The organism is Photorhabdus laumondii subsp. laumondii, assembly GCF_003343245.1.
In the GTDB taxonomy this organism is placed as follows: Bacteria; Pseudomonadota; Gammaproteobacteria; order Enterobacterales; family Enterobacteriaceae; genus Photorhabdus; species Photorhabdus laumondii.
Genome location: NZ_CP024901.1, coordinates 4,670,697 through 4,728,367 on the forward strand (window position 1 = coordinate 4,670,697; position 57,671 = coordinate 4,728,367).

52 protein-coding genes, 1 other RNA gene and 1 pseudogene (1 of these 54 only partly in view) are annotated in these 57,671 nt (G+C 41.9%); 30 read left to right on the top strand and 24 right to left on the bottom strand.

Annotation, left to right across the window (positions count from 1 at the left end; all coding sequences use genetic code 11):
• Positions 1-88: 88 nt before the first annotated feature.
• Entirely contained in the window at positions 89-1,033 is a 945-nt protein-coding gene (locus PluTT01m_RS20505; protein ID WP_011148118.1) for an SAM-dependent methyltransferase, read from the bottom strand.
• 137 nt (positions 1,034-1,170) lie between these two features.
• The gene (idi, locus tag PluTT01m_RS20510; protein ID WP_011148119.1) at positions 1,171-1,704 is read right to left on the bottom strand and encodes an isopentenyl-diphosphate Delta-isomerase; all 534 of its coding nucleotides are present in this window, start codon (positions 1,702-1,704) and stop codon (positions 1,171-1,173) included.
• Between the two features lie 577 nt (positions 1,705-2,281).
• Between idi and PluTT01m_RS20515 the strand changes: the two genes are divergently transcribed.
• On the top strand, positions 2,282-3,217 hold the full coding sequence (locus PluTT01m_RS20515; protein WP_011148120.1) for a VirK/YbjX family protein: 936 nt from the start codon (positions 2,282-2,284) through the stop codon (positions 3,215-3,217).
• 53 nt (positions 3,218-3,270) lie between these two features.
• Here PluTT01m_RS20515 and PluTT01m_RS20520 read toward each other — a convergent pair whose 3' ends face one another.
• Positions 3,271-3,870 (bottom strand): GNAT family N-acetyltransferase, encoded by a 600-nt coding sequence (locus PluTT01m_RS20520; protein WP_011148121.1) that lies wholly within the window; start codon positions 3,868-3,870, stop codon positions 3,271-3,273.
• A gap of 393 nt (positions 3,871-4,263) precedes the next feature.
• Between PluTT01m_RS20520 and PluTT01m_RS20525 the strand changes: the two genes are divergently transcribed.
• Complete coding sequence (locus PluTT01m_RS20525; RefSeq protein ID WP_011148122.1) at positions 4,264-6,285, top strand: oxidoreductase; 2,022 nt, start codon at positions 4,264-4,266, stop codon at positions 6,283-6,285.
• 119 nt (positions 6,286-6,404) lie between these two features.
• On the opposite strand, the gene sstT is transcribed toward PluTT01m_RS20525, so the two are convergent.
• Together sstT and PluTT01m_RS20540 are read right to left on the bottom strand one after the other, a co-directional pair.
• Positions 6,405-7,652 (bottom strand): serine/threonine transporter SstT, encoded by a 1,248-nt coding sequence (sstT, locus tag PluTT01m_RS20530; RefSeq protein WP_011148123.1) that lies wholly within the window; start codon positions 7,650-7,652, stop codon positions 6,405-6,407.
• A 416-nt stretch (positions 7,653-8,068) separates the two neighbouring features.
• Positions 8,069-9,031 carry a TerC family protein gene (locus PluTT01m_RS20540; RefSeq protein ID WP_011148124.1) on the bottom strand — a complete coding sequence of 321 codons (963 nt, stop codon included), beginning with the start codon at positions 9,029-9,031 and terminating at the stop codon, positions 8,069-8,071.
• Between the two features lie 89 nt (positions 9,032-9,120).
• Here PluTT01m_RS20540 and PluTT01m_RS27020 point away from each other — a divergent pair, with 89 nt between their 5' ends.
• The 6 genes from PluTT01m_RS27020 to PluTT01m_RS20565 all read left to right on the top strand — a co-directional run bounded on the left by PluTT01m_RS27020 (position 9,121) and on the right by PluTT01m_RS20565 (position 12,125).
• A complete protein-coding gene (locus PluTT01m_RS27020) occupies positions 9,121-9,279 on the top strand; it encodes a hypothetical protein (RefSeq protein WP_157852119.1) in 159 nt (52 codons plus the stop codon).
• 403 nt (positions 9,280-9,682) lie between these two features.
• Complete coding sequence (locus PluTT01m_RS20545; protein ID WP_011148125.1) at positions 9,683-10,354, top strand: DedA family protein; 672 nt, start codon at positions 9,683-9,685, stop codon at positions 10,352-10,354.
• 194 nt (positions 10,355-10,548) lie between these two features.
• Positions 10,549-10,854: an ElaB/YgaM/YqjD family protein gene (locus PluTT01m_RS20550; RefSeq protein ID WP_011148126.1), complete on the top strand. Its 306-nt coding sequence runs from the start codon at positions 10,549-10,551 to the stop codon at positions 10,852-10,854.
• Position 10,855: 1 nt separating this feature from the next.
• The gene (locus tag PluTT01m_RS20555; RefSeq protein ID WP_011148127.1) at positions 10,856-11,257 is read left to right on the top strand and encodes a phage holin family protein; all 402 of its coding nucleotides are present in this window, start codon (positions 10,856-10,858) and stop codon (positions 11,255-11,257) included.
• On the top strand, positions 11,250-11,510 hold the full coding sequence (locus tag PluTT01m_RS20560; RefSeq protein WP_011148128.1) for a YqjK-like family protein: 261 nt from the start codon (positions 11,250-11,252) through the stop codon (positions 11,508-11,510). Before PluTT01m_RS20555 ends, PluTT01m_RS20560 begins: the two co-directional genes overlap by 8 nt.
• Positions 11,511-11,729: 219 nt before the next feature.
• The gene (locus PluTT01m_RS20565) at positions 11,730-12,125 is read left to right on the top strand and encodes a DoxX family protein (RefSeq protein WP_011148129.1); all 396 of its coding nucleotides are present in this window, start codon (positions 11,730-11,732) and stop codon (positions 12,123-12,125) included.
• Between the two features lie 670 nt (positions 12,126-12,795).
• Here PluTT01m_RS20565 and PluTT01m_RS20570 read toward each other — a convergent pair.
• Entirely contained in the window at positions 12,796-13,692 is an 897-nt protein-coding gene (locus PluTT01m_RS20570) for a LysR family transcriptional regulator (protein ID WP_011148130.1), read from the bottom strand.
• Positions 13,693-13,802: 110 nt separating this feature from the next.
• Here PluTT01m_RS20570 and PluTT01m_RS20575 point away from each other — a divergent pair, with 110 nt between their 5' ends.
• Positions 13,803-14,504 carry a pirin family protein gene (locus PluTT01m_RS20575; protein ID WP_011148131.1) on the top strand — a complete coding sequence of 234 codons (702 nt, stop codon included), beginning with the start codon at positions 13,803-13,805 and terminating at the stop codon, positions 14,502-14,504.
• Positions 14,505-14,547: 43 nt separating this feature from the next.
• Here PluTT01m_RS20575 and rnpB read toward each other — a convergent pair.
• Positions 14,548-14,924: RNase P RNA component class A (rnpB, locus tag PluTT01m_RS20580), an RNA gene on the bottom strand.
• Between the two features lie 75 nt (positions 14,925-14,999).
• Positions 15,000-15,866: a 16S rRNA (cytidine(1402)-2'-O)-methyltransferase gene (gene rsmI / locus PluTT01m_RS20585; protein WP_011148133.1), complete on the bottom strand. Its 867-nt coding sequence runs from the start codon at positions 15,864-15,866 to the stop codon at positions 15,000-15,002.
• A gap of 63 nt (positions 15,867-15,929) precedes the next feature.
• Between rsmI and PluTT01m_RS20590 the strand changes: the two genes are divergently transcribed.
• From PluTT01m_RS20590 to dolP, 4 genes are all read left to right on the top strand, one after another.
• Positions 15,930-17,672 (top strand): penicillin-binding protein activator, encoded by a 1,743-nt coding sequence (locus tag PluTT01m_RS20590; RefSeq protein ID WP_041381128.1) that lies wholly within the window; start codon positions 15,930-15,932, stop codon positions 17,670-17,672.
• Positions 17,673-17,748: 76 nt separating this feature from the next.
• Complete coding sequence (locus tag PluTT01m_RS20595; protein ID WP_011148135.1) at positions 17,749-18,129, top strand: YraN family protein; 381 nt, start codon at positions 17,749-17,751, stop codon at positions 18,127-18,129.
• 24 nt (positions 18,130-18,153) lie between these two features.
• Positions 18,154-18,744 carry a DnaA initiator-associating protein DiaA gene (gene diaA / locus PluTT01m_RS20600; RefSeq protein ID WP_011148136.1) on the top strand — a complete coding sequence of 197 codons (591 nt, stop codon included), beginning with the start codon at positions 18,154-18,156 and terminating at the stop codon, positions 18,742-18,744.
• A gap of 10 nt (positions 18,745-18,754) precedes the next feature.
• On the top strand, positions 18,755-19,330 hold the full coding sequence (gene dolP, locus PluTT01m_RS20605) for a division/outer membrane stress-associated lipid-binding lipoprotein (protein WP_011148137.1): 576 nt from the start codon (positions 18,755-18,757) through the stop codon (positions 19,328-19,330).
• Between the two features lie 131 nt (positions 19,331-19,461).
• On the opposite strand, the gene mtgA is transcribed toward dolP, so the two are convergent.
• From mtgA to arcB, 3 genes are all read right to left on the bottom strand, one after another.
• Positions 19,462-20,187, bottom strand: coding sequence for a monofunctional biosynthetic peptidoglycan transglycosylase (gene mtgA / locus PluTT01m_RS20610; RefSeq protein ID WP_011148138.1), 726 nt, complete (start codon positions 20,185-20,187; stop codon positions 19,462-19,464).
• A 4-nt stretch (positions 20,188-20,191) separates the two neighbouring features.
• Positions 20,192-20,845, bottom strand: a complete 654-nt coding sequence (elbB, locus tag PluTT01m_RS20615; RefSeq protein WP_011148139.1) for an isoprenoid biosynthesis glyoxalase ElbB — start codon at positions 20,843-20,845, stop codon at positions 20,192-20,194.
• A 237-nt stretch (positions 20,846-21,082) separates the two neighbouring features.
• Positions 21,083-23,428 carry an aerobic respiration two-component sensor histidine kinase ArcB gene (arcB, locus tag PluTT01m_RS20620; protein ID WP_011148140.1) on the bottom strand — a complete coding sequence of 782 codons (2,346 nt, stop codon included), beginning with the start codon at positions 23,426-23,428 and terminating at the stop codon, positions 21,083-21,085.
• Between the two features lie 747 nt (positions 23,429-24,175).
• Between arcB and gltB the strand changes: the two genes are divergently transcribed.
• From gltB to PluTT01m_RS20635, 3 genes are all read left to right on the top strand, one after another.
• Positions 24,176-28,633, top strand: a complete 4,458-nt coding sequence (gene gltB / locus PluTT01m_RS20625; RefSeq protein WP_011148141.1) for a glutamate synthase large subunit — start codon at positions 24,176-24,178, stop codon at positions 28,631-28,633.
• 9 nt (positions 28,634-28,642) lie between these two features.
• Complete coding sequence (locus PluTT01m_RS20630; protein WP_011148142.1) at positions 28,643-30,061, top strand: glutamate synthase small subunit; 1,419 nt, start codon at positions 28,643-28,645, stop codon at positions 30,059-30,061.
• A 238-nt stretch (positions 30,062-30,299) separates the two neighbouring features.
• On the top strand, positions 30,300-30,806 hold the full coding sequence (locus PluTT01m_RS20635) for a hypothetical protein (RefSeq protein ID WP_011148143.1): 507 nt from the start codon (positions 30,300-30,302) through the stop codon (positions 30,804-30,806).
• A 51-nt stretch (positions 30,807-30,857) separates the two neighbouring features.
• Here the strand turns inward: PluTT01m_RS20635 and sspB are convergent, their stop codons facing one another.
• From sspB to zapE, 5 genes are all read right to left on the bottom strand, one after another.
• The gene (gene sspB, locus PluTT01m_RS20640; protein ID WP_011148144.1) at positions 30,858-31,373 is read right to left on the bottom strand and encodes a ClpXP protease specificity-enhancing factor; all 516 of its coding nucleotides are present in this window, start codon (positions 31,371-31,373) and stop codon (positions 30,858-30,860) included.
• A gap of 3 nt (positions 31,374-31,376) precedes the next feature.
• Positions 31,377-32,018, bottom strand: a complete 642-nt coding sequence (gene sspA, locus PluTT01m_RS20645) for a stringent starvation protein SspA (protein WP_011148145.1) — start codon at positions 32,016-32,018, stop codon at positions 31,377-31,379.
• Positions 32,019-32,364: 346 nt separating this feature from the next.
• Positions 32,365-32,757, bottom strand: a complete 393-nt coding sequence (gene rpsI / locus PluTT01m_RS20650; RefSeq protein ID WP_011148146.1) for a 30S ribosomal protein S9 — start codon at positions 32,755-32,757, stop codon at positions 32,365-32,367.
• 15 nt (positions 32,758-32,772) lie between these two features.
• The gene (gene rplM / locus PluTT01m_RS20655; RefSeq protein ID WP_011148147.1) at positions 32,773-33,201 is read right to left on the bottom strand and encodes a 50S ribosomal protein L13; all 429 of its coding nucleotides are present in this window, start codon (positions 33,199-33,201) and stop codon (positions 32,773-32,775) included.
• A 254-nt stretch (positions 33,202-33,455) separates the two neighbouring features.
• Positions 33,456-34,586, bottom strand: coding sequence for a cell division protein ZapE (gene zapE, locus PluTT01m_RS20665; protein ID WP_011148148.1), 1,131 nt, complete (start codon positions 34,584-34,586; stop codon positions 33,456-33,458).
• Between the two features lie 343 nt (positions 34,587-34,929).
• Between zapE and zapG the strand changes: the two genes are divergently transcribed.
• Both zapG and degQ read left to right on the top strand, forming a co-directional pair.
• On the top strand, positions 34,930-35,334 hold the full coding sequence (zapG, locus tag PluTT01m_RS20670) for a Z-ring associated protein ZapG (RefSeq protein ID WP_011148149.1): 405 nt from the start codon (positions 34,930-34,932) through the stop codon (positions 35,332-35,334).
• A 237-nt stretch (positions 35,335-35,571) separates the two neighbouring features.
• Positions 35,572-36,948: a serine endoprotease DegQ gene (degQ, locus tag PluTT01m_RS20675; RefSeq protein ID WP_011148150.1), complete on the top strand. Its 1,377-nt coding sequence runs from the start codon at positions 35,572-35,574 to the stop codon at positions 36,946-36,948.
• Positions 36,949-37,099: 151 nt separating this feature from the next.
• Here degQ and PluTT01m_RS20680 read toward each other — a convergent pair.
• Positions 37,100-38,493, bottom strand: a protein-coding gene (locus PluTT01m_RS20680; RefSeq protein ID WP_109791427.1) for an IS5-like element ISPlu14 family transposase whose coding sequence is annotated in 2 segments (ribosomal slippage) — positions 37,100-37,926 and positions 37,926-38,493 — 1,395 coding nt in all. Because the reading frame shifts where the segments join, the coding sequence is not laid out codon by codon here.
• Positions 38,494-38,658: 165 nt separating this feature from the next.
• Here PluTT01m_RS20680 and vapB point away from each other — a divergent pair.
• The 6 genes and pseudogenes from vapB to hpaB all read left to right on the top strand — a co-directional run bounded on the left by vapB (position 38,659) and on the right by hpaB (position 47,857).
• Positions 38,659-38,886, top strand: a pseudogene (gene vapB, locus PluTT01m_RS20685) (type II toxin-antitoxin system VapB family antitoxin).
• A gap of 861 nt (positions 38,887-39,747) precedes the next feature.
• Positions 39,748-40,806, top strand: a complete 1,059-nt coding sequence (gene degS / locus PluTT01m_RS20690) for an outer membrane-stress sensor serine endopeptidase DegS (RefSeq protein WP_011148151.1) — start codon at positions 39,748-39,750, stop codon at positions 40,804-40,806.
• Between the two features lie 786 nt (positions 40,807-41,592).
• Complete coding sequence (locus tag PluTT01m_RS20695) at positions 41,593-43,035, top strand: MBL fold metallo-hydrolase (protein WP_011148153.1); 1,443 nt, start codon at positions 41,593-41,595, stop codon at positions 43,033-43,035.
• 8 nt (positions 43,036-43,043) lie between these two features.
• Positions 43,044-45,539 carry an ABC transporter ATP-binding protein gene (locus tag PluTT01m_RS20700; RefSeq protein WP_011148154.1) on the top strand — a complete coding sequence of 832 codons (2,496 nt, stop codon included), beginning with the start codon at positions 43,044-43,046 and terminating at the stop codon, positions 45,537-45,539.
• Between the two features lie 205 nt (positions 45,540-45,744).
• Positions 45,745-46,194 (top strand): hypothetical protein, encoded by a 450-nt coding sequence (locus PluTT01m_RS20705; RefSeq protein WP_049789797.1) that lies wholly within the window; start codon positions 45,745-45,747, stop codon positions 46,192-46,194.
• 103 nt (positions 46,195-46,297) lie between these two features.
• Positions 46,298-47,857 carry a 4-hydroxyphenylacetate 3-monooxygenase, oxygenase component gene (hpaB, locus tag PluTT01m_RS20710; protein ID WP_011148156.1) on the top strand — a complete coding sequence of 520 codons (1,560 nt, stop codon included), beginning with the start codon at positions 46,298-46,300 and terminating at the stop codon, positions 47,855-47,857.
• Positions 47,858-48,281: 424 nt separating this feature from the next.
• Here hpaB and murA read toward each other — a convergent pair whose 3' ends face one another.
• From murA to mlaF, 7 genes are all read right to left on the bottom strand, one after another.
• Positions 48,282-49,547, bottom strand: a complete 1,266-nt coding sequence (gene murA, locus PluTT01m_RS20715) for a UDP-N-acetylglucosamine 1-carboxyvinyltransferase (RefSeq protein WP_011148157.1) — start codon at positions 49,545-49,547, stop codon at positions 48,282-48,284.
• Between the two features lie 51 nt (positions 49,548-49,598).
• Positions 49,599-49,853: a BolA family iron metabolism protein IbaG gene (gene ibaG / locus PluTT01m_RS20720; RefSeq protein WP_011148158.1), complete on the bottom strand. Its 255-nt coding sequence runs from the start codon at positions 49,851-49,853 to the stop codon at positions 49,599-49,601.
• Positions 49,854-50,251: 398 nt separating this feature from the next.
• Positions 50,252-50,545: a lipid asymmetry maintenance protein MlaB gene (mlaB, locus tag PluTT01m_RS20725; RefSeq protein ID WP_011148159.1), complete on the bottom strand. Its 294-nt coding sequence runs from the start codon at positions 50,543-50,545 to the stop codon at positions 50,252-50,254.
• A 1-nt stretch (position 50,546) separates the two neighbouring features.
• A complete protein-coding gene (gene mlaC / locus PluTT01m_RS20730; protein ID WP_011148160.1) occupies positions 50,547-51,176 on the bottom strand; it encodes a phospholipid-binding protein MlaC in 630 nt (209 codons plus the stop codon).
• Between the two features lie 33 nt (positions 51,177-51,209).
• Positions 51,210-51,716 carry an outer membrane lipid asymmetry maintenance protein MlaD gene (gene mlaD / locus PluTT01m_RS20735; RefSeq protein ID WP_011148161.1) on the bottom strand — a complete coding sequence of 169 codons (507 nt, stop codon included), beginning with the start codon at positions 51,714-51,716 and terminating at the stop codon, positions 51,210-51,212.
• A 4-nt stretch (positions 51,717-51,720) separates the two neighbouring features.
• On the bottom strand, positions 51,721-52,503 hold the full coding sequence (gene mlaE, locus PluTT01m_RS20740) for a lipid asymmetry maintenance ABC transporter permease subunit MlaE (RefSeq protein WP_011148162.1): 783 nt from the start codon (positions 52,501-52,503) through the stop codon (positions 51,721-51,723).
• A gap of 10 nt (positions 52,504-52,513) precedes the next feature.
• On the bottom strand, positions 52,514-53,317 hold the full coding sequence (gene mlaF / locus PluTT01m_RS20745) for a phospholipid ABC transporter ATP-binding protein MlaF (protein ID WP_011148163.1): 804 nt from the start codon (positions 53,315-53,317) through the stop codon (positions 52,514-52,516).
• 228 nt (positions 53,318-53,545) lie between these two features.
• Between mlaF and PluTT01m_RS20750 the strand changes: the two genes are divergently transcribed.
• The 6 genes in view from PluTT01m_RS20750 to lptB are tightly spaced (at most 24 nt apart) and all read left to right on the top strand, a layout consistent with a single transcriptional unit that may run on beyond the window.
• Entirely contained in the window at positions 53,546-54,520 is a 975-nt protein-coding gene (locus PluTT01m_RS20750; RefSeq protein ID WP_011148164.1) for a calcium/sodium antiporter, read from the top strand.
• 24 nt (positions 54,521-54,544) lie between these two features.
• On the top strand, positions 54,545-55,513 hold the full coding sequence (gene kdsD, locus PluTT01m_RS20755) for an arabinose-5-phosphate isomerase KdsD (RefSeq protein ID WP_011148165.1): 969 nt from the start codon (positions 54,545-54,547) through the stop codon (positions 55,511-55,513).
• 17 nt (positions 55,514-55,530) lie between these two features.
• On the top strand, positions 55,531-56,094 hold the full coding sequence (gene kdsC / locus PluTT01m_RS20760; RefSeq protein WP_011148166.1) for a 3-deoxy-manno-octulosonate-8-phosphatase KdsC: 564 nt from the start codon (positions 55,531-55,533) through the stop codon (positions 56,092-56,094).
• Between the two features lie 20 nt (positions 56,095-56,114).
• Complete coding sequence (gene lptC / locus PluTT01m_RS20765; protein ID WP_011148167.1) at positions 56,115-56,693, top strand: LPS export ABC transporter periplasmic protein LptC; 579 nt, start codon at positions 56,115-56,117, stop codon at positions 56,691-56,693.
• The gene (lptA, locus tag PluTT01m_RS20770; protein WP_011148168.1) at positions 56,674-57,207 is read left to right on the top strand and encodes a lipopolysaccharide ABC transporter substrate-binding protein LptA; all 534 of its coding nucleotides are present in this window, start codon (positions 56,674-56,676) and stop codon (positions 57,205-57,207) included. Before lptC ends, lptA begins: the two co-directional genes overlap by 20 nt.
• Positions 57,208-57,213: 6 nt before the next feature.
• Positions 57,214-57,671, top strand: partial view of an LPS export ABC transporter ATP-binding protein gene (gene lptB / locus PluTT01m_RS20775; protein WP_011148169.1) — the 5' portion only. Its footprint extends 268 nt past the window's final position; 458 of the gene's 726 nt are visible here — the first part of the coding sequence; its start codon is at positions 57,214-57,216; its stop codon lies off the right edge, out of view.

Sequence of the window (57,671 nt, forward strand, 5' to 3'; positions counted from 1 at the left end):
TTTTATTTCCAACGGTCAGTAACAACAAAACGGCGACAAAGATTTTCTTAACGGCCCTACTCTTCAACCAAGAAAACAAAGCTGCTTTCTAAAGTCTCTGTGCAATAACACTATAAGTCGACACATAGTTTTTCACCTGAGCAACCGAAAAGTTTTCAGCCAGTACACGCAATTCTTCCAAAGGACCACTAACACCTTCAGGAAAGTTTCGTTCGATGTTGGCCTTAACATCCAACAACCAATGCACCACATCAATATTAGACGGCAATACCCTCATATCCTTAATAACGAAGCCACTTTTCTCCAACACTTGTCTGAAATAGCTGGGTGTTTTGCGGTTAGCACAAGCGAGACGATCAACGGTGTCAGGAATATCCGATTTATAATTATCCAACTCCATATTATAGAGATTTTCAGAAATAATCACCTGACCACCAGCGCTCACCCGTTTGAACAATGCACTCATAGCCTTTTCATACAACGAGTCCGGAAAATGTGAAATGACACCACGGATAATCACCAGATCATAAGGTTCCTGCGGATCAGGTAAGCGATCAATATCCTGTGCATTGCACAGATACAGATTGATACGCTCAGAAAGTCCATATTGTGCGTGAAATTCAGCACAATACCGCAACTGCTGCTCGCTGATATTTACTCCATCCAAACGCTTACATTCAGGAAAACGCTCAGCCAGATATTTCAGGATATAACCCCAACCACAACCGATATCCAAAATACGCTGAATTGGTGGCCTTTCGATCTTTGTTTCCAAACCAGCCAATAGCAGCTGACGATCAAAATAACGAATACCTGAGTCATCCAATGAAATTGGTAGCTTTGAAGCAGGATCATCGTAAACACCAAACTGGAATAACAGTGTATCGCCAATCACCTTACGCCAGCATTCTGGATCTCCGCAATAAGTTTGTACCACTTTACTTTCGTAATCGTTGGTGGTTTCCCCCTGAATGATGTGATAGGGCGAGACAGACTCAACATCAGTGCAAAACACATTATCAAAGCTACTCATGAACTTTTCCTTATTAAACGGTTTTTAAAAGCGTCACACCCTTAATTTGTCAAGATTTTCGGCGTATTGGTAAATTTCAATGAAATATTCATATCTAATTAATCCAATGCTATGGCTACCGATAAATTACATTGTTATCAAATCAGCCTTTGCCACTCCTCAATATCTTGATACGAAAGACCATTAATGATTTTTTTGAACCAAACCGTATACACATCAGGAGCATTATTAATTAGCGCCCTCAATTTCAGAAGATTAACCCATTTATAATCGGATACTTCGTCAAGGTTAATTATCGGTTCTTTATCAAAGCGTCCAATAAAAACATGATCATACTCGTATTCAATCAAATTATTAGGAAGTATCGCGTGATAAATAAATGACGAAACCTTTTTCAATGGACAGTCAAAACCCATCTCTTCGCCAAGACGCCGATGTGCAGCGGCCTCCAGAGCTTCACCAACCCTAGGGTGACCACAACAGCTATTGGTCCAAAGCCCGGCTGAATGATATTTGGTTGCCGCTCGCTTCTGTAAGAGTAAATTTCCTTTATTATCAAAAACAAAGATAGAAAAGGCCCGATGTAACATACCTTTCTGATGAATATCAGCTTTTCCCGCTGAACCAATGGGATTATCATGTTTATCAACAAGAACAAGTATCTCATCCATTATTAATGCCCTTTCTGTGAATTGAATCATATAAAATCATAAATTTTAATTAACAATAAAAATACAATACATATTCTGCAAGTACTAACTTAACTTTCAAGAATAAGGGGGTTTTCATAACAACATGATATAAATCACAAAATAAAAATATTTCATCCATTCTCTTCTGACATTAATGTAAAAACAGAACAAATTAATAGAATAATTATTAATGTTTTAATTAAACGGATTCAAAAAAGAATATATCCGACATTAATCATTTATCACCAATACTCACCTGCTAAATTTGTTACAGATCATGAGCTCGGGTATCACAACAAGTTATAGCCGTTTTTCTCATCTTTCTGGATGTGCTTTTACAGCAAAAAGCATCACAGAAAACTAAACGAATAATAAACAAACATGAGAAAATCCCCTTAATAACTAAACATTCATTAAACAGCTGTTGATTTTTTATCTTAAAAAAATATAAATAAACATCCGTTGAAGTTTTGTTTAATACCAAAGGAGTATACTCACGGTTTGCAAGTCTTCTTCCCTCCAGTATTTTTTAGAACTAGATAAAGAAATGAAATAAATGAAATATATGTATCAACCTGCCAGTTCAGGAATTCGGCTGTTCACAGATTTAGTCGGAAAAAAAATTAGCCCTAGCCCTCATTGGTATTCTGCCCAGAATCGCACTAAATTTGCCTTACGTAGCGCTCTGATGCCAATATCGACACTAAAACTATTAAACCAGATAGTTAATACGCCGTTCTATTTGGATATTTTGAAGAAACAGCCTTGTTTACCTTCTAAATTACATCGCCCTTATCTAAGTATTAACTTCAATAGAGGGCAGACGTTACGTGCAATAAATGAACATTACCAGCTATTATTTACTGGGTTAAATCAGTCTATTGTTAATAAAATATTTCGCTCCAATGCATATCCATTAGCGGTTATCAATGGTAAGAGTGGAACTTACACTATTTTTCTAGATTCTATGGATTGTTTTAATAAAGAAGGTGAGCTCACTCTATTTATTACAACAGGAGATAGTAAAACTTTGGCAAGATGCGCTTTCACACTACTCACTATTGCCGGTAAAAAAACACTGTTCATCGGTGGACTACAAGGTTCCAAAGGCGATGCAACCCTTGAAATTATCCGCGATGCAACGAAAGATTGTTATGGATTATTTCCAAAACGCTTACTGATTGAATCCATTTGCCGTCTCGCTGCCCACTTTGAATGCCAGCAAATTCTGGCAGCCAGCAATGATACTCACATCTATAAGAGTCTACGCTATTGGCATAAAAAGAAAGACAAATTAGTCGCTGATTACGACTCTTTCTGGGAATCATTAGGTGGAGCAAAGGGCAAAAATAAGGATTTCCATCTCCCCTTATCCATTGAAAGAAAACCGCTTGAAGATATAGCCAGTAAGAAGCGGGCAGAATATCGCCGCCGCTATCAATTACTAGATGAACTGGATAATGGAATGCAGCATTCTCTGCCTTCAAATTAAATCAGAATCAGGCCGCTACTTTTCACAGAGCGGCCTAATTTTTAAGATGACTCTTATCTCGGTTTAACCATCTGCCATTCAAGATGTATTTTAACCGCCGGCCATTCACCACTGATAATGCTGTAAACACAAGTATCCCTGATACTGCCATCTTTAGATACACCATGACTACGCAGAATTCCATCAAGTTTTGCACCCAGTCGCTCTATCGCTTTCCGGCTCTGATGATTAAAAAAATGAGTGCGAAACTCCACTGCGATGCATCCTAATTCTTCAAAAGCGTATTTCAATAAGAGATATTTTACTTCCGTATTAATATGTGTCCGCTGAACAGAACGAGCATACCAGGTATAACCGATTTCCAACCGGCGGACATCAGAATCAATATTCATATACGTGGTCATGCCAACCGCTTTACTTGTTCGATGATCAACAATAGCAAAAGGCAGCATAGTACCTTTTTCATGTAGCAATAAACGGCGTTCAATCTCGTTACCTAGCTCAGCCGGCGAAGGGACACTGGTGTACCACAATTTATGCAGCTCACTTTCTTCAATTGCCTGTAAAAACTCATCATGCCGTTGGTGTGTCAGAGGTTCTAAAGTCACCCCTTTTCCTGCCAAAGTTACCCATTCAGTCATCTGTTTTTTCATAATAACCACTGAGTTATAAATTAAGTCAGAATAGAAGAGTTCACCCTATTCCAGAATCAAAACTGGAATCAAGTTAATATATGAAAAATCAATCCCCGATTAAAGCAAAACCCACACTTTTAACATCTCAGGCGGCTGTCGAATCATTCAGAAAAAAATACTAAAACTGGGTAAACAAATCGCCTGACTGAATCAGTCAGATTCTTTTCACTAACTCGATGAAATAACCTGATTTCATGACCTTCATCACATTCATTTAACATTTTTTTCCCAATCAACCTTATTCCATCTAAATTTGAACCATCACTCATCCGACCACTTTGAGTTTTGACTGGTGGTTTAGAACACAATAATAATCTGGTTATAATTGACAAACACCCGATGGAGATTGCAATGAGCCATTATCCTCACCTGTTCGCCCCTCTAGACCTGGGGTTCACCACACTAAAAAACCGCATTTTGATGGGATCAATGCACACTGGACTAGAGGAACATCCCGATCGCGCCCAGAGGCTTGCCCGCTTTTATGCTGAACGGGCAGCCGGAGGCGTGGCATTGATTGTCACAGGCGGCATTTCGCCAAATAAACAAGGTGTTATAGGGAAAGGCACTGCATTCCTAGTAGATGAAAAAGATCTTATTCACCATAAAGTTATTACAGACGCAGTTCATCAGGCTGGTGGAAAAATTGCAATGCAAATCCTACATACCGGCCGTTATAGCTATCAACCACACCTTGTCGCCCCTACCGCTATTCAGGCACCAATTAATCCATTCATGCCTCGTGAAATGACAGAAGAAGATATTCAGCAAACCATTGCTGATTTCGCTCATTGTGCTCAACTGGCACAACTAGCAGGTTATGATGGCGTAGAAATCATGGGTTCTGAGGGTTATCTGATTAACCAGTTTCTGACTACCCGTACCAATCACCGCCAAGATAAATGGGGTGGAAGTTTCGAAAATCGAATGCGTTTTGCTGTGGAAGTTGTTAAAGCAGTCCATCAAGCAACAGGGCGAGAATTTATTCTAATCTACCGGCTTTCGATGCTGGATTTAGTCGAAGAGGGTTCTAATTGGCAGGAAATCGAGCAACTCGCAGTTGCTATTGAGCAAGCGGGGGCATCTATCATCAATACCGGTATCGGCTGGCATGAAGCTCGAATCCCAACGATTGCTACTATGGTTCCCCGCGCCGGATTCAGTTGGGTAACGCAAAAGCTGATGGGGAAAGTTTCTATTCCATTGATCACAACAAACAGAATTAATGACCCCAACATTGCAGAACAAGTGCTGGCTCAAGGTTGTGCCGATATGGTTTCTATGGCACGACCTTTTCTGGCTGATGCTGAATTCGTTATGAAAGCCCAGCAAGGACGGGCCGATGAGATTAACACTTGTATTGGCTGTAATCAGGCATGTTTGGATCAGATTTTTGTCGGTGAAATAGCCTCCTGTTTAGTTAATCCCCGCGCCTGCCACGAAACAGAGATGACTGCCGAGCCAACCACCACACCGAAAAAACTGGCGGTTGTCGGTGCCGGGCCTGCCGGATTGTCATTTGCAGTGACCGCCGCCAGTCGTGGTCATCATGTCACTCTGTTTGAACGTGACGGACAGATTGGCGGACAATTTAATATTGCCAAACAGATCCCAGGTAAAGAAGAATTCCATGAAACACTGCGTTATTTTCAGCGCCAGTTAACAATCCATCATGTTGATGTACGGTTGAACCAAACCGCAACACCAGAAGCACTTTCTGATTTTGATGAGGTGATTATCGCCAGCGGCATTGTGCCTCGCCAACTCACCATTGATGGTATTCATCATGAAAAGGTACTGAGCTACTTAGATGTATTAAGAGATAAGAAAAATGTCGGTCAACGTGTCGCTATCATTGGCGCAGGTGGTATCGGTTTCGATACCGCAGAATATCTGAGTCAACCAGGAAAAAGTACTAGCCTTGATAGCACCACTTTCAGCGAAAAATGGGGCATTGACCATAATCTGACACATCGTGGTGGTTTATCTCCTGAAGGCCCTAAACCAAAACCTTCTCCCCGAAAAATTTATCTATTACAACGTAAACCGACAAAAGTTGGTGAAGGATTAGGTAAAACAACAGGTTGGGTACACCGAACCAATCTACACCTGCGTGGTGTGAAAATGCTCAACAATATGCAATATTTGAAAATAGATGATCAGGGATTACATATTAGCAGCAATGGGGAACAACGCTGTCTTGCCGTAGATAATATTGTTATTTGTGCCGGACAAGAGCCACTGAGAGAACTATATCAACCGCTACAGCAAGCGGGAAAAACCGTGCATCTTATTGGTGGAGCAGATGTTGCAACGGAATTGGATGCCCGACGGGCTATCGATCAAGGTACTCGGTTAGGTCTTAAAATTTGATGATAAATAATGACGGTCATAGACAGACCGTAAGACAGGGTAAATCCTCAAACCGCGCCATTCCTGGCGCGGATATTTTACTCTTTCTTACCTAATCTTTTTAAACCAAAATACTTCAATTAATTACGTTGAGTTAACTGATCCGATGACAGACGGTCATCCTCAGCCTGACAAACAGCAGCAGTAAACAATACATCGGTAGAAGAGTTCAGACTCGTTTCCGCAGAATCCTGTAATACACCAATAATCAAACCGACTGCTACAACTTGCATCGCAATCTCATTGGAAATCCCAAACATGCTACAGGCCAGAGGGATCAACAATAGCGATCCCCCAGCCACACCAGAAGCACCACAGGCACAAATGGCAGAAACCACGCTTAACAATAATGCTGTAGGCACATCAACAGGTATCCCAAGCGTATTGACCGCAGCCAGAGTCAACACCGGGATAGTCACCGCAGCGCCTTCCATATTGATCGTTGCGCCTAATGGAATAGAAACTGAATAAGTATCTTCATGCAGATTCATACGACGGCACATCGCCATATTCACTGGAATATTTGCAGCCGAACTGCGGGTGAAAAATGCCGTTACGCCACTTTCACGCAGGCAAGCAAATACCAGTGGATAAGGATTACGACGAATTTTCCAGTAAACAATCAACGGATTTACAACAAGTGCCATAACCAACATACAACTCAGTAATACAACCAGCAGTTGGACATATCCCAGTAAGGCATTAAACCCCGTTTCTGCAATTGTTGCAGACACCAGACCGAAAATACCAACCGGTGCAAAACGAATGACCACCCGAACAACCTGAGTAACCGCTTCAGACATGTCATGAATTAGAGACTTAGTTGAATCCGCCGCATGACGCAGGGCGATACCCAAACCAATAGCCCAGGCAAGGATACCGATATAGTTACCGTTCAGTAATGCATTCACTGGATTAGCGACAACATTAACCAGTAACCCTTTAATCACCTCTATAATATTTTCAGGAGGCGACATCTGAGCATCATTGACAGCTAGCACCAGCGGTAATGGGAATATAAAGCTACCGGCCACAGCAACCAACGCAGCAAAAAAAGTACCCAAGATATAGAGGATAAGGATTGGACGAATATTGGTTTTTTGGCCTTTTTTATGGTTAGCAATAGAAGACATGACCAAAATCCATACCAATACCGGGGCTACTGCTTTCAGGGCGCCAACGAACAACGTCCCAAGTAAACTGACTGATTTGGCAACCGAAGGTGCCAACCACGCTAACAGTATCCCTGCAATTAAACCTACCAAAATTTGTTTAACCAGGCTTCCTTGTACAATGTAATGCACGAAGCCACGTTTTTGTTTTTCCATAGCTGATCCATTTTATTAACAGTTCTGTTAAACCTATACCCTATGGATTTCAAGATGCATCGCGACGGCAAAGGAGCGAATCCCCGGGAGCATAGCGAACTATGTAACCGGGGTGAGAGAGTGCAGCCAACAAAGAGGCAACTTGAAAGATAACGAGTATATATTTTTTTGTGTTTGCTTCCTCAGTATAGGGAAACCAAGAGTAGAGAAAAGCAGCGATAGTTAAAATATACAACCTCGCCAGCACTTATTAACAACACATTCACATTTGTGTGATCAAAACGGCAATTTACACATTTACAAAATACAATTATTTGTTTTTATGTTTAACCATTTCGCAGCAATTTAAGACAAGAAGAAACCATATCTCCCCATTCAAAAAAGATATGGTTATCTGTTAAAAAATAGTTACCTAATTACTGGTTCTCTGTCGCTTTGTATTTATTTACCCAAACATTAATAATCATTGTTACTGCCAAAATACTGGCTACAGCTCCCAGAGAACCCCCTATAGGAATATGATAAAAATCTATTATCAGCATTTTAATACCGATAAATGCCAGAATGACTGATAAACCATATTTAAGCATTGTAAATTTCTCTGCCACCCCAGCCAGCAGAAAATACATCGCACGTAATCCTAAGATAGCGAAAAGATTAGAAGTCAAAACAATAAAAGGATCTGTAGTGACTGCAAAAATAGCAGGAATACTGTCTACCGCAAAAATAACGTCACTAATTTCAACCAGAATCAGGACCAAGATGAGTGGCGTCGCATATAACAAACCCTTTTCTTTCACAAAGAAACGTTCTCCGTGAAGATTATCAGTGATGCGAATATGCGCTTTTAGCCAACGAACAAAAGGTTTATCGCCTATCGGAGAATCATCCTCTTTAACCAACGCCATCTTAACGCCGGTAACCAGCAAAAAGAGGCCAAACAGATAAAGTATCCAACTAAATTGAGAAACCAGCCAGCTCCCTGCAAAGATCATCACGGTACGCAGCACAATTGCGCCTAAGACACCGTAAATAAGCACCCGACGTTGTAAATTTGCCGGAATGGCAAAATAGCTGAATAACATCAGCCATACAAACACATTATCAACAGCAAGCGCTTTCTCAAGTAAATACCCGGTAAGAAAAGCCATTACCTGACTATTAGCAACCGCTACCCCTACAGTTTCTCTGCAATACCACCATAATCCTAATGCAAATAAGAGCGACAAACTTACCCAAATTACACTCCAGACAGCAGCTTGACGAAATGACATTGCTTGCTCTTTCTTACGCCCCTGTAAGGATAGATCCAGCAGCAACATAATCGTAATTAAAACAGCAAAACTTCCCCATAAGAGAGGACTACCCACAGAGTTCATTTTCTTTCTCTCATAAACAAAAACGGCTGAAGTCTCAGAAGACGCCAGCCGCTGCTATATTTCTTCCCCACATCGTGGATAAGGATGTATTGCAAGCAACCCTCGCCTTCTGGCAAGGTCTCACTTACAACACAGAAAATGTACCATCAGGTATAAGTTCAAGGTTGCCCGGCTACCGGATGCTGTTGCATCGTAATGACGATAAACCGGCTAAGGAAGTTACTCCCCTTTGCTGCGGTGAAAAATAAATCAAATTCAGACAAGAATCAATCTACCACTGAAAAAATATTGACTCATAGTCAGCGGTCAGCAGTCAGCGGTCAGCGGTCAGTAAATCATAAGTGAATAAAATGGTAACAAAAACAGATTAAAATAGTAGGACAAACAGTCATTCATTTAAATGCAAGAAACCTAACAAGCCCGCCTTATAGACCCATTTCTTATCCTATTTTAATGAACGTTCAATTGATCACCAAAATTTTCTGTTTAGTCACCCCTGATTTTGTTACAGTGGCACAGGCTGCGTCATTTGCCTTTTTCAACAGTGAAAAGGCATGAAAACCAACCAAATAACGTAAAATAGGATGTAATTTAATCGGTTTAGCCTCATGCTTTCAGGATGAACGAACAAAGGCATTTTAGGAACACCTGATGGAAATAGTAAAAGAACTTATATATGCACTTTGGTACCAGGATTATGAAACTCTGGCCAACCCATCCCTATTATGGGCCATTTACATCATGCTATTCTTGATTCTCTTCCTTGAAAATGGCCTCCTTCCTGCTGCATTTTTACCAGGAGACAGCCTGCTTATACTAGTTGGCGTATTGATTGCCAAAGGTGCAATGAGTTTCCCTCTAACGATTGTAGTATTAACTGCCGGAGCAAGCTTAGGTTGTTGGATTGGTTATCTTCAAGGAAAATGGTTAGGAAATACCAAGACAGTACAAGGCTGGCTCTCTCACCTTCCAGCTTATTATCACCAAAGAGCTTACAATCTTTTTCACCGCCACGGCCTATCAGCTTTACTTCTTGGCCGCTTCCTCGCATTTGTCAGAACCCTCTTACCAACACTTGCAGGACTGACAGGTCTACAAAACAGTCGTTTCCAGTTTTTTAACTGGCTCAGTGGCTTCCTGTGGGTCATTATCCTTACCTCTTTGGGTTATGCATTTGGTAAGACCCCCATTTTCCGTCAATATGAAGACTTGGTAATGAATTTCCTGATATTACTGCCACTTGCTTTACTTATTATTGGTTTTAGCGGCAGTTTGCTCGTTGTATGGCGTAAAAAAACTTGCCAATCCCCTCAAAAAAAGTAATTAATTCCAATAAAATCTAATATCCCTCCCTGCTGCAGATAAAAGTATCGTTTGCAGCAGAATAGTGAAATAACGCTAATGTTTTTTATTCACCTTCCAAAATATAAGCTATATTTAGTGATAGTCTTTTCCTGCATCAGGAAAAGCAACTAACTAAGTCAAATACACACACCTTACATTGAGGAGTAATCTACATGTCAAAGATCAAAACTAATGAAGATCTACACGTTGAACTAAAATCACTCGCAGATACACTGGAAGAAGTGATCAAAAGCTCTGGTGATAAATCCAAAGTCGAGCTGGAAGAACTTCGCGGCAAAGTAGAGGAAGTCATCAAAGATACTCGTTCTAAACTCAGCAATGCCAGTGATATGGTTGTTAAGAAAACAAAAGATATGGCGGGCCGTGCTGATGTCTACGTTCACGATAAACCTTGGGTAAGCATCGGTATTGGTACTGTTGTCGGTGCCGTATTAGGTGTAGTGTTAGCTAAACGCTAATATGATCAACTCATCCAAATCTCAAGGCCCCGGTAAAGGGGTCCTTGACATTCTCCAACGTATTGCCTCTGTTGTTATCGAGATAATAGAAACTCGTTTACAACTCATCGTTGTAGAGTTGGAAAAAGAAAAAGCCACTTTGATACAGCTGGTAGTCATAGCCAGCCTGACATTACTGCTCACCGCTTTCGGCCTCATGTGTTTACTTGTTATGATTTTTTGGGCTATCGATCCCAGCTGGCGTTTTACCGTATTAGCAAGTACTACTGGCACACTACTCGTTCTGGCGCTTATTGGCCTTATATGGACCATCAGGAAAGCGCGAAATTCAACATTACTTAGTGCAACTCGCGAGCAATTAAAGATAGACAGAGAAATGTTGGAGGATCATAGTAATGAGTAAACAACGCCAGAAAAAAAAGCTGAAAGAACAGCAGCTAATGAGAAATATCCAACTACAACGCCTCGAACTCACCAACAATACACAGCTCTGGAAGAACCTCACTGAACCTTATGACAAAAGCTGGCAAAAGCTTTTGTCATTAAAACCCTATCTGGGACCTGCAATCCATGCTATCTCTTTGTATGGCCTTCGCCATCCTGTGAAATTTTATCATTTGTCTCGTCATATCATTCGACTATTGAAATGGAAATAGTAATAATTCTTCATAATATCCCTCATTGATGATCACTTTAGTTGCTTACATTCAAAAACTTTGTATAAAATTGTTAATAATCCTTGCTTACAACTAAGTTCATCTACCTTTAGTATACATTCCATCCGTTAATGATTAACAAATTGTGCTGTTTCGGGTTGGTACAAGTTAATCATCAAACAAACTATTATTATTTTTCCTGTGTCTTAGGAGTTGTTAATGAAAAAATTTGAAGATAGTGCCCTGTTACTGGCTCGCATTTTGATGCCGATTCTATTTATCGTTGCAGGCTATGGAAAATTAGGTGATTCCTACGCGGGTACCCAGCAATATATGAATGCTATGGGCGTCCCTAGTTTTCTATTACCACTGACGATCTTACTTGAATTAGGTGGTGGTCTGGCAGTTCTGTTTGGTTTGTTAACCCGTACCACCGCGTTATTTACCTTTGGCTTCTGTGTCCTGACTGCCATCCTCTTCCACAGCAATTTTGCTGAAGGCATGAACCAAACTATGTTTCTCAAGAACCTGACTATTGGTGGCGGTTATCTGTTACTGGCTATCATCGGCCCAGGTAAATTCAGTATCGACCACCTGATAAAAAGAAACTGGTAATATCTTGCTATGGCTGTTCTGAATCTGAAAAATAACCGCTCACAGGTAAAAGGTGAAACGATCAAAAGCTCAAAGATTTTATCAGCCAACTATCCAATATTGGGTCTAAAGATAAATAGTAATCCGGGGGATCTAGAAGATCTTTCGGCTTACTTTAGCCAATAGATCCAACTTTTATTAAATCATAGTGACTTTGGTAAGATATACCCGTTATCTTTCAAGTTGCCTCTTTGTTGGCTGCGCTCGTTCACCCCGGTCACATAGTTTACTATTGCTCCCGGGGATTCGTTCCCTTGCCGTCGCGATACATCTTGAAATCTTTAGGGTATATATTGACATCAGGGCAACCATTCTGACTTAGGGAAAAACCATTGGTGTTATTGATAAATTCGAAAGTCTCCCTGTTTTCATCACTGTCTGGTACCCCAAAAATAGAATCATCAATACTCAGCGAATAGAAATCACAAAATTTAGATTAAGGCAAATTACACCTACCCATGATGTCTGCTCAAAAAGATTAACACAGCCAACCAGACAGTCTGCTGTACTGGCTGGCGCCATTTACGAATGTTAGATTCGTTGTGCCATAATTTCATATTTCGCTAAGCAATCATCGAATCATGTTTTTTTACAGCCTGTCTTCTAATTTGATTGCTCACATCGCTTCTACTTACCGACTAACAAACAATTTAGGGATTTCCCGCAAACACCAAGATTTAGCTTCCCCCATACTGTCTCGCCGCCATGCCATAATGACATTTGTCTCATGGCTATATTCAGAGCTAATCACCCGCAAACGCCCCTCAGTAATATCTTGTTCCACCATAGGATAAGGCATGGTAGCAACGCCCAACCCAGCCAAGAGAGCACGGCGTTTATCTTCCAGAGAACTTACTGTTAAACGCTGTTGCTTATCTAACAACTGAACCGTTAATACCGGACGTTCCCTCGCTGTATCTGCCACAGCAATACCACGATACTTCACTCTCGTGACATCAGATAAAGGCTCCGGCTCTTGATGTATAGGATGATCAGGGCTAGCAACATAGACATTGGTAATGCTGTAAAGCTGACGTGAATTAATTTCTGCCGATGCGCGAAAATGCATATCTGGTGCAATAACAATATCCGCCCGACCCGTTTCCAGCCTCTCCCATGCCCCCGCCAAAACTTCTGTCAATAAAGAGAGCTGAGTATTCGATTTTTGAGCAAGCTTTCCCACTAATGGAAATAATGAAGAAGCAGGAACCAACGCCTCACAAACAATTGTCAGGTGAGTTTCCCAACCTCGCGCTAATGCTTCTGCATCAGCCGTTAATTTATCAGCAGCTTCAAGCAATTGACGTCCACGCTCAAGCAGCATACGACCAACATTGGTGAATTTAGTTCTGTGACCCGAACGGTCAAACAGCACTACATCCAGCTCCTCTTCTAATTTTTGCATCGTATAGCTAAGTGCAGAAGGAACACGACCAAGCTCATCAGCGGCCGCAGCAAAACTTCCCCGCCGGTCAATCGCATCCATGACCCGGAGAGATTCCAGTGTAAGCGCTCGTTCTTTGCTCATATTTTTCTCAATCAGGAAATTTGAATATGCTGACCAGATTAACTGGCTAACATTTCGCCGTCCAGATAATTACTATTGTTTGTGTGTGTTTTTGTAAGGTAACCGCCATTATGATTATAAATAGAACAGCAAAACAATGTGGGAAAGCTGACTATGGTTGGCTACAAGCTCGTTATACATTTTCATTTGGTCACTATTTTGACCCAAAGTTTTTAGGTTATGGCGCGCTACGTGTACTCAATCAAGAAGTCATTGCCCCCAAAGCCGCTTTCCAACCTAAATCCTATCCACATGTGGATATATTGAATATTATTCTACAAGGTGAAGCAGAATACCGTGACAGCGAAGGCAACTATATCAGAGCCCGTAAAGGAGAATGTTTACTATTTTCTACCCGTCAAGGCATCAGCTACAGTGAACATAATGCCAGTATTAATAAGCCACTAACGCGCTTGCAGCTTTGGCTGAATGCCTTTCCTCAGCAGGAAAGCTTACCATTGCAACGAATGGAATTACCAGAACAACCACTGGCTATGCTAGCTTCTCCAACCGCAGAAGATGGCAGTATGCAATTACGTCAACAAGTGTGGGTAAATCATATTTCCCTTAATAAAAATCAATCTCATCATCTGCAATTGAAAGGAAAAAATGCCTATCTGCAATCTCTAAACGGAAATATAAAAATAAGAGGCAATTCTAAGGATAACAATTTAATTAAATGCGGAGATGGCGCTTTTATTCATGAAGAAAGTCGTCTGGTTTTAAAAGCAGATACGGAATTCCAAGGACTGTTAATTGATCTGGCTGCTTAAAAAAGTGAAAGCCCCGTCAGATTCCAATCTAACGGGGCTAAATTTGTGAAGTTGACCGATAAGCCGGGTTCTGTCGTGGACAATCATTCATCTAGGCCAGCACTTACGCACTGGCTCAAGCAGCCTACCCGGGTTCGATACGGGCCGTACCTAATGAACCCCTATTTGGCCTTGCTCCGAGTGGAGTTTACCGTGCCACGAACTGTTACCAGCCGTGCGGTGCGCTCTTACCGCACCCTTTCACCCTTACCTGATCCTACATTAAGTAAGCCATCGGCGGTTTGCTCTCTGTTGCACTGGTCGTGGGCTTTCACCCCCCAGACGTTATCTGGCACCCTGCCCTGTGGAGCCCGGACTTTCCTCTCCTCCATCTATCATCCAAAGGATTAATGATAAAGCAGCGACTGTCTAGTCAACTCCGCGGCGGATTATAAGAGGTTTACCCAATAATGTATAGGCATTTACCGATTATCTGCCCTAATTTAGCAATTGCTATCATTCTTCATTCTGTCCCAATCCATGACGATAAAGTGCATTTTTCTTCACACCATGAATCTCTGCTGCCAGTGCAGCCGCTTTTTTCAAGGGCAGTTCTTGTTGAAGAAGCGCCAGCGTTCTTAATGCCTCTGGAGGCAAAACATCGTCATCCAGTTTTTTATAGCCTTCAACGATCAATACCATTTCACCACGGCGACGGGTTTCATCTTCCTTCACCCACGCCAAAAGTTCACCTACTGGCATCCCCTGAATGGATTCCCAAGTCTTTGTCAATTCCCGCGCCAAAACGACGTAACGTTCAGCTCCCAACACCTCAACCATATCTTCTAAACTTTCGATCAGACGATGGGTGGATTCATAAAAAATTAATGTGCGTGGCTCCTGTTGCAAAGCCCGTAAAGTATCTGTCCGACTTTTACGCTTTGCGGGCAGAAATCCTTCGTAACAGAAACGATCTGATGGCAGACCAGCAGCAGACAAGGCGGTTATCGCCGCACAAGGTCCTGGAAGTGGGACAACATGAATACCGGCTTCACGGCAACGGCGAACCACATGGTAACCAGGATCATTAATCAGCGGCGTTCCTGCATCAGAGACTAATGCAATACTTTGCCCTTGTTGGAGTTTTGTAATTAATTGATCTGCTTTCTGCTGTTCATTATGATCATGAAGTGCGAACATGCGTGCATTAATGGCAAAATGTTGAAGCAACAAGCCAGTATGTCGCGTATCTTCGGCTGCAATCAGATCGACATGCTCAAGAACTTCAAGCGCACGCTGAGTGATATCACCCAAGTTTCCAATGGGGGTTGGCACAACATATAGCGTGGATGTCGTAACCACTGCTCGATTAGGTTGATTCATTGTTTCATCCGAATGGCCGATTTAAAATTGAGCATCTTTGAAAAAAACATCGCTGGATACAGTATGCTTTCCTCAATTTTTGTGCGTATCAAAACTGGTTTAGTCTGTTCAGCTATGCTGGCAGTCATGATCATCGCAGGATGTACCGTACCTGACCAACAGGGACAACAACCTTCGCAAACTCAGGACAAAATCAGTACAGAAATCGCCCGTTATCAATCTATCATTGATGCCGCTCATGGCGAACCTTCTCTTGATGTCATCCGTGCTTATATCGCTCAGGAACCACTCGTGAAAGAGAGTGCGGTTCGTCAAAAAAATATCGATGATACCTGGCAAATGCTGACCCGTCTTTCACCACAAGAGCGCCGTGGGTTGGTCATCAACGCTGATGAAAATGTTCTGCAAGGCTGGCTGGACTTACTCAGTGCCTATCAGGATAACAAACAGGACTCCGACAAACTACAGGCAGCTATCCGTGACTGGAAAATTCGCTATCCACAAAACCCTGCTGTACAGTCACTCCCAACTCAGTTACAGCCAGCAGCCATCCAACAGCAAGATACGAATATCCGTATTGCTCTGTTCCTGCCATTAAGCGGCCAAGCAAAAGTATTCGGTGAAGCCATTCGCCAAGGTTTTCTTGATGCTCAGGCCGGTTTACCAAGTCCATCATTGCCAACAGAAAACCCGGAAAATTTATCTATAACAGACAGTGATAGTGCGTCAGATAGCGTGGCTTCTACCAATATGTCCCCTAGTGAAGGGGCGATCATAAACTCAGCAATACCAGCCACTCAAACAACACCTGTCATAGCCAATGCGCCGATTAACACACAACAGGTCAAAATCTATGACACAACAAGCCAGCCATTGGAAAACTTATTTATTCAGGCTAAGCAGGATGGTGTGAATTTAATTGTCGGGCCGTTACTTAAGCCAGATGTGGTTAAACTCGTTCAGATAAATGCGGCATTAAACATGCTAGTACTTAACGAGTTAGACAATGCTCAACCACACTCTAATATCTGCTATTTTTCTTTGTCACCAGAAGATGAAGCGAAAAATGCTGCGGAACATATTTGGCAGCAACAAAAACAGAATCCTCTGATTTTGGTCCCCAGAGGGACTTTTGGTGATCGCATTGCCAACGCCTTTGCACAGGAATGGCAAAAACAAGGGGGACATACTGTTCTGCAACAAACTTTTGGCTCTTCTGCCGAACTGAAACAATTAATTAATAGAGGTACCGGTATTCGCTTGACCGGAACAGCCGTCAATGTCACCAGCAATCAACCTACATCAATCGCTATTGGTGATCTGGAAATCCCCCAGATAAACACCGATGTCGTTCCTACTTCTACTGGCGGCTCAGTGGATGCAGTTTATATTGTTTCTACCCTGGATGAACTGACGCTAATTAAGACAATGATTGATATGGCAATCAGTTCCCGCGATAAGCCCGCCCTTTACGCAAGTTCCCGCAGTAATCAGGCGGGCGTCGGTCCCGATTTCCGCCTGGAGATGGAAGGAATGCAATTCAGTGACATTCCCTTAATCGCCGGTGCTAACTTGCCACTGATGCAGCAAGCAGTCAGTAAATTTGCGAATGATTACTCTTTGATGCGCCTTTACGCTATGGGTATTGACGCCTGGTCATTAGCAAATCAATTCAGTCAAGTTCAGCTTCAAAGTGATTTCCATCTCAATGGTGCTTCTGGAGTGCTGTCCGTTCAGGAAAACTGCACCATTTTCCGACAACTCTCATGGATGCAATATCATCAAGGCCAAATCACTGCGATTTAATTAAGTAACTTGCCGCTTGTCACCAAGCGGCCTTTCAATTCAAATGACTCATTTCAGAATGAGAATAAAAAGTAGGATGAAAATAAAAAAGCTGACAAGTTATTTGCTGGGGCGCAACTATGAAGCGCAGGCAAAGTTGTTTTTACAAAAACAAGGATTATCTTTTATCGCCGCAAATGTGAAAGTTCACGGTGGTGAAATTGACCTGATTATGAAAGACAAGCAAACTTGGGTCTTTATTGAAGTCCGTTTTCGCAAATCAGGACAATATGGAGATGCATTGGCGACAATCACTCGTAGCAAGCGTAAAAAATTATTACACGCTGCCGCAGTTTGGCTGTTTCAACGAGGTGAATGTTTTGAAACCTCTTCTTGTCGCTTTGATATTTGTGCTATTACTGGTCAACAATTTGAATGGTTGCAAAATGCCTTCAATCAAAATGAGTTCACTCGTTAAAATGATACTGAGTAGGTTATAAACGTGCTGGATAGAATTAAAGTCTGTTTTACAGAAAGTATTCAAACTCAGATTGCAGCCGCAGAAGCATTACCTGATGCTATCTCGCGAGCGGCAATAATGATGGTTCAGTCATTACTGAATGGTAACAAAATCCTTTGCTGTGGTAATGGAGGCTCAGCAGCGACTGCCCAACGGTTTGCTGCCAATATGATTAACCGGTTTGAAACTGAGCGCCCAAGCCTGCCCGCATTGTCACTTAACGCAGACAATGTGGTCATCACTGCGATTTCAAGCAATAAACAGCATGATGAAATTTATGCTAAACAGGTACGGGCATTAGGTCAGCCAGGCGATGTGTTATTAGCGATTTCCACACATGGTAATAGCCGTGATATTGTCAAAGCCGTTGAAGCCGCCGTAACCCGCGATATGACAATTGTCGCCCTTACTGGCTATGATGGTGGTGAGCTTGCCGGCTTACTCGGGCCACAAGACGTAGAGATTCGTATTCCATCTCATCGCAGTACCAGAATTCAAGAAGTTCATATGCTAACAGTTAACTGCTTATGTGACTTAATCGATAATACACTTTTTCCCCATCAGGATGACTAAGGAGCCAATAATGCGATTTTTCTCCCTATTAGCCACGATTTGTGCTGCTGTAATGTTGCAAGGATGTATTGGTGCGGTCGTGGTCAGTTCTACTGCCGTAGCGACAAAAACCGCAACCGATCCCCGCACTATTGGTCAGCAGGTTGACGATAGTACTCTCGAAGCCCGTGTCAGTAATGCGCTTAACAAAGATAAGCAGCTCAAAGAGCAAACCCGTATTATTACCACTGCCTATCAAGGAAAAGTTTTACTGACAGGCCAAAGCCCAGACTCAAGCCTTCCAGAGCGTGCTAAACAGATAGCATCACGTGTTGATGGAGCACACACCGTTTACAATGAAATTCGTCAGGGGAAACCTGTTGAATTAGGTACTGCTTCTAAGGATACCTGGGTTACAACTAAAGTACGCTCAAAAATCCTGGCTAGTGACTCGGTTAAGTCTTCTAACATAAAAGTCGTTACGGAAAACGGCGAAGTCTTTCTACTGGGCATTCTGACCAAACAAGAGGGTAATGCCGCCGCGAAAATTGCCAGCGAAACTAACGGTGTTAAGCGAGTAACAACCGCATTTACTTATTTGAATTAAATATATTGATTGAAAGTGATGACACGATAAATCTGTCAAACATTCAGGTATCAGGCCGCGTCATTTTTTGGCGCTGGCGTTTTACCCTTTTCATCATCTCACGTCAAACTGAATAACTTCTCATTCTTCCTTCAATCATCTTTCATTAACCCATTTTTCTCAAGATAACTCCCCCCGCCCAACAACCGCATTTGCCGCAAAATCCATTGCTGACGCTGTAAGACATAAGCCGAAGGTGAGTTAACTTTATAGCGGTGTGGATTAGGCAATACAGCAGCAAGTAAAGCCGCTTCTGATGCCGTCAATTTACTGGCTGATTTATGAAAATAGTGTTTAGATGCCTCTTCAACACCAAAAATGCCATCACCAAATTCTGCTATGTTAAGGTAAACAGTCAGAATTCTACTTTTTGACCATCCCAGTTCAATAGCAAAGGTCATCCCGGCTTCCAACCCTTTTCTTAACCAACTACGTCCGTCCCACAAAAATAAATTTTTGGCCGTTTGCTGAGAAATCGTTGAAGCCCCTCTAAGTCTGCCTGAATGATTTTGATTACGCTCAAGTACACTTTCGATAGCATCAAAGTCAAATCCCCAATGTTGTGGGAATTTCTGATCTTCCGCAGCAATAACAGCCAATGCGATATTTGGCGATATTTGTCCTTGCCCTACCCAGTCAGAATGAGATACATAAGAAAAATTAACCGATAACCAAGCACTAATCTGGCGCTCAACCATAACCATGGAAAACGGCACTGGCAAAAATGAAAATGCAACAACAGAAACTATCCATAAGATAATAACTGAGATTGCGATTTTTTTAAGCCAGTACCATAAAAATTGAAAAGGATTTCGCATCCAGTTACTCAGTCATTTCCAATACTTTTCTGACAAGTTTATCAATTCCCTCTTCCGCCTGGGAAATAGATTCAGCAAGCATGTAGGCTGGTGTCGTCACAATTTTGTTTTCTAAATCAACAACAACATCATTTACCTTGCAAATGATATGGACGCCTCCCATTGCCTCTACTTGAGCAACCGTTTCTGGATCATTGCCGACCGTTAGTTTCACCGGTTTATTAAGTAATTTTGGCAACATAACAGGCGCAATACACATAAATCCCATTGGTTTATGTTGATTATGCATAGCCCTCACCAAACTTAACAATTCCTTATTTATTTCGCAATCAACTGTCTTAGCGGCAAAGTCACATAAATTCTTTGCAACACCAAATCCCCCGGGAATTATCAGGGCATCAAATTCATCGGCATTTGCTTGTGATAAAGGCTTAATTTTTCCCCTTGAAATACGGGCAGACTCCTGTAGAACGTTACGTTCTTCCCCCATTTCTTCACCGTTAATATGATTAATAACATGAAGTTGTGGTTCGTCAGGCGCAAAAAAGCTCGTTTTAACACCTAAACGGTCTAAAGAAAGCAGAGTTAATACTGACTCATGAATTTCGCTACCATCGAATACACCACATCCACTTAAGACAACCGCAACTGATTTCATACCTCACTCCATTTGTAGTAGATTATTGCTTAACCCTTTAGGGGGTTAAACACCAATCTTCATCACAGATTTTAATGAATCTTGTAACAAAAAATCTTATCTTTGCTATGTTGGTACTTGTATGATGTACGGAGAATTCCTCATTTACTCGCCGCAACCAAAGATATATCAGATAGGCGTGTAAAAAGTTTTCCCTGGTGTTGGCGCAGTATTCGCGCACCCCAACCTCGGTTGGGGTTATTTTTTTTCAGCGTCCGTCAACCATTCCCCCAAAATTTCCGTATCCTTTCTCCATTCTTGCTTTAACTCATCAACCCATTCCTGAACATTATCCCACCATGCAGGTAAATCAGGTGATTGAATCTGCTGGGCCAGTTGCTGTAAATGACGCAATCCAACCGATCCCGCAGCACCTTTTATCTTATGCGCTTCCTCCGTAATGCCTTTCTGGTCTTTCGCTGTCATGTTTGAGTCCAGAACAGATAAGTAACCCGGCATCATCTTTTCAAACACACTCAGACTATTGCGAATCAATTGGGGCCCAACGAGCTCGATGTATTGGTTAAGCATTTCTGTATCAAGTAAATCTTCATCTTTTTTCATCAATCCTGACTCCTCTTCTTCCGGCTGCATATGATGCACAGACTGTTCCCCCCAATATTGTTCAATAATGGCAGTTAACGCATTCACAGAAAGCGGCTTACTCAACACACCATTCATACCTGCATCCAAATACTCTTTTTTGTCTTTTAAGACATTTGCTGTCAGTGCAATCAGGGGGGGCAGATCCTTTTTGGCATATCGCTGACTTAACTCCCGGGAGATATCTAACCCGGTCATATCGGGTAGCTGAATATCAAGCAGTACCAGATCGAACTCTCCTGGCTTAAACACTTCTAGCGCATCTTTACCGTTCATAGCGACTTCTACACTGTTACCCAACTTCTCCAATACCGAGCGAGCAACAATCACATTCAGCTCAATATCTTCTACCAATAAGATATGCAATGCTGGAAGTGGATAATCTTCTGTATCTTCTTTGCATAAAAGATTCTCCTCCATAGCAGGGGCAATGATAGACAGTGTAAACCGAGAACCTTGTCCCGGTTCACTTTCCACCACAATATCCCCTCCCATACTTTGAGCCAAACGTTTGGATACCGCCAATCCAATACCGGTTCCCGTTGCTGGACAACCACCATGACTGCCTTTCACTTGATAATACATCGCAAAAATCTTCTCCAGCTCATCATGTGGGATACCAATCCCCGTATCTGTGACTTCAAACAGCAAACGCTCTCCCTCTTCGTACCAGATTCGAACAGTAATCTCACCTTTTTGCGTAAATTTCACCGCATTGCCAATCAAGTTCCATAGAATTTGGCGCAAGCGAGTACCATCTGTCATGATTCTGGCAGGCAGTGGCAGTTCTGGGTTCATGACAAATTTAATATCTTTCGGTTGCACCAGCAGCCCAGAGAGGTTTTCCAGATCGGACATAAAACCAGTAAAATCAATTGGCTGATTATCAATTTGCACTTTACGCCGTTCAATTTTATCCATTTCAATAATGTCATTGAAAATATTACCAAGCGTGATGGCACTGACATGAATCGTTTTCAGATAGTTATTTTGCTCAGACGTCAACTCAGTATCGAGCAGAATACGGCTCAAACCAACAATGCCATTTAAAGGCGTACGGAGCTCATGGCTAATCGTTGAGATAAAAGTGGTCTTATCCCTACTTGCATTCTCCAAAGCGTCCTGATAACGCTTACGTTCCGTTATATCGCGCCCAAATCCCATAAGCCCATGTCTTTTTCCTACCCGATCATAAAAAGGGACTTTCCGAAGCTCAAAACAGGCTTTCCGACCATCGGGATAAACTAGCCATTGTTCATAAGTGAGTGCAACATTATGACGGAACACTTTTTCATCGGTTTTCATTACCTTGCGAGCAACCTCTTTGTCATAAACATCGTTTGGTGTCAGCCCGACAAGTTGTTTCTGGCTTTTACCCGTCAGCAATTCCATCGCCCGATTACAACCAGAAAACTCATTATTTTCATTACGGTAATAGACCAAATCAGGAGAAGCATCGAGAAAAGATTTCAACAATACAGATTGTTGTTCCAATTCAATCTGCGTCTGCTCACGGTGTTTCATCTCTTCTTTGAGTTTATCCAACAATATCAGATGCGCCTGCTCAGCTTTCTCTCTTTCCGAGATCTCCTGATTAAGCTTAATAATGTTGTCTTTTAATTGCTGATTAAGTTCCCGATCACGCTGACGCATAACTTCCAACTTTTCAACTAACTTAGATAATCGCTGACGGGACTCTTCAAGCTGTTCAACAACAACTGAAAGAAAATAGACAGCCCAAGGTGTAATCAACAAACCAAAAAAGATTGAGCGAACTAAATCAATACTTTGCACTCCTCCCTGAAGCAGAAAAGTGACCACCATCTGTACACCCATAGCAAGAACGACCAGTGCAGATGCAAGCAGTAATGAGAAGCGCACTAACCCCAATTTCATCATTAAATCAACATAATATTGGGCCAGGCCCCTGAGCAGCTTCATTTCATAAAAACTCCCGTTAAATATGACCATTCCGGATCATACCGTAAAAAACCGGCCACTTCGTTGAAGGAATAACAGAAATTGTTGACCGGGTAAAACAATAGTATTATTTAATAGTTTTAGTGATGACTTCCCAAACATTATTCTGGCTTTTTATTCATGCCGGTCTTTTCGCACAATCCAAGCATGAATAAATAATCAAACACATTGACAAAATAAGCATAAAATTCTTTTTTACTCGTTTAATAGCCCAAAAAGATAAAACTTTATTCTTATAAAGAAACAAAAATACACATTAATTCCGTAAAGTTAATATTAGTTAGATTTTAAATCTAATAAATAAAAGTTTAACAGCATATACAAAACAGATATTACACTAATATTAGTGATATAAATCACATTAAAATCCTAACCTGATCTATATCACACAACATGAATGTTAATTTTTCTACTTATAAATCATAACATTAACTTTACTTATCACCTGACCTTATCTTATCCCGGTGATATTTGACCTGATTTATATTTCTAGTTAACTTGGAAAGTCACTGGAAATCATCTGTCAGATTCTCATCTGAACCATAATTATGCAGTGACACAATATCATTTAAGTCACCACCTGTTTATCACAAATAAACAAGTGGTGGTTGCTTGAGGGCGCAATTCAGACGCCAGTAAAAAATATTAATCTCACAAATGTCTGTGAGTTTCTGTGAGAGTCGGACAGAACCTCGGGAGGTTCACACTATGCTATATAACAAATCTCAAGAAAAGGATAACTGTGGCTTTGGACTGATAGCCCATATTGAAGGGGAGCCAAGCCACAAAGTAGTACGTACCGCTATCCATGCCCTAGCCAGAATGCAACATCGTGGGGCAATCTTGGCAGATGGCAAAACCGGTGATGGCTGTGGTTTATTGTTGCAAAAACCTGACCGCTTTTTTCGGATGGTTGCACAGGAGCAAGAGTGGCATTTAGCCCGCAATTACGCCGTCGGTATGCTATTTCTCAGCCAAGATCCTCAGATTGCACAAAACTGCCGGGCAATCATCGAACAAGAGCTACAAAATGAAACCCTGTCAGTCGTTGGCTGGCGTGAAGTCCCCATCAACCGTGATATTCTGGGCGAAATAGCCCTTTCAAGCCTCCCTCATATTGAACAGATTTTTGTTAATGCTCCGGCTGGCTGGCGTGCACGTGATTTAGAACGCCGCTTATTCGTTGCTCGCCGCCGAATAGAAAAACGCATCAACGACAGCGACTTTTATGTTTGCAGTTTGTCTAACTTGGTGACTATCTATAAAGGGCTGTGCATGGCGGCAGATTTGCCCCGTTTCTATCCCGATCTGGCTGATTTACGTTTAGAATCGGCAATTTGCCTATTTCATCAACGCTTCTCAACCAATACCGTCCCACGCTGGCCATTGGCACAACCTTTCCGCTATCTTGCCCATAACGGTGAAATAAACACCATCACCGGTAACCGCCAGTGGGCACGAGCAAGAGCCTATAAATTCAAGACACCGCTTATTCCCGATCTGCACACGGCTGCCCCTTTTGTCAATGAAACAGGGTCAGATTCCAGCTCGCTGGATAATATGCTGGAACTGTTTCTCAACGGCGGAATGGATTTAATCCGTGCTATGCGATTGCTGGTTCCTCCCGCATGGCAAAACAATCCTGATATGGATGAAGATCTGCGGGCTTTTTTTGATTTCAACTCCATGCACATGGAACCGTGGGATGGCCCTGCGGGTATCGTTATGTCAGATGGACGCTACGCTGCCTGTAATCTGGATCGTAATGGCTTGCGCCCAGCCCGCTATGTTATCACCAAAGATAAGTTGATCACCTGTGCTTCCGAAGTCGGTATCTGGGATTATCAACCGGATGAAGTGGTGGAAAAAGGGCGCGTTGGTCCCGGTGAACTTATCGTGATTGATACCCGCCAAGGCCGCATCCTTCATGCAGAAGAAACAGACAATGACTTAAAAAGCCGCCATCCCTATAAAGAATGGATGGATAAAAACGTCAAGCGTCTGACCCCATTCGAAGAATTACTGGAAGATCAAGCTGGTCATCGGGATCTGAACGATCAATCCTTAGCGGTCTATCACAAACAATTTGCCTACAGCAACGAAGAGCTAGATCAAATCATCCGAGTCTTGGGAGAGAATGGTCAGGAAGCGACCGGGTCAATGGGGGATGATACACCGTTTGCCGTCCTTTCCAGCCGCCCACGGATTATTTATGACTATTTCCGCCAGCAATTTGCTCAAGTCACTAATCCGCCAATCGATCCACTACGCGAAGCACATGTTATGTCTCTCACTACCTGCATTGGGCGGGAGATGAACGTATTTTGTGAAGCAGAGGGACAGGCACACCGATTAAGTTTTAAATCTCCTATTCTGCTCTACTCTGACTTTCACCAATTAATCACACAGCAAAGTCCACACTATCGCGCAGAACAATTAGACTTAACTTTCAATCCACAAGAAACCAATTTGCAAAATGCCCTGTTTGCATTGTGTGACCAAGCTGAACAACTCGCCAGAGATGGCGCGGTATTGTTGGTATTATCTGACCGCAACATTACGCCGAACAAATTACCTATACCTGCACCTATGGCTATTGGCGCTATTCAACACCGTTTGGTAGAAAAAAACCTACGCTGTGATACCAACCTGATAGTAGAAACAGCAAGTGCCCGTGATCCACACCATTTCACTGTACTACTGGGATTTGGTGCAACAGCGATCTATCCCTATCTGGCTTATGAATCCCTCGCCAAAATGGTCGATAATGGCACAATTAATAAACCTTATGCTGATGTCATGCTTAACTACCGCAATGGTATCAATAAAGGGTTATATAAAATCATGTCGAAAATGGGCATCTCGACTATCGCCTCCTATCGCTGCTCTAAACTATTTGAAGCTGTCGGCTTACATTCAGAATTAACTGAATTCTGCTTCAATGGCGTCGTCAGCCGAATTGGCGGTGCTAATTTCAGCGATTTCGAGCAGGATCTGCGAAACTTATCTAAACGTGCCTGGCTTGCTCGTCAACCACTCGATCAGGGCGGACTGCTGAAATATGTTCATAACGGCGAATATCACGCTTATAACCCGGATGTTGTCAGCACTTTACAGGCTGCGGTTCATAGTGGCGAATATAACGATTACTTGAAATATTCTCGTTTGGTTAATCAGCGTCCAATTACCACAATCCGTGATTTGCTGGCGATAAAAACAGAAGCTGAGCCTCTACCTATTGAAGAAGTGGAACCTGCCGAAGAGCTATTTAAACGCTTTGATACTGCTGCGATGTCGATTGGAGCATTAAGCCCGGAAGCACACGAAGCTCTGGCTGAAGCCATGAATACGTTAGGTGGTTTTTCCAACTCCGGCGAAGGTGGAGAAGATCCCGCACGTTATGGAACAAAAAAGGTTTCCCGTATCAAACAAGTTGCTTCCGGTCGGTTTGGTGTGACACCTGCTTATCTGGTCAACGCTGATGTGATTCAAATTAAAGTCGCGCAAGGCGCTAAACCCGGAGAAGGTGGGCAATTACCGGGTGATAAAGTAACACCGTATATTGCAAAACTGCGTTATTCCGTACCCGGCGTAACACTTATTTCTCCACCACCACATCACGATATTTACTCTATTGAAGATTTGGCTCAGTTGATTTTCGATCTAAAACAGATCAACCCCAATGCGCTGATCTCAGTAAAACTGGTTTCAGAACCCGGTGTTGGTACTGTTGCCACTGGCGTTGCCAAAGCTTATGCCGATTTAATTACTATCGCAGGTTATGATGGCGGTACCGGTGCCAGTCCATTGTCATCGGTGAAATATGCCGGATGCCCATGGGAATTGGGGCTGGTGGAAACCCAACAAGCGCTAGTTGCTAACGGATTACGTCATAAGATCCGCTTACAAGTTGATGGCGGGTTGAAAACAGGCGTAGATATTATTAAAGCGGCCATTCTTGGCGCTGAAAGTTTCGGTTTCGGTACTGGACCAATGGTTGCCCTTGGATGCAAATATCTGCGTATTTGCCATCTCAATAATTGTGCAACTGGGGTTGCCACTCAGGATGAGAAATTACGTCGCGACCACTACCACGGATTACCTGAACGGGTCATGAATTATTTCCGCTTTATCGCCCGTGAAACCAGAGAGATCATGGCTACATTGGGTGTCAAAAATCTAACTGATTTAATCGGCCGAACTGACCTGTTGGAAGTACTGGAAGGTATTTCAGCAAAACAGAGCAAACTAAATCTTGATCCGCTCTTAGCAACCGCAGAACCCCATCAGGGCAAAACATTATATTGCACCGAAAACAATCCACCATTTGATAATGGAGCACTGAATAAAAACTTACTGACTCAAGCCGCTAGCTATATTGAGAACCAACAAAGTAAAACTTTCTATTTTGATATCCGTAATACGGATCGTTCAGTGGGCGCTTCCCTTTCCGGTTTTATCGCTGCTCGATATGGTAATCAGGGGATCGCAGCGGCACCAATAAAAATTCATTTCAATGGTACTGCCGGTCAAAGTTTTGGCGTCTGGAATGCCGGCGGTCTGGAGCTGACACTCATCGGTGATGCCAATGATTATGTCGGTAAGGGTATGGCTGGCGGTCGCATTGTCATACACCCGCCAGTGGGTTCTGCCTTCAAAAGCCATCAGGCAACCCTCATTGGCAACACATGCCTCTACGGTGCAACCGGAGGCAAACTGTTTGCTGCCGGGCGAGCAGGAGAACGCTTCGCCGTTCGTAATTCAGGGGCGATTACGGTTGTAGAAGGTATCGGAGATAATGGCTGTGAATATATGACAGGAGGTATTGTCTGTATTCTCGGACGCACTGGCATCAATTTTGGTGCAGGAATGACCGGCGGCTTTGCTTATGTCTTGGATGAAAATGATGATTTCCGTAAACGGGTTAACCTAGAGTTGGTTGAAGTACTGGCAGTAGATGCCTTAGCTATCCACGAAGAGCACTTGAGAGGGCTTATCACCGAGCACGTCCTCCTGACCGGTTCCCAACGCGGTGAAGATATTCTTGCTAACTGGCAACAGTGGCTGAGCAAGTTCGCGCTTGTGAAGCCAAAATCCAGTGATGTGAAAGCCCTATTGGGACATCGCAGTCGTTCTTCCGCAGAGTTGCGAATTCAAGCGCAATAAGGAGCCAAGATGAGCCAGAATGTATATCAGTTTATCGACTTACAACGCGTCGATCCGCCTAAAAAGCCGCTGAAAATCCGCAAAATAGAATTTGTGGAAATCTATGAGCCATTTTCAACAAGTCAGGCACAGACACAGGCCGATCGCTGTCTTTCTTGCGGTAACCCTTATTGCGAATGGAAATGTCCCGTTCATAACTACATTCCCAATTGGCTTAAACTGGCTAATGAAGGACGTATTATGGAAGCGGCGGATTTATCCCATCAAACAAACAGCCTGCCGGAAGTTTGTGGTCGTGTTTGTCCACAGGATCGCCTTTGTGAAGGCGCTTGCACTCTGAATGATGAGTTCGGTGCAGTAACTATTGGTAATATTGAACGCTACATCAATGATAAAGCGATTGCTATGGGCTGGAAGCCCGATATGTCACACGTTCAGCCCACGGGCAAACAGGTTGCGATTATTGGTGCAGGCCCCGCGGGGCTAGCTTGTGCTGACGTATTGACCCGTAATGGCGTACAAGCCGTTGTTTTTGATCGTCACCCGGAAATCGGTGGATTACTCACCTTTGGCATACCCGCGTTCAAACTGGAAAAAGAGGTCATGATACGCCGCCGTGAAATTTTCTCTGAGATGGGAATTGAATTCCGGCTCAATACTGAAATAGGCAAAGATATTGCCTTATCTGAACTGACTGAGCAGTTTGATGCGATATTTCTTGGCGTAGGAACCTATCAGTCAATACGTGGGGGACTGGCAAATGAAGATGCTGATGGTGTTTATGATGCTCTACCATTTCTGACTGCCAATACCCGGCATTTGATGGGTTATCCCGCCCTACCATCGCAACCTTTCATCAATATGCAAGGCAAGCGGGTCGTAGTGCTTGGTGGCGGTGATACTGCAATGGATTGTGTCAGAACGGCTATTCGTCAAAAAGCGGCTTCGGTTACTTGTGCTTATCGTCGTGACGAAACCAACATGCCAGGCTCCCAGCGTGAAGTCAAAAATTCCAAGGAAGAAGGTGTAGAATTTCTGTTTAATCTGCAACCAGTCAGGATTGAAATCAACCATTCAGGTCAAGTTTGTGGCATAAACATGGTACGGACTCAATTAGGCCAACCTGATGAGAATGGACGCCGCCAAGCTGAAATTATCGCAGGCTCGGAACACCTGCTTAAGGCCGATGCAGTGATCATGGCATTCGGCTTTAAACCACATACCATGAACTGGCTAAGTGCTCATCAAGTAACCTTGGATAAACAAGGACGCATTGTCGCACCAGAGTACTCAGACATTCCCTTTCAAACTAGCAATCCGCAGATATTTGCTGGTGGAGATGCTGTTCGTGGCTCAGATCTCGTTGTAACCGCAATTGCCGAGGGGCGCAAAGCCGCACAAGGCATTCTTGATTATCTCAACATCTAGTCAACCAAGGGAGCTTTTCAGCTCCCATCTCTTTCTATCATCAGTTTAATACTTTATATTAATTGGATTACCCTTACACAAAAAAGTAAGTGAATTTAATGAACATTCCACACTTATTACTGTCATACATGATATTTTGGAATATTTTTTCTCATTAATGTGGGTCTTAAATAAAATACTCCAATTAACCGACACCAATATCACGATACTTATTCAACTATAAATACTGGAAATATTAATGAAGCTAATAAAAACCTTAATTTTATTATCTCCAATGCTGTTTATCAGTCATACAGCACTTGCTTTATCACAGCCCTTAACATCTGAAAATATTAATAAAGAAATTATGAATAGAGGTACCAATTCTGTAGTGGCAGAATTAGGTGAAATAGGAGCCAAACAAGAAATCACTCACAACATTTCTACTGGTGATAGTAAATGGATAAAACTGGCTTTTAAATTAACGCAAAGCATACACCTGGGTTTTGCCAAAGAAGTTCGCTACGCATTATCCTTAGCATTAATTAATAATCCTGCTGAAGTCCTTGCTAACGTAGATAAAGAAAACAATATATCATTGGCTGATATCTGCACAACCCCACCAGAACTGGGGACCAGAGAGAATAAAATAGAATTTGTAGATAAGGTTAAAAAGAGCTTAAGCGCTATCACAGATTTCAAAGCTAAAAACAGAACTGGAGATTGTTTTTGGGAATTAGAAAAAGCCTACAATACAGAATTCTAATCAATGAATTTGAAAAAAAATAAGGAGGCAAACCGCCCCCTCTTTTAACGCTTATTTTACTACCCGTAAAGCAGGGTGCCCTCTCGTCGGTTTTGGTGGCTCATCATCAGGTGAAGTTCCACTATTATCTTCAGCATCGGGCAATGTATCCGTAACTAATACCAGATTATCTGTCGCAAATGCAGAGGTATCAGCCTTATCCTGATCTGAAGCGGATTTAAAAAGATATTCATCTTTATAAGCTGCTTCAGGCTCAAACATCATTCCCGCCCGATTTTCACGGCCATAAATCGCTATAACCGCCGCCATCGGTATATTAACCCGACGGGGAACACCACCAAAACGGGCATTGAAGCGTACTTCATCATTGGTTAACTCAAGATTACCAACAGCTCTCGGCGCTATATTCAGCAAAATTTGCCCATCACGGGCATATTCCATTGGTACATTAACTCCACGTAAAGTCACGTCTATAACCAGATGTGGAGTCATATCATTATCGAGTAACCACTCGTAGTGAGCACGCAACAAATAAGGACGACGGGGAGACATTTGAGACAGCTCCATAAATCAGCTCCTGGATTGCAAGCGCATTTCACGTTCAGCTTCGGTTAATGAAGCTAAGAATGCATCACGCTCAAAGACACGCTGCATGTAAATTTGTAAATCTTTAGTACCAGAACTCGGTAATTCTATACCCAACACCGGCAAACGCCACAGCAAAGGAGCAAGATAGCAATCAACCAAACTGAATTCTTCGCTCATAAAGAATGGCATCTCTTTAAATATTGGTGCCACTGCTAGCAACTCTTCTGCTAATCGTTTACGAGCAGTATTGGCCTCTTGAGAATTGCCTTTCTCAATAGTATGCATCAGGGAATACCAGTCTTTTTCGATGCGGTGCATCATCAAACGGCTGGAACCACGGGCAACTGGGTACACAGGCATTAATGGTGGATGAGGAAAGCGTTCATCCAGATATTCCATAATGATGCGGGAATCATATAGCGTCAGCTCACGATCAACCAAAGTCGGAACTGTCTGATAAGGGTTCAGATCGATAAGGTCCTGTGGCAGGTTACCTGCCTCAACCTGCTCAACTTCAACACTGACACCTTTTTCCGCCAATACAATTCGCACTTGATGGCTAAAAATGTCGGCCGGGCCTGAAAACAGAGTCATTACCGAACGTTTGTTGGCAGCGACAGCCATGAAAACCTCCAAGTTTATCTAAAAAGGGAATGAATAGCCCCACACGACCACGACTATTCTTACTCATTCATTCTCATCCCTTATGTTTCTGCGCCACAACGGTGAATACGGAATGTGCTACTCAACACAATTTATCGTTTCAACACAATTTACCGTTTCAACGCAATCATTACCGTTTCAACGCAATTACTACCGTTCAGATAGTAGGCAGACAAATGGATGAGGCAAAAATTGGCACTAGTTTACCAGATTTTGTACATTTTGGGGGAAGTGTGTGGATAATTAAGTAAAAAACCCGCCAAAAAGACGGGTTTGCACATTAAATAATTGCCATAAAGACAAAAAATTAACGTTTGGAGAACTGTGGACGACGACGTGCTTTACGCAGACCAACTTTCTTACGTTCAACTTCACGAGCATCGCGGGTAACGAAGCCAGCTTTACGAAGATCAGAACGCAGAGTTTCGTCATACGCCATCAGTGCGCGGGTGATACCGTGACGGATTGCACCTGCTTGACCAGAAATACCACCACCTTTAACAGTGATGTACAGATCCAGTTTACCCAACATATCAACCAACTCCAGCGGCTGACGAACAACCATGCGCGCTGTTTCACGGCCGAAGTAAACTTCAAGACTGCGTTTGTTGATGACGATATTACCGCTACCTGGCTTAATAAAGACACGTGCGGAAGAGCTTTTGCGGCGACCAGTGCCGTAGTATTGATTTTCAGCCATTGCCTATAATCCCGATTAAATGTCCAGAACTTGCGGTTGCTGTGCCGCATGGTTGTGCTCGCTACCTGCATAAACTTTCAGTTTACGGTACATTGCACGGCCCAGTGGCCCTTTTGGCAGCATGCCTTTAACCGCGATTTCAATTACACGCTCAGGACGGCGGGCAATCATCTCTTCAAAGGTCGCTTGCTTAATACCACCGATATGACCGGTGTGGTGATAGTAGATTTTATCAGAACGCTTGTTGCCGGTGACTGCAACTTTTTCTGCATTAACGATGATGATGTAATCACCGGTATCAACATGCGGAGTGTATTCCGCTTTATGCTTGCCGCGCAGACGGCGAGCCACTTCAGTTGCAAGACGGCCTAAAGTTTTGCCATCTGCGTCAACAACATACCAGTCGCGTTTTACGGTTTCTGGCTTAGCTGTAAAAGTTTTCATTAAAGCTTACCCAATAATAAGTTACACGTTGGTGAACACTCAAGGTTCAGAAACTTGCCGAGGTTCACACGACTCTTGTCCAGCAAACCTACCCCTTCGAATAGCCTATGCCGGCACTATATGCAAGTTTTTGGGAAAAAAACATTGCTGTAACGTGGGGTCGCAAGATTATAGAGAAGTCAAAAATAAAAATCGACCCCCATTTGAATATTTAAAATCAGTTTTCCGTCTGAAATAGATAAGCGAACTCAAACTTAAGGTAAATGAGGTAATTTGAGATACTCTTCACTTTGCATCTCTTGCAAACGGGATAAGCAACGCTGGTATTCGAAAACCAACAACACCCCTTGGTAAATCTGCTCCATCGGCACCGCCGCATTAATTATCAATTTTACCCGGCGTTCATAAAATTCATCAACCAATGCCAAGAAACGACGAGCAGCATTTTCATTACCCGGCATTATCGCTGGAACCTGGTATAACAAAACCGTGTGATAACGTTTTGATAAAACAATGTAATCCATCTGACTACGCGCATCTTCACATAAGACGTTAAATCCAATTGCCAATACACCATCAGCGTCACGAATTGCCGGCATCCGCCGATGGTTAATTTCCAATATAGAAGCTTGTTCACCGCTATTACCGGCCAAAAGAATAAACATTCGATCCATCGCTCGTTTATTATCTTCATTCAGCGGTGTGAAATAGAGATGAGCTTGAGTCAACGTGCGCAACCGATAGTCAATACCCGAATCCACATTCATAACGTCACAATATTTTTTGATCTGCTCAATAGCAGGCAAAAAGCGAGCTCTCTGTAAACCATTACGATAGAGTTCATCAGGAGGAATATTTGACGTTGCAATCAAGGTAATCCCCCTGACAAACAGCGCTTCCAACAATGCACCAAGAATCATAGCATCAGTAATATCGGAGACGAAAAATTCATCAAAGCAAAGTACATCTGTTTCCGTTTTAAAACCATCCGCCACAATATCCAGCGGATTTTCATGCCCTTGTAATACCATTAATTCTTCATGTACCCGCAGCATAAAACGATGGAAATGCAAACGTAATTTTCTTTCACCGGGTAAACTCTGGTAAAACATATCCATTAACCAAGTTTTCCCTCTACCAACGCCGCCCCACATATAAAGCCCTTGAACAGGTGCACAGCTCATTGACGTCGTTTTTCCTAACAGTTTACTCAGACGCCCTTTCAAGCTTTGTCGCCTCACGGGATTGCCGGGAGAAACATTAATCAGAGCATGGTGAATGGTATCCAATTGAGCTACAACTTGACGCTGAACATCATCTGGTTGGTATTTGCCCTCAGAAAGGGCTTTTTGATAACATGATGAAGGGGTAATCAATGATGGCATGACAATAACAATCCTTAAAATAATCGCCCGTTTTTTATCGTTTTTATGATTCAGATTGACCTTATTACCGGATCAATTGTCTACAATAAGGTCCACAATAAGATCTATACCCTATGGATTTCAAGATGCATCGCGGCGGCAAAGGAATGAATCCCCGGGAGCATAGCAAACTATGTGACCGGAGTGAGCGAGTGCAGCCAACAAAGAGGCAATTTGAAAGATGACGGGTATACAAACAAATGTAAATCATGATCAATATTCCACTCTAACTAGATTAACGGTTATAGTGACGATAATTAAGTGAAACATTCTGCGGAACAACGATGTCGATGAAGGAGTAGCTATGACTTGGGAGTATGCACTGATTGGATTGGTGGTTGGTTTTGCTATCGGAGCGCTAGTTATGCGTTTTGGTAACACTAAGCTGCGCCAGCAGAAAGCCTTACAAACTGAACTGGAGAATAATAAATCAGAACTGGAAGAGTATCGTAAAGAATTAGTTGGTCATTTTGCCCGTAGCGCAGAATTACTCGACAATATGGCTCGCGATTATCGTCAGTTATATCAGCATATGGCTAAAAGCTCTCATGAACTGATGCCGAATATGCCAGCACAAGAAAATCCATTTAATTATCGATTGACTGAATCAGAAGCGGATAATGATCAATCTCCGGTTAAAATGCCACCAAGAGATTATTCCGATGGTGCTTCCGGCCTGTTTCGTCCGATGAATGAAAAAAACCAGTAAATACCCTGCTGTGGCACATCGTGTGCCACAGCATTAATTCAAATGTAAAATCTATTATCTACCTACAAGTTTTGTTTTTTTGTTTTTCAATCATGTAAATACCTGTAAAGAATCATGCTAAATCTGTTTGCCCGATGAACTTTATTTAATAATTAACAGTCATAGAGTAATCATGGCAGCTTGCCAGAATTAACTCAATTAGCCTTCTAGCTTAGGTATACAAGAGAACAAAATTAGATGAAAAGAAAACACTTATTCCTTAGTGCATTAGCAATCAGTATCGGGTTGTCTGCAATTTCTGTCCCTACGATTAGCAATGCTGCTTTACCTGCTGCTATCGCCGGTCAGACATTACCAAGCCTCGCACCGATGCTTGAAAAAGTCCTGCCAGCCGTTGTCAGCGTGCATGTCTCTGGTACGCAAGTACAACAGGAACAGAGTATACCTGAAGAATTCAGATTCTTCTTTGGCCCAAATCTACCCATGGGCCGTGAAAGTACCCGCCCATTCCAAGGGCTTGGTTCAGGTGTCATCATTGACGCTGCCAAAGGTTATATATTAACCAACAATCACGTTATTGAGAATGCAGATAAAATCCGTGTGCAATTGAATGATGGACGTGAATATGAAGCCAAATTATTAGGCCGCGATCCTCAGACAGATATTGCCTTGCTGCAACTGAAAGATGCTAAGAATTTAACTGCAATTACTATGGCCGATTCCGATAAGCTCCGAGTTGGTGATTTTGCTGTTGCGGTTGGTAATCCATTCGGCCTTGGTCAAACTGCAACCTCCGGCATTATCTCTGCGTTAGGACGTAGCGGTCTGAATCTGGAAGGATTAGAAAATTTTATCCAAACGGATGCCTCTATTAACCGTGGCAACTCCGGTGGTGCACTGGTCAATTTGAATGGTGAATTAATCGGTATCAATACCGCTATTCTAGCCCCGGGTGGTGGTAACATCGGTATCGGCTTTGCTATCCCAAGTAATATGGCAAAAACCCTGAGCGAGCAGCTTATCGCGCATGGTGAAGTAAAACGCGGTATCCTCGGTATTAAAGGTACTGAAATGAATTCCGATATCGCTAAGGCATTCAATATTGACGCCCAACGCGGAGCATTTGTCAGTGAAGTCTTACCAAAATCCGCCGCAGCGAAAGCAGGTATTAAATCCGGCGATATTCTTATTTCCGTTGATGGTAAGAAGATTAGTAGCTTTGCTGAACTGAAAGCCAAAATCGGCACAACGATACCAGGTAAAGAAATTAAAATTGGCTTATTACGCAAAGGTAAGCCAATGGAGGTTTCTGTTACGCTAGAAAACAGTGAAGGTCAAACAACCAAAGCCGGAAATCTAACCCTTGCCCTGCAAGGTGCAACCCTAAGCAATGGTGAAGTGAAAGGGACTTACGGTGTGAAAATCGATAGTGTTGCTCAAAACTCACCGGCGGCGTTATCTGGCTTACAGAAAAATGACCTGATTGTTGGGATCAATAATGAACGGATACAGAATATTAATGAACTGCGCAAAGTTATTGATTCTAAACCGCCAGTTATAGCGCTGAACATTCTTCGCGGAGAAGAGAGTATTTATCTGTTGCTAAGAAATTAATACTTTTAGTAAACATATTTAAGACACAGCGTAATGCTGTGTCCAGACCGCTGACAAACCCCATTGAAAATAATGGGGTTTGTTCCTTTCATTACGAATCATAATACAACTCATTTTCCTCATTGACCCGATTCAATCGCCCGTCAGGGCGTTATTTTCGCTTCGCGGGCATTGACTGGCTCGCCCTCCAGAGATAAAAACAACAAAGCATCGCGACCAGCAAGGCTATCTTCTTGATATTTTGGGCAGTTGCCGCCAAAAGACACTGTATTTGCACCTTCTGCAACCCGCGAAAATGGGCATAACGGTGCCCGTGATGTTGCTTCGCATCCGCAAAACTGCGCTCTATTGTTTCCTTTCGTCGCTTGTAAACTTTTTTACCCCATTCCGTTAGCCGGTTTTCTCTGGCCTGCTCTTTACTGGCCTCCCAGATATGACGGGTTATCGTTTTTCCGCCTTTCGCGTGCGTGCAGGCATCACGCTGCGGGCAACACTGGCAGATAGCCGCCGGGGCCTGATAATGCCGGTATCCCTGACGGTCGGTTGTGGTATAAATCAGTTTTTCTCCCTGCGGGCAGACATAACAATCCTGTAGCTGGTCATAGGTGAAATGTTTCTTCTGAAAGGTATTTGGTCCCTTATTCGGCCGGCGATAACCTATGATGGGGATAATGCCTAACTGTTCCGTCAGATAACAAACCGGGGCCGTAAAATAGCCCGCATCCAACCCAACCGCGAGGGGATTGAGAGCAAAACGCTCTAACTGACGCGTCAAACGCTTGATAAAAGGCTGGCTGTCGTGGACATTACCCGGTGTGGCGTAGGTATCGGTGATAATACCGACTTGCCCATCCACGGTACGGTGGTCAAGGTAAAAGAACCCCCTGGGTTTGTTGGTCCGGTGCATAAACCCGCTTTCCGGATCGACGGTACTGACCTTCGTCTTTCTCTGCCGTTCCTTTAGGGCTGGCTTCAGGCTTTTTTTCCAGCTGCCGCCCGGTCTTGAGTGACGGCTTTATCCAGTGCGTCAACATAGGCGCCGGGGGGAACCGACCGCATGACATTCTCCGATTTATGCGGATTGGCACTGGCTTTCAGGTGGGTGCTGTCGGTATAGAGTACGTGTCCGCCCACAAATCCTTTGGCTATCGCCTGTTCAACAATGTGGTCAAAAATCTGTTGGAAGACCGCGGTATGATTGAAACGGCGGCGGCGGTTCTGGCTCAGGGTTGAGGCATCAGGGACCTTTTCTGTCAGTCCGAGGCGCAGAAACCAGCGGTAAGCCACATTAACCTGAATTTCCTGTACCAGACGGCGTTCACTGGGGACGCCAAACAAGTAGCCGAGTAACATCATTTTAATCAGCATGACCGGATCGATAGCAGGACGGCCATTATTGTGGCAATACAACGGGGCGACTAATTCGCGGATAAATTCGAAATCAATGGCAGCATCGACTTGACGGACCAAATGATTTTTAGGGACCAGCTCGTCAAGCGAGAGCGTTTCTGGCGGGAAAGTCTGGAGAGGGGGGGGTCTTAACATGGTGGCAAGCTCCGTTGAGTGAACGGAACTTAATTAAAACAAAATGCCGGATAAAAAACCAGCACTTTGTCAATAATCTGAGACACAGCGTAATGCTGTGTCTTAAATCACTGATATCCCTCACGACAGGTGGTCTTGTAAATCAGTTTTTCTGGAGGACTCAATATGAGAACCGTAGTAATATTCAAAAGCGGCAATAACTGAGCTGTAAGTTTACCTCGCGACCTCGATTTCGAGGGAGTGAACGAATTGGAGATTATTCGTGAAGGCGATATCATTATTCTGCGACCGATTAAACCCAGTTGGAATTCCTTTTTACAACAAGAAAAAACTGACTCTGACTTTTTAACCGAACGACTGGATATTGTGGAAGAAGGACGCGTTAAGTTATGAAAAAATATATACCCGTCATCTTTCAAGTTGCCTCTTTGTTGGCTGTACTCGCTCACTCCGGTCACATCGTTCTCTATGCTCCCGGGGATTCACTCCCTTGCCGTCGCGATCCATCTTGAAATCTTTAGGGTTTATCAATTTTTTTTAATGATTGCCCATGATTTTCGTAAACTTCTTACAGACCATGTAAAACCTCTTATTTATATTTAAGCAAATTATTTTAATACGGTTAATCCTGTTAAATATTTTCACTCTTATTATTGAATTAACGCTGTCATTTGGTTAATCAATTTAAGACCGATTTTTCCTGATGTTTTCTCTTCCAATATCAGTATAGCATCGAATTTTTTACCCGTTTTAAAAAAACCTTAATCACTTATTTTTACCTTTAATGATTAAAGTTTTTACCTGCTTTTTCATAATACACTTACTACTTTTTCCAGATTTTAAAACCACACTGACAGACCATAAACGTTTTTTTTAACTACTGTTTTATCATATTATCTGAATAAGCGAAAGTTTCTGTCACGCCTTGTTTTCAAATCACATGAAAAACGAAAACCCGCATGATTTAATCTGAACGAATCTCAACGTTATGAAGTAAATAAAAGCGCTAAAACGAAAAGTTAAAGACAGTAAAAAAAGCGTTAAAATCCCTCAGATTGTAGCAAAATGCGATAAAACAGAGTTTAATACTCATGCAAACCATCAATACAAATTTTTTCATTTTATTATTAATGAAAACTCAATAGTGATAATCGAAGCGCTAAAAGTCAGTAATCCGAGATACAGCATAATGCAGTGTCTGTTAATTTCTATGTTATCCTGCAGTGACTGATTAACTCACACTGAATAATACCCATGATTGCCAAGTTGCTGCGCTCTGCTTTTTTAGGATTACTTATCGCTGTAATTTTACTGATGACCATTCCATCACTGCGCCCTAGCGGGCTGACATCAGCAATTACCAATAACAGTAATGACGAAGTTCCATTCAGCTTTAATAAAGGTGTCCGTAGGGCAGCACCCGCCGTAGTCAACGTCTACAGCAGCAACATGGGGAGTTTTTCTCACCAAGGCCGGGAAAACCATACCCTTGGTTCTGGCGTCATCATGAGTGATAAAGGCTACATTCTTACCAATAAACATGTCATTAATAATGCAGGACAAATTATTGTTGCACTGCAAGATGGTCATTTTTATGAAGCCCTCGTCATAGGCTCTGACAGCTTAACGGATCTTGCCGTCCTGAAAATTGATGCCGAAAACCTACCTGTCATAACGATTAATCCAAATAGAGTGGCGCATGTGGGAGATGTCGTTTTAGCCATTGGTAACCCTTACAACTTGGGGCAAACCATTACTCAAGGGATTATTAGCGCTACCGGTCGCGTTGGATTAAGCCCTACCCGCCGTCAAAACTTCCTCCAGACCGATGCTTCCATTAATCAGGGTAACTCTGGCGGAGCTTTGATTAATACCCTTGGCGAGCTAGTAGGTATCAATACATTATCATTCGATAAAAGTGAAAATGGTGAAACCCCAGAAGGATTAGGCTTTGCTATTCCGACTGAACTCGCCACCAAGATTATGCAGAAACTTATTCGTGACGGACGGGTTATCCGAGGTTTTATCGGCATAACGTCACAAGAGCTGCCACATATTCGCTCTTCTAACGGCAGTATTAATCAGATTCAAGGGTTACGAGTATTTCAGGTGACTACAAACGGACCAGCGCAAAAAGTTGGTATTAAAGTGGGTGATATCATTACCAGTGTCAATAACAAACCCGCTATTTCCGCGGTTGAAACAATGGATCAAGTGGCTGAAATACGCCCCGGCAGCGTGGTTCCTGTCACTTTATTGCGCAATGGGAAAATATTATCGCTACAAGTGACCATTGAAGAATTTGAAAGTTAATGATAATCCACGATATTTCAGTGAATAACCGATTAATTAAAATAGTTAATAATCAGAGTGAATCTGTATCACCAATAACTTAACGAGCCCCCACATAGCTCTAGTTATTGATCCTTTAGCTGGCCGATTAGTAATTTCAATGGGTAACTATATATACCCTATGGATTTCAAGATGGATCGCGACGGCAAGGGCGTGAATCCCTGGGAGCATAGAGAACGATGTGACCGGGGTGAGCAAGTGCAGCCAACAAAGAAGCAACTTGAAAGATGACGGGTATAAGTACTGTATTACTACTACTTACAGTTTTTGATCTTATAACGAGATTTAGGGATTATGATGCTTTCTTCAATAAGAAACTTACACTATCAAGACACCAAGACACCGGCTCAACAATAAATTTCACTCTCCTTTAGTCAACAAGCCCCAGCTCACTCATCGATTAAGTATGAGTATATAAAACATAATTTATGTAACATTTACCTCACATCTTAAAGGTTATTATTGATAAAATCATTATAATAATTTATCAATACTTTCTTGGAGTACTATGCAAAACCATCTATTCTTTTTTATTCCAATGAACTAAGAAATATCATCGATTAAAGGAGAACAATATGAGTGATAAAGAAAAAGTTAAATTAGTACGTTTACTTAAACAAGTAAAAGGAAAAAAAGGCTCCAAGAGTCAGACCTCAAAATCTGACGCAATCGCTGCTTACCACTATTAATCTTTAAGCTAACAGCAACCTACATAGGTTGCTGTTTTGCCATATATGGAGTGATGTATGCAATTAACATTTATCGGTCATCAAAGTTGGCTAATCTCTCACAAAAATACAAATATTTTGGTTGATCCTGTCTTAGGCCCAACAATGGGAAACTCCCGATATATAAAGTTCGAAATATACCCTCCAAGAGATATTGATATAAGCAATATGCCATCAATCGATGCCGTATTTATATCACATGAACATGTTGACCATTTCGATATCGATACTCTATCAATATTTCCAAAGGGAACAGATATTTATATATCACTGCTTATGCCAAGCTGTATAAAAACAGCTTTAGAACATCTAGGGCATAATGTCATATTACATTCATTTAAAAAAGAAATAAGAGTAAAAGATATCAAAATAAAGTCATTCTCTGCTCCATATGAAACAATATTATGGGAGTCAAGGGTAACTCAATACTTAGTATCAGATATTAATGAAGAAAAATATAACGGTTTTATAGCAGTGGATGCAATAATCAGCGAGGAATACATTGAAGGGATTGGTGATCAATACCCAAATCCACAGTGGATCATAGTAGCAAATAATTCACAGTGTACACCAAAACAAGCTCAAGGAGCATATACAAATTTGCTACCATTAGAATCGTCAAGACTTAGTGGCAAGAATTATAGAGGAGTCAAATTACTTAACTCTATATTAATAGACTATCTTGATGGCATCCCTGAGGAAACTAAGATATTGATTTGTGGCAATGGGTTTATAAATCCCAGAGAAAATTATGGTCCATTCCTATTCTCAGATAATAAGGTATTGTCTGAAATTGCCAACCAATTATCAATTAAAGAGAACGTTTGTGGCCCATATCCAGGTGAAGTAATAGAAGTTATAGATGGAAATCTTTCAATCAGTTTATCTAGCTGGATAGAATTAAATAAAAACAAACACTTAGATCTAAAAAATAAGCTAATTAAGTACATGGATGAAGAATCTGGAGTTGAGCTCAGTCCATTTATTCCTGTACTCGGTGAACTTAGTGAAACAGAAGAAAAAAATGGGTTAGCTACGATTGAAAATGAACTAACTGATATGGCTCGAACTCTAGCTATTGATCCTTTAGTTGGCCGATTAGCAATTTCAATGAATAACTATATAAATGGTGAATTGAGTGATAACCGAATTCTAATAAAGTTTAAAGATAAAGATTTTGGGTATGTTTATTCTGTATCATCCTGTCAATTTACCAAAACTTACACACATGAGAACTATTTAAGTGAATATCCCTTTGGTGTTGAAATATATATTCAAGATTTCGTTGGTCTATGTTTAGGTAAAATACAAATTTGGGACTTAGCAGGGACGAGTATACGCAGCTGGTATCTTGGTGGAATATATGAGAACATCATTGTGTTTTTCTATAAGTACTTTGGAGAGCAAAGAAGGCCTGATTTAGCACTTAAAGTATACGAAGAATATATCTCACAAAAATAAGGTAGCAAATGAACACCTCTGCAATTAAGAACGATTTAAGAAAGCAATATAGTACTTTTATCTTATTTCCTATTGAAACAGTAATTAATTTATTATCTTCTTTTTTTTCATTTTCCATATTAATTTACATAATAACATTGCCTTTGACTAATAGTTTAGAGGAAAGTAGTATTGGCCTGATTATCTTCTTAATTGCAATATTGAGACCTGCCTTAAGTGTAATTAATAACATAAGCCTGTTCCTTATTAATAAAAAACAGGCTTATATTTTATCAACATTTAATGATTGCTTTACAAGTAAAAAAGATGCTCAGCAGAATGAGCACGACATTGTAAATTACTCCTCGTATGACACTAGTGTTGTTTTGATTATATCTAAGGTAATTTGCTTTATTTATCTTTCCATTCTCATGGTTATTAATGTTGAAGGTGGTACAGTTGGCTTACTATCATTGTGTTCTATATTGATACCATTATCATTTTTTCTATTTAAAAAACGAGCCCATCTTTCTAAGAAACTAGCAAAAATAAGGAAGCTGAGATATGGATTTATTGGAGATAACTTTGAGGCCCTGACTGCTATATTGTTAACTGGGTACCAAGGGGGAAAATTTCTAAGCTTGAATAGAATTATTGATACTGAAGAAAAAGTAAAACGCATTGATTCATTATGGAGAGCTGTAGATATTGCATCAAATGCGTTTTTAAAAGTTATTCCTGTCCTCTTTATAATCCTGATTGGCAAAGAAATAGACAATAGTGAAAAATTACTCATTCTTTTATATTCTCTAATTCTGGTTGGCGAATATCTTGGTTTGATTAGATTACTAACACCATTTTATGATGGTTATCTGGCCAAATTGTCAATTATTAGTAGATATAAGAATTACCAATACAAACCAGATGAATACTATAACCTAGATGGCACACAAGGTTTTATTGAAAAAACCATTCTGGGGAATATATTTTTATCAAAAAAGTTAATCAATAGGAGAATATTAAACAAGCTATGTTATGAAATTTTTCAAATTAATAAGTATATTAATTTAAGTTCAAACATTAATGAATTGTCAAGAGGACAATTAAATCTTATTTTTGCCGTAAGGAATGTATATATGGCTATAATTAATAATTACAAAGGCCATATTTATTTTGATGTAAATAGGACTGGCTGGGATTCTAAGTTATTACTTGATTTAGAAGATGTCATTTACAAATTAAAAATAGAATATCAAATTGATATTATACTATTACATCTTCATAAAATTAAAGATATAGAATTAGAAACAAAAAATGAAACCACAAAATCTACGTTAGATAGTAAAGTTAGAAAAATGAAAGATCACACAAAAATTGCCAGATTTTTATCTATTTTTAGCTATAACTCTTTAATTGGAATTATATTACTGCTTATTGCTAGCTTTTCATTATTCGAATTAGGAAGAATTACATACAATGAATATGATAGTGAAACCTATAGAATAATATCCATATCTCTATTAGGTCTAATTTCATTTGTCTCAGGATCATATTTAATAGAGTTTAAAATAAGAAAAAAAGCAAGAAAAGACATATATAGATATATTAAAAACAACTCTAGTGAAGAAGGATTCAACTTATTCAAGCATGAATACAATGTAATAATAAATAGATTTACCATGTATGCCAAAGATGTTTTCTGGTTTGGTTCGATATTTTCCGGAACCCTATTTTTATTTTTTGACTCTGACAATTTTATAATTATACTTGGAGCTATGTTTATATTTCTTGCTAGCATTTATTTATTGTATCCTACGTACAAGGATAATAGAAATAAGCACTATAAAGAACTCCACTCTCTATCAATTTACTTTTCTTATCCTAAAAAACTACCTCGATGTAATTTGGTTAATCGTTTCTGTCAGGATACTATCCTATCCGGAGTGCATCGTTTGTATACAATAGCATCACAACGATATATAATTAACTCTGTAGCTTCTATATTAGGTTTTCTAATATCCAGTTTAATAATTTTTTACTCTCTATATCCAAATTTCGAATCAGACAACATTACGGCTGCTATAAACTTAGACAGTAGAATAGTAATTTTTTATTTTGCAATATTCGGATACTTATCGGAGATTGTATCTATCCAAAGAATAACTAAACATGTAAATTTTTATCATAAGAGAACAAACTTATCCTCTAATTTATCAATTTTAGAGCAAAGATTAGAAAGTGATAGAGTTATACAATTAGTAGGAAATAATGGAAGCGGTAAAACTTTTTTTCTTAAGAGATTATCCGAAATAAAGGGGTATATATATATAGACCATTATTTCGATCACTACCTAGCAAACGATAAATTTTTAGATTACCTAAACAAATCTAATTCAGATGTGATTATATTTGATGAGTTTGATTGTAGGAAATTAATAGATAAAATTGATAAAAATAAAAAAATAATCATCGTCTCACATAGGGAAGTCATTGGCTCGAAATTGAACATTAGCGAGGTGGTATGAATAATATTTATATTATTGGACCATTTGGCGCAGGTAAAACTATGCTAAGTAAATTAATTTCTAAAAAACTAGAAAAAGAACTAATTAGTTTAGATTCTATACCCAATAGATTTCAAGATGCATCGCGACGGCAAGGGAGCGAATCCTCGGGAGCATAGCAAACTATGTGACCGGGGTGAGAGAGTGCAGCCAACAAAGAGGCAACTTGAAAGATGACGGATATATAAGATGGTCCATATATGAAAAGATGGGCTACGATCTAAATTATGTTGAGCAATTAGTAAAAAAATGTAGATTTATAGACTTATATAGATACAACCATAAATTTGAATCAGAGCTGGTCAAAAAAATTGTCAAAAATGCATCAAATAATGTGGTCGATTTTGGTGCAGGACATTCTGTTATTGAGGACGATTTAGATTTTAAATATATTAGAAATCAAATGAAAGAAAAAGGCACTACTATTTTTCTAGATAAAAGCTCTCATATTGGAGTTAATTATCTCCATCCAGAAGAAGTCTTCTTAAACAATTATTTCTTGGCGAGTAAATGTAACCAAAAACTATCCGATATCACGATAACGGTAGATAACAAAAGTAAGTTACAAATATTGGATCAAGCCTTATCGGCACTTAAGTCAATAGAGGTTATATGAACATTATATTCAAGTCTGATAAAAATAAGCTCTAGAAACATTAAATTAACATTGAGTACCCTACGGATCAGAAATCACAAATGGGTACAATTGTGAGGTAGCCATGAAACCAGAAAATTTACGTACCGATAACAAACGCCCATTTACCAGTAAAGAGTATCTGAATTCACTCCAGGATAGCCGTGAAATTTACATTTATGGTGAGCGAGTCAAAGATGTCACTATACATCCAGCTTTCCGCAATACAGCCGCTTCAATTGGTCAATTATATGATGCTCTGCATGCCCCTGAAACCCACAATGCGCTCTGCTGGAATACAGACACTGGTAATGAAGGTTATACGCACAAATTCTTCCGTTTTGCGACCAATCCAGATGAACTGCGCCAACAACGAGATGCCATTGCAGAATGGTCACGCCAAAGCTACGGCTGGATGGGACGCACCCCCGATTATAAAGCGGCATTCAGTTGCGCATTGGGCGCTTACCCTGAATTCTATGGTCAATTCTCTAACAATGCCCGCGCATGGTATAAACGCATTCAGGAATCATGTATGTATTTCAATCATGCCATTGTTAACCCACCAATTGATCGTCACAAACCAGCGGATGAAGTCAAAGATGTTTTTATCCAACTGGAAAAAGAGACTGATGCAGGTATTATAGTCAGTGGAGCCAAAGTCGTGGCAACCAACTCAGCTCTTACGCACTACAACTTCATTGTTGGCTCTGCGCAAGACATAGGGGATAACCCCGATTTTACCCTAATGTTTATTGCTCCTATGAATGCCAATGGCATGAAATTGATATCCCGCGCCTCTTATGAATTAGCCGCAGGTACCACCGGTTCCCCTTTCGATTATCCTCTCTCCAGTAGGTTTGATGAAAATGACGCTATTTTAGTGATGGATAAGGTATTAATCCCATGGGAAAACATACTAATTTATCGCGATGTTGGTAGCTCTCGCCATTGGGCTGTACAAAGTGGGTTTGCCCGTCTGTTCCCCATGCAGGCTTGTGTACGTCTAGCCGTTAAGCTGGATTTCATTACAGCACTGCTGCAAAAGAGTCTCGAATGTACCGGAGTGGTAGATTTTCGTGGTGTTCAAGCAGACTTGGGAGAAGTAGTGGCATGGCGCAATCTATTCTGGTCATTGACAGATGCCATGTGGGCAGAAGCCAAGCCGTGGGAAGGCAATGCCTATCTACCGGATACTCAAGCGATTCAAACTTATCTCGTTATGGCACCGATAGCTTATACAAAAATTAGGAATATTATTGAAAGTAATGTCACCAGCGGCTTAATCTACCTGCCATCCAGTATACGTGACATGAATAATCCAGAAATTAATAAGTATCTTGAGCAATATGTACGCGGTTCCAACGGCATCGACTATGTAGAACGGATTAAGATTTTAAAATTAATGTGGGATGCCATTGGAAGTGAATTCGGTAGCCGCCATCAGCTATACGAAATCAATTATGCTGGTAGTCAAGATGGAGTCCGCTTGCAATGTCTGCGCCATGCTTATAGTTCTGGCAATATGAAGAAAATGATGGATTTGGTGGAATCCTGTCTTTCTGACTATGACTTGAGTGGCTGGACAAAACCATATTTACACAATAACCAAGATATTAACTTGTTAGATAAATTACTAAAGTAAATTAATGATGGGAAGCCTATTTATGCCTGTAGAAAATGAACTTGCCTGCGTTTCAGAAATGCAGAGGAATACTTACCAATCTGGTATGGGTTTATCAATTTTAAACAGGATTTTCATCCGATGATGGCTAAATCCGTAGCCTACTGTTGTTTAAAGAGCTATCTCATCAAGTACCAAACTCGATTTCACCACCAAAGTGAGACTCTCTTCGGTATCAAGCGCCCTCAACACCTACTTTAAAAAACTGTTGAGGGCTATTTAAATGAGAACTATTTTTACACACAATAATGTGTATAAAAATGGTCTGTGTCTGACTCTATATATGTGAATATTTTTAGCATTATAAAAAAATAAGAAAGTTGGCGATTGTCACAGCTACCCGACAATTACCCCCATTTCTTATTTCCAAGTTAAGGAAGTACAATTACTTTCCCGTTGATTTCACTCGTTCAATGTTTGCGCCAAGTCCGCGCAACTTATCTTCGATATGTTCATAACCCCGGTCAATATGATAAATACGGTCAACAACCGTCACGCCTTCCGCAATACAACCCGCCAGAACCAAGCTTGCCGATGCGCGTAAATCCGTCGCCATGACCTGAGCGCAAGATAATTTTTTAACGCCATGACAAAGCACGGTATTACTTTCAATTTCCGCATGCGCCCCCATCCGAATTAATTCGGGGATATGCATGAAACGGTTTTCGAAAATAGTTTCGGTGATCATACCAGCACCTTCCGCAACCAAATTTAGCAAGCTGAACTGCGCCTGCATATCAGTCGGGAAACCGGGGTGCGGAGCAGTACGTAATGTCACAGCTTTAGGGCGCTTACCGTGCATATCAAGGCTTACCCAATCTTTACCAATTGCAATATCCGCACCCGCCTCACGCAATTTAGCTAATACCGCATCCAGCGTATTAGGCTGAGCATGACGGCAAACTACCTTGCCACCGGATATCGCCGCCGCAACAAGAAATGTCCCCGTTTCAATCCGATCAGGTAGTACACGATATACACCACCACCAAGACGTTCTACACCTTCAATGGTGATATGGTCTGTACCCGCTCCGGTGATTTTTGCACCCAAGGTATTGAGAAAATTAGCCGTATCTTCGATTTCAGGTTCACGTGCTGCATTCTCAATAACTGTTGTCCCTTCTGCCAACGTTGCCGCGGTCATAATCGTGACTGTCGCTCCAACGCTGACTTTATCCATCACAATGCAAGCCCCTTTCAGACGCCCATTAACGGAAGCCTTAACGTAGCCCTCTTCCAGCACAATTTCAGCACCTAACTGTTCCAAGCCACTAATATGCAGATCAACCGGGCGGGCACCAATCGCACATCCCCCCGGTAAAGAAACTTGCCCCTGACCAAAACGCGCCACCAAAGGACCTAACGCCCAAATAGAGGCACGCATGGTTTTTACTAGCTCATAAGGCGCACAATATTGATTCACATCGCGGGCATCTACAAATACAGAACCATTACGTTCAACTTTAGTCCCAAGGCGATTCAACAATTTGATAGTGGTATCAATATCTTTCAATTCTGGAACATTTTGCAACTCAACAGGCTCTTCAGCCAACAACGCGGCGAACAGGATTGGCAGTGCAGCATTTTTTGCCCCGGAAATAGTAACCTCACCCGACAGACGAGTAGGCCCTTTCACACGAAATTTATCCATCTGTGACGACTCTCTTTATATAATTTGCTGTTCGCGGCGAGGCAAACAACATTAAAAACCGTTGAGCTTGCGATCCCGTTTCCAATCATCCGGTGTGTAGGCTTTAATTGACAAGGCATGAATACGATTATCAGCAATGTATTCCATCAAAGGCGCATAAACGGCTTGCTGCTGTTTTACCCGGCTCATGCCGGCAAACATTTCACCAACCACAATAACCTGGAAATGGCTGCCATCTCCGTTAACGATGACTTCATCCAGTGCTAATTTATCCATCAGCACTTGTTTAATCTCATTAGTATCCATAATTGCTCAATGTTCTGTACCCGTCATCTTTCAAGTTGCCTCTTTGTTGGCTGCACTCACTCACCCCGGTCACATAGTTCTCTATGCTCCCGGGGATTCGCTCCCTTGCCGCCGCGATGCATCTTGAAATCCATAGGGTATGTAGTTAGAAATAAATAATAGACAGCCATCTATCCTAATAGAATCCTGCTTATTCTTAAACTATGAAAACGCCCTTGTAACATCTCTGCTTACAAGGGCGCTGATTATACCCGTTATCTTTCAAGTTGCCTCTTTGTTGGCTGCGCTCGCTCACCCCGGTCACATCGTTATCTATACTCCCGGGGATTCTCTCCCTTACCGTCGCGATCCATCTTGAAATCCATAGGATATATACAGGTAATTAATGAGATTATCGGTTAGCTATCAATGATAATTTCTTGCAAATCATAGAGCGTAATCAGGGTATTAAGCCGTTCATCAATGCCAGAAAAGCGCAATTTATCCCCTCTCATTTGCATATGATGTTTGAAACGGACTAAAAGAGCTAACCCGGTAGAATCCACATATTCAAGTTGTGACACATTGATGTCATTGATCTCGACCAATAATTTCTCTTTTTGCTGCCAGAGAGGAAGCAAACTATTACGATCTAAAGTGCCCTTGAGAATCAATGTTTGCCCTGTTTTTTCCCAGATCAGACTCTCACCCATCTTATTTTTTCTCTTCCAATGTGATTGGCTGACGAGCGCTGATTTCAAGCTGCTTAGTTAAGCCATCAATACCTTGCTGACGCAAGATAGAGGCCCATTCACTCTGTTTAGTCGTAATCATACTGACGCCCTCTGCAATCATATCGAATGCCTGCCATTGACCCGTTTTGCTGTTTTTGCGCCATTGGAAATCAAGACGGACAGGAGGGCGACCATTCGGATCGATAATAGTGACACGAATAGCAATAACATTGCTGTCCCCTAACGGCTTTTCCGGGTCAATCTGGTAAGTTTGATTATGATACATTGCCAAAGCCTGCCCATATGCCTGCTCAAGATAAGATTCAAATGCAGCAAAATAAATCTTGCGCTGCTCTGGAGTCGTATCTTTATAGTATTTCCCCAGAACCAATGCCCCTGCGTATTTGATATGGACATAAGGCAGTAGCTCCTCTTTCACCACTTTACGCAGATAATCTGGATTTTGACGAATTTGTGATTGGCTGTTTTTCAAACGAGTAAAAGTCTTTTCCGCCGCATCCTGCATTAACTTATAAGGATTTGTTTGATCAACCGCGCTCGCTAATGGCGCAATAACCAGCAGCACCACCATTAATAATCTCTTCAACATAATTGGTTCCTCTTAATGATATTCAGTTGCTGGCTAGGGTGTCGGCGTGTGCTCTGCCCCACTTTGGACATTATCACCACTCTTATACAAGAACTGGCCGATGAGATCCTCAAGTACCATCGCTGATTTGGTATCCTGTACGCGGTCACCCTCTTTCAGAATACGGGTGTCCATATCGGGATCTTCAAACCCGATATTCAGGGCAATATATTGTTCACCTAATAGGCCAGAAGTACGGATGGAAAGAGAACTGGTATCAGGGATACGGTCATATTGCTTCATAATATCCAGTGCCACTTGCGGCGTATAAGTTTTTTCATCAAGAGAGATACTTGCAACACGGCCAATCACCACCCCCCCAATTTTTACCGGTGAACGCACTTTCAGACCACCAATATTGTCAAAAGTTGCGTATAAACGGTAAGTTGGCTGGTTGCCTACCGATTTAATGTCTGCCACTTTTAGGCATAAAAAGACGATTGCAGCCAGTGCAATCAAGACAAAAAATCCAACCCAAATTTCACTTTTCTTGCTTTGCATTGGCTTAGTTCCCAAACATGAGTGCTGTCAGCACAAAATCCAAACCTAAAACCGCTAACGACGCATGAACCACCGTTCTGGTCGTTGCTCGGCTTATCCCTTCCGAAGTCGGGATCGCGTCATAACCATTGAATAGAGCAATCCAGGTCACAGTAATGGCGAAAACGACACTTTTAATAAAACAATTAAGCAAATCTTTCTGCCACTCGATAGCAGACTGCATTGAAGACCAGAAGAAGCCACTGTCAATCCCCTTCCAATCAACACCAACCATCGCACCGCCCCAAATACCTACCGCCACAAAAATCAAGGATAATAGCGGCATACTGATAAACCCGGCCCAGAAACGGGGCGCGATCACACGCCGTAATGGATCTACCGCCATCATCTCCAGGCTGGAAATTTGCTCCGTGGCTTTCATCAAGCCGATCTCTGCGGTCAGCGCTGATCCTGCTCGACCAGCAAACAACAGTGCCGTGACCACCGGCCCCAATTCACGCAACAGAGATATCGCCACCATCATACCAAGACTGGCTTCTGCGCTGTATGTTGTCAGGATCAGATACCCCTGTAGGCCAAGCACCATGCCAATAAACAGCCCTGAAACGATAATAATCAATAATGACCGAACACCCACGCTGTAAAGCTGCTGTCGGAGTAACGGCCATTGTCTGGCGGGTTCTGGCTTGCCAATTATCGCGCGGAAAAGCATAAAACCTGCACGGCCAAAAGAGGCAAACACCTCAATGGCCCGTCGGCCAAGTGCCGCCAGCGCCTGTGTTAACATTAACATCCCATTATCCTAATAACTCAGTTTTGTAATCCCCAGCCGGGAAACGGAAAGGTACCGGCCCGTCAGCAATACCATCCAAAAATTGCCGTACTCGCCTATCAGGATTAGAGTGCAACTGTTGAGCTGTACCCTCAGCAATAACCTGTTGTTCAGCGATAATATAAGCGTAATCTGCAATGCTCAGAACTTCCGGTACATCGTGGGAAACCACCACACAGGTCACGCCAAGTGCCTTATTCAGCTCATCAATCAACTTCACTAAAACCCCCATCGTAATCGGGTCCTGACCAACAAAAGGCTCATCAAACATAATTAGTTCAGGATCAAGTGCAATGGCACGTGCCAAAGCTGCACGCCTAGCCATACCACCGGAAAGTTCAGAAGGCATCAAATTAGCAGCACCACGTAACCCTACGGCCTCTAATTTCATCATTACCGTGGTCTGTATAATTTCTTCAGGCAGATTCGTATGCTCACGCAGCGGAAAAGCAACGTTCTCAAACACACTGAGATCAGTGAATAATGCCCCAGATTGAAACAGCATGCTCATCTTCTTGCGAGCAGCATACAAGTGAGAACGGGATAAAGCAGGAATATTGTCGCCATCAAACCAGATCTCCCCTCGTTCAGGACGTAACTGACCGCCAATTAATCGTAATAGTGTCGTTTTCCCTATCCCAGAAGGCCCCATAATTGCTGTGACTTTTCCTCTAGGCACAATTAGATTAATATCAGCAAAAATCAAACGGTTACCACGGGAAAAATACATACCACGGACCTCGATGAGATTTGCTGTCTGTTGATTCATTATTGATAGCCCTTAACGGTTAATAAATTGGCTTTAATATTTGGTTCATATATTAATCATATATACTACAAAAAAACGGGAAAATTTTCGCTATTAATGTGATGACAAATTTTACTTTTCTATCCACCGCCGTCAGAATATACCCCATCTAACTGGGCAGACAATTTTTGTTTAGAAAATCAACCAGCGTTGACATCAATTCGGAATATACCTTACAAGGGACGCTTCATGCTTCTGACCTTTTTACTTCTAATTACCGGGTTGATTTTACTGGTATATGGTTCCGATAGACTAGTATATGGCGCTGCAATTTTTGCCCGTACTCTGGGACTGCCGCCATTTATTATTGGTATTACCATTGTTGGCATTGGAACGTCTCTACCCGAATTAATGGTTTCAGTTACTGCAATGCTAGATAGTCAACCTGATATGGCTGTGGGTAATGTTATTGGCTCCAACATTACCAATCTGCTACTAATAACCGGTGCTGCTGCATTTATTCGCCCAATGGAAGTAAAATCAGATATCCTGCGGCAGGAACTGCTGTTGATGCTACTGCTCACCGTCTTCTGTGGTTATTTGATGAGTGATCACTATCTCAGCCGGATGGATGGGTTGGTATTACTCGCTTCCGCCATAGTGTATATCTTACTGATGATAAAAATGGTTGCTCTACCGCGCCGCGCCGAAGCGGATATTTATACGCAAGAACAGGCTGCCGAATTACCGGTCGAAGGCAATAAACACATTGCCCTACTTTGGATTCTATTAGGGTTACTTATTTTACCTATGGCAACTCGTATGGTTATTGATAATGCAACTGTTATTGCCCGCATTTATGGCATCAGTGAATTAGTTATCGGGCTTACCGTACTTGCGGTCGGTACCAGCTTGCCAGAATTAGCAACCTCTATTGCCGCAGCATTCAAAGGCGAAGATGATATTGCATTCGGGAATATTATAGGTTCGAATATATTCAATATATCAATTGTTTTGGGCCTTCCCGCATTACTCTCACCAGCAGCCATTTCACCTGAATCTTTCCATCGTGACTTTTGGGTAATGATGGTAGCCAGCATAATATTTACTGCATTTTGTCTGGGTCGTAAACACCGATTAAACCGATTTAAAGGTGTCCTGTTATTAAGCTGCTTTATCGCTTATTTTATCGTACTGTTTATTTCCAATTACAGCATTGAATAAACACAGAATGAGTAGGAAAAAGAAATGCCTAAGATTGATTTTCAGCAAGCGGGTAAAAAAGTATTACACATAGAACGTGATGGATTAACAGAACTTGAACAACATATAAACGGAGATTTTGACCGTACCTGTGAACTGATGTTCAACTGCGAAGGTAAAGTGATTGTCATGGGGATGGGCAAATCCGGCCATATCGGGTGTAAAATTGCTGCCACTTTCGCCAGCACCGGTACACCATCCTTTTTCGTTCATCCGGGAGAAGCCAGCCACGGCGACCTCGGCATGATCACACCTAAAGACATTGTTTTAGCCATCTCAAATTCGGGTGAATCCAGTGAAATTTTGTCGCTGATTCCCGCATTAAAACGCCAAAAAATCCCGCTTATCTGCATGACTAACAATTGCAACAGTAGTATGGGAAAAGCCGCCGATATCCATCTGTGTATCAAAGTCCCACAGGAGGCCTGTCCGCTAGGTTTGGCTCCTACAACCAGTACTACTGCAACACTGGTTATGGGCGATGCTTTAGCGGTTGCATTGCTCCAGGCACGCGGCTTTACTGCTGAAGATTTCGCACTATCACATCCAGGCGGCACTCTTGGGCGCAAACTTCTGCTACTGGTGAGTGATTTGATGAGTACAGGCGATGATATTCCAAAGGTTAATCGTAACGCCACCTTACGCGAAGCGCTGCTCGAAATCACCCGGCAAAAACTGGGTATGACCGTCATTTGCGATGAAAATAGGTATATTGATGGTATTTTTACTGACGGTGACTTACGGCGAGTATTTGATATGGGCGTCGATTTGTACAATGTCAAAATTTCAGATGTTATGACAACGGGCGGTATCCGCATCAAACCGCATGCCCTTGCAGTTGATGCATTGAACTTAATGCAGTCACACCATATCACGTCCTTATTAGTTGCAGAGGACAATAAATTGCTTGGTGTATTACATATGCATGACCTGCTACAAGCGGGTGTGGTGTAACCGGAGAAAACGCCTTAATGAGCCAATTAGTTTATTTGGACACCTGTTATGGTCCAGTTGATAAAGACGTTATTGAAAAAGCCCGTAAAATCCGCTTGCTGATTTGCGATGTTGACGGTGTTATGTCCGATGGCCGGATCTATATGGGCAATAACGGTGAAGAATTAAAAACATTTAATGTTCGAGATGGTTACGGAATTCGCTGCTTAATTACTTCAGGAATCGAAGTCGCTATTATTACCGGTCGTAAAGCAAAATTGCTGGAAGATCGAGCAAACACCTTAGGTATTACACATCTTTACCAAGGACAAAGTGATAAGGTTTTGGCGTACCAAAAATTGTTAGATACACTGGGATTAAGACCAGAACAGGTTGCTTACATCGGCGATGATCTGATTGACTGGCCGGTCATGGAACAAGTGGGGTTATCTGTCGCTGTGGCAGATGCACATCCATTGCTCTTACCAAAAGCGCATTATGTCACCCAAATTGCAGGGGGGCACGGCGCGGTAAGGGAACTTTGTGATTTGGTGCTTTTTGCTCAGAATAAGCTGGAAGAAGCCAAAGGATTATCAATATAGTAGGTTGAAGTGAAACGAGAATGGATAGAATCAAATCCTGGTTGGTGATAACTCTGGTATTAATCATCCTGGCGTTAATTGGCTGGAACTTGTCTGATTCAGATGAGATTAAATCATCTTCTGCCACAGATAACAGTCAGCCAACCTATCAAAGTCAGGAAGCTATAACTTTTGTTTATGACCCTACGGGGAAACTGACGTATAAACTGGTCGCTGATGACGTCCAAAACTATGCAGAGTCAAAACTTACTTGGTTTACTAAACCGGTATTAATTACTTATGACTCAAATGCCATTGCTACATGGACAGTTCGTGCTAACAAAGCCAAACTAACTAATGACAAAATGCTCTATCTTTACGGAGACGTACAGGTTGACAGTCTAACTAATACGTCACAATTACAACGTATTACTACAGAGAACGCTATCATCAACCTGACCACTCAGGATGTTTCATCTGACGATCAGGTCACACTGATTGGTGTCGGGCTAAAATCCGTCGGTATGAAAATGCGTGGCAACCTGAGAAACAAAACCGCTGAACTGATTGAAAAGGTTAACACCTACTATGAAATCCAACATGAAAAACAGAATCCGTAATGCTTTTATTGCCAGTGCTATCTTTGTAGTCAGTCTTCCCGCTATGGCACTGAAAGATGACACACAGAAACCCATTTCTATCGATTCTGCTAAACAAGCCCTTGACATGACAGGGAACACTGCCACATTTACAGAAGATGTGATCGTCAAACAGGGTTCTATCGATATCCGCGCTGACAAAGTTGTTGTGACTCGCCCAGATGGCGATTCTAAGAAAATGGTTATTGAAGCATTTGGCAATCCGGTAACCTTCTATCAATTACAGGACAATGGCAAACCAATCAAGGGCCGCGGTGCCAAAATGCGTTACGAAATGGATAAAGAGCTGGTTACACTCACTGGCAATGCCTATTTAGAACAGTTAGACAGCAATATAAAAGGCGACCGTATCACCTATCTAGTCCCAACTCAGCAGATGGAAGCGTTTAGTGACAAAGGTAAACGAGTGACCACCGTCCTACTACCTTCTCAATTACAAGAAGAAGGCCCAGGGGCTAACAACAAGAGTAAATAACGATATATGGCAATACTAAACGCAGAAAACCTGGCAAAAGCTTACAAAGGCCGTAAGGTCGTTGAAAATGTCAGCCTAAACGTGAACTCCGGCGAAATTGTCGGCCTGCTTGGTCCGAACGGTGCAGGGAAAACGACGACTTTCTATATGGTCGTCGGTATCGTTTCACGGGATACCGGGACAATTACCATTGATAATGAAGATATTAGCCTACTGCCACTTCACGAACGGGCACGCCGTGGTATTGGTTATTTGCCTCAGGAAGCTTCTATTTTCCGCCGGCTAAGCGTATTCGACAACCTGATGGCTGTATTGGAGATCCGCCAGGATCTGACTCAAGAACAGCGGAAAGAACGTGCCGAAGAGCTGATGGAAGAGTTCCATATCAGCCACCTACGTGACAATCTTGGTCAATCACTTTCCGGAGGTGAACGTCGCCGCGTAGAGATTGCCAGAGCGCTGGC

Bases quoted from the DNA above. Each gene is read 5' to 3' on its own strand.
- PluTT01m_RS20505 (WP_011148118.1), bottom strand. From the start codon at position 1,033: ATGAGTAGCTTTGATAATGTGTTTTGCACTGATGTTGAGTCTGTCTCG.
- idi (WP_011148119.1), bottom strand. From the start codon at position 1,704: ATGGATGAGATACTTGTTCTTGTTGATAAACATGATAATCCCATTGGT.
- PluTT01m_RS20515 (WP_011148120.1), top strand. From the start codon at position 2,282: ATGAAATATATGTATCAACCTGCCAGTTCAGGAATTCGGCTGTTCACA.
- PluTT01m_RS20520 (WP_011148121.1), bottom strand. From the start codon at position 3,870: ATGAAAAAACAGATGACTGAATGGGTAACTTTGGCAGGAAAAGGGGTG.
- PluTT01m_RS20525 (WP_011148122.1), top strand. From the start codon at position 4,264: ATGAGCCATTATCCTCACCTGTTCGCCCCTCTAGACCTGGGGTTCACC.
- sstT (WP_011148123.1), bottom strand. From the start codon at position 7,652: ATGGAAAAACAAAAACGTGGCTTCGTGCATTACATTGTACAAGGAAGC.
- PluTT01m_RS20540 (WP_011148124.1), bottom strand. From the start codon at position 9,031: ATGAACTCTGTGGGTAGTCCTCTCTTATGGGGAAGTTTTGCTGTTTTA.
- PluTT01m_RS20545 (WP_011148125.1), top strand. From the start codon at position 9,683: ATGGAAATAGTAAAAGAACTTATATATGCACTTTGGTACCAGGATTAT.
- PluTT01m_RS20550 (WP_011148126.1), top strand. From the start codon at position 10,549: ATGTCAAAGATCAAAACTAATGAAGATCTACACGTTGAACTAAAATCA.
- PluTT01m_RS20555 (WP_011148127.1), top strand. From the start codon at position 10,856: ATGATCAACTCATCCAAATCTCAAGGCCCCGGTAAAGGGGTCCTTGAC.
- PluTT01m_RS20560 (WP_011148128.1), top strand. From the start codon at position 11,250: ATGAGTAAACAACGCCAGAAAAAAAAGCTGAAAGAACAGCAGCTAATG.
- PluTT01m_RS20565 (WP_011148129.1), top strand. From the start codon at position 11,730: ATGAAAAAATTTGAAGATAGTGCCCTGTTACTGGCTCGCATTTTGATG.
- PluTT01m_RS20570 (WP_011148130.1), bottom strand. From the start codon at position 13,692: ATGAGCAAAGAACGAGCGCTTACACTGGAATCTCTCCGGGTCATGGAT.
- PluTT01m_RS20575 (WP_011148131.1), top strand. From the start codon at position 13,803: ATGATTATAAATAGAACAGCAAAACAATGTGGGAAAGCTGACTATGGT.
- rsmI (WP_011148133.1), bottom strand. From the start codon at position 15,866: ATGAATCAACCTAATCGAGCAGTGGTTACGACATCCACGCTATATGTT.
- PluTT01m_RS20590 (WP_041381128.1), top strand. From the start codon at position 15,930: ATGCTTTCCTCAATTTTTGTGCGTATCAAAACTGGTTTAGTCTGTTCA.
- PluTT01m_RS20595 (WP_011148135.1), top strand. From the start codon at position 17,749: ATGAAAATAAAAAAGCTGACAAGTTATTTGCTGGGGCGCAACTATGAA.
- dolP (WP_011148137.1), top strand. From the start codon at position 18,755: ATGCGATTTTTCTCCCTATTAGCCACGATTTGTGCTGCTGTAATGTTG.
- mtgA (WP_011148138.1), bottom strand. From the start codon at position 20,187: ATGCGAAATCCTTTTCAATTTTTATGGTACTGGCTTAAAAAAATCGCA.
- elbB (WP_011148139.1), bottom strand. From the start codon at position 20,845: ATGAAATCAGTTGCGGTTGTCTTAAGTGGATGTGGTGTATTCGATGGT.
- arcB (WP_011148140.1), bottom strand. From the start codon at position 23,428: ATGAAGCTGCTCAGGGGCCTGGCCCAATATTATGTTGATTTAATGATG.
- gltB (WP_011148141.1), top strand. From the start codon at position 24,176: ATGCTATATAACAAATCTCAAGAAAAGGATAACTGTGGCTTTGGACTG.
- PluTT01m_RS20630 (WP_011148142.1), top strand. From the start codon at position 28,643: ATGAGCCAGAATGTATATCAGTTTATCGACTTACAACGCGTCGATCCG.
- PluTT01m_RS20635 (WP_011148143.1), top strand. From the start codon at position 30,300: ATGAAGCTAATAAAAACCTTAATTTTATTATCTCCAATGCTGTTTATC.
- sspB (WP_011148144.1), bottom strand. From the start codon at position 31,373: ATGGAGCTGTCTCAAATGTCTCCCCGTCGTCCTTATTTGTTGCGTGCT.
- sspA (WP_011148145.1), bottom strand. From the start codon at position 32,018: ATGGCTGTCGCTGCCAACAAACGTTCGGTAATGACTCTGTTTTCAGGC.
- rpsI (WP_011148146.1), bottom strand. From the start codon at position 32,757: ATGGCTGAAAATCAATACTACGGCACTGGTCGCCGCAAAAGCTCTTCC.
- rplM (WP_011148147.1), bottom strand. From the start codon at position 33,201: ATGAAAACTTTTACAGCTAAGCCAGAAACCGTAAAACGCGACTGGTAT.
- zapE (WP_011148148.1), bottom strand. From the start codon at position 34,586: ATGCCATCATTGATTACCCCTTCATCATGTTATCAAAAAGCCCTTTCT.
- zapG (WP_011148149.1), top strand. From the start codon at position 34,930: ATGACTTGGGAGTATGCACTGATTGGATTGGTGGTTGGTTTTGCTATC.
- degQ (WP_011148150.1), top strand. From the start codon at position 35,572: ATGAAAAGAAAACACTTATTCCTTAGTGCATTAGCAATCAGTATCGGG.
- degS (WP_011148151.1), top strand. From the start codon at position 39,748: ATGATTGCCAAGTTGCTGCGCTCTGCTTTTTTAGGATTACTTATCGCT.
- PluTT01m_RS20695 (WP_011148153.1), top strand. From the start codon at position 41,593: ATGCAATTAACATTTATCGGTCATCAAAGTTGGCTAATCTCTCACAAA.
- PluTT01m_RS20700 (WP_011148154.1), top strand. From the start codon at position 43,044: ATGAACACCTCTGCAATTAAGAACGATTTAAGAAAGCAATATAGTACT.
- hpaB (WP_011148156.1), top strand. From the start codon at position 46,298: ATGAAACCAGAAAATTTACGTACCGATAACAAACGCCCATTTACCAGT.
- murA (WP_011148157.1), bottom strand. From the start codon at position 49,547: ATGGATAAATTTCGTGTGAAAGGGCCTACTCGTCTGTCGGGTGAGGTT.
- ibaG (WP_011148158.1), bottom strand. From the start codon at position 49,853: ATGGATACTAATGAGATTAAACAAGTGCTGATGGATAAATTAGCACTG.
- mlaB (WP_011148159.1), bottom strand. From the start codon at position 50,545: ATGGGTGAGAGTCTGATCTGGGAAAAAACAGGGCAAACATTGATTCTC.
- mlaC (WP_011148160.1), bottom strand. From the start codon at position 51,176: ATGTTGAAGAGATTATTAATGGTGGTGCTGCTGGTTATTGCGCCATTA.
- mlaD (WP_011148161.1), bottom strand. From the start codon at position 51,716: ATGCAAAGCAAGAAAAGTGAAATTTGGGTTGGATTTTTTGTCTTGATT.
- mlaE (WP_011148162.1), bottom strand. From the start codon at position 52,503: ATGTTAACACAGGCGCTGGCGGCACTTGGCCGACGGGCCATTGAGGTG.
- mlaF (WP_011148163.1), bottom strand. From the start codon at position 53,317: ATGAATCAACAGACAGCAAATCTCATCGAGGTCCGTGGTATGTATTTT.
- PluTT01m_RS20750 (WP_011148164.1), top strand. From the start codon at position 53,546: ATGCTTCTGACCTTTTTACTTCTAATTACCGGGTTGATTTTACTGGTA.
- kdsD (WP_011148165.1), top strand. From the start codon at position 54,545: ATGCCTAAGATTGATTTTCAGCAAGCGGGTAAAAAAGTATTACACATA.
- kdsC (WP_011148166.1), top strand. From the start codon at position 55,531: ATGAGCCAATTAGTTTATTTGGACACCTGTTATGGTCCAGTTGATAAA.
- lptC (WP_011148167.1), top strand. From the start codon at position 56,115: ATGGATAGAATCAAATCCTGGTTGGTGATAACTCTGGTATTAATCATC.
- lptA (WP_011148168.1), top strand. From the start codon at position 56,674: ATGAAAAACAGAATCCGTAATGCTTTTATTGCCAGTGCTATCTTTGTA.